The organism is Sediminibacterium soli (genome assembly GCF_009939225.1).
Lineage (GTDB): Bacteria > Bacteroidota > Bacteroidia > Chitinophagales > Chitinophagaceae > Sediminibacterium > Sediminibacterium soli.
Map to the genome: position 1 here is coordinate 1,705,733 of NZ_JAACJR010000008.1, position 50,260 is coordinate 1,755,992.

The 50,260-nt window shown below is 50.8% G+C and carries 51 protein-coding genes and 1 tRNA gene; 10 read left to right on the top strand and 42 right to left on the bottom strand.

Annotation, left to right across the window (positions count from 1 at the left end):
- Positions 1-137: 137 nt before the first annotated feature.
- The 9 genes from GWC94_RS14470 to recA all read right to left on the bottom strand — a co-directional run bounded on the left by GWC94_RS14470 (position 138) and on the right by recA (position 8,397).
- Positions 138-725, bottom strand: a complete 588-nt coding sequence (locus tag GWC94_RS14470) for a peptidylprolyl isomerase (protein WP_161835717.1) — start codon at positions 723-725, stop codon at positions 138-140.
- Positions 725-1,861 (bottom strand): esterase-like activity of phytase family protein, encoded by a 1,137-nt coding sequence (locus GWC94_RS14475; protein ID WP_161835718.1) that lies wholly within the window; start codon positions 1,859-1,861, stop codon positions 725-727. Before GWC94_RS14475 ends, GWC94_RS14470 begins: the two co-directional genes overlap by 1 nt.
- Positions 1,858-2,646: a carboxylesterase family protein gene (locus GWC94_RS14480; RefSeq protein ID WP_202628786.1), complete on the bottom strand. Its 789-nt coding sequence runs from the start codon at positions 2,644-2,646 to the stop codon at positions 1,858-1,860. Before GWC94_RS14480 ends, GWC94_RS14475 begins: the two co-directional genes overlap by 4 nt.
- A gap of 55 nt (positions 2,647-2,701) precedes the next feature.
- Positions 2,702-4,351 carry an amidase gene (locus GWC94_RS14485; RefSeq protein WP_161835719.1) on the bottom strand — a complete coding sequence of 550 codons (1,650 nt, stop codon included), beginning with the start codon at positions 4,349-4,351 and terminating at the stop codon, positions 2,702-2,704.
- Positions 4,352-4,412: 61 nt separating this feature from the next.
- A complete protein-coding gene (gene ypfJ / locus GWC94_RS14490) occupies positions 4,413-5,252 on the bottom strand; it encodes a KPN_02809 family neutral zinc metallopeptidase (protein ID WP_161835720.1) in 840 nt (279 codons plus the stop codon).
- Between the two features lie 26 nt (positions 5,253-5,278).
- A complete protein-coding gene (locus GWC94_RS14495) occupies positions 5,279-5,788 on the bottom strand; it encodes a GNAT family N-acetyltransferase (RefSeq protein WP_161835721.1) in 510 nt (169 codons plus the stop codon).
- Positions 5,781-6,245 carry a methylglyoxal synthase gene (locus GWC94_RS14500; RefSeq protein WP_161835722.1) on the bottom strand — a complete coding sequence of 155 codons (465 nt, stop codon included), beginning with the start codon at positions 6,243-6,245 and terminating at the stop codon, positions 5,781-5,783. The genes GWC94_RS14495 and GWC94_RS14500 overlap by 8 nt, the downstream gene beginning before the upstream one ends.
- Positions 6,217-7,203 carry a 1-acyl-sn-glycerol-3-phosphate acyltransferase gene (locus tag GWC94_RS14505; RefSeq protein ID WP_161835723.1) on the bottom strand — a complete coding sequence of 329 codons (987 nt, stop codon included), beginning with the start codon at positions 7,201-7,203 and terminating at the stop codon, positions 6,217-6,219. Before GWC94_RS14505 ends, GWC94_RS14500 begins: the two co-directional genes overlap by 29 nt.
- Positions 7,204-7,383: 180 nt before the next feature.
- Entirely contained in the window at positions 7,384-8,397 is a 1,014-nt protein-coding gene (recA, locus tag GWC94_RS14510; RefSeq protein WP_161835724.1) for a recombinase RecA, read from the bottom strand.
- Positions 8,398-8,737: 340 nt separating this feature from the next.
- Between recA and GWC94_RS14515 the strand changes: the two genes are divergently transcribed.
- Positions 8,738-9,379 (top strand): START domain-containing protein, encoded by a 642-nt coding sequence (locus GWC94_RS14515; protein WP_161835725.1) that lies wholly within the window; start codon positions 8,738-8,740, stop codon positions 9,377-9,379.
- 41 nt (positions 9,380-9,420) lie between these two features.
- On the opposite strand, the gene GWC94_RS14520 is transcribed toward GWC94_RS14515, so the two are convergent.
- From GWC94_RS14520 to GWC94_RS14565, 10 genes are all read right to left on the bottom strand, one after another.
- On the bottom strand, positions 9,421-10,233 hold the full coding sequence (locus tag GWC94_RS14520) for a ThuA domain-containing protein (protein ID WP_161835726.1): 813 nt from the start codon (positions 10,231-10,233) through the stop codon (positions 9,421-9,423).
- Between the two features lie 3 nt (positions 10,234-10,236).
- On the bottom strand, positions 10,237-10,737 hold the full coding sequence (locus GWC94_RS14525) for a rhodanese-like domain-containing protein (RefSeq protein WP_161835727.1): 501 nt from the start codon (positions 10,735-10,737) through the stop codon (positions 10,237-10,239).
- A gap of 177 nt (positions 10,738-10,914) precedes the next feature.
- Entirely contained in the window at positions 10,915-11,412 is a 498-nt protein-coding gene (locus GWC94_RS14530; protein ID WP_161835728.1) for a VOC family protein, read from the bottom strand.
- A 133-nt stretch (positions 11,413-11,545) separates the two neighbouring features.
- Positions 11,546-12,007: a lipocalin-like domain-containing protein gene (locus tag GWC94_RS14535; protein ID WP_161835729.1), complete on the bottom strand. Its 462-nt coding sequence runs from the start codon at positions 12,005-12,007 to the stop codon at positions 11,546-11,548.
- Positions 12,008-12,030: 23 nt separating this feature from the next.
- The gene (locus tag GWC94_RS14540) at positions 12,031-12,582 is read right to left on the bottom strand and encodes a DNA-3-methyladenine glycosylase I (protein ID WP_161835730.1); all 552 of its coding nucleotides are present in this window, start codon (positions 12,580-12,582) and stop codon (positions 12,031-12,033) included.
- Positions 12,583-12,776: 194 nt separating this feature from the next.
- A complete protein-coding gene (locus GWC94_RS14545; RefSeq protein WP_161835731.1) occupies positions 12,777-13,598 on the bottom strand; it encodes a class I SAM-dependent methyltransferase in 822 nt (273 codons plus the stop codon).
- A 219-nt stretch (positions 13,599-13,817) separates the two neighbouring features.
- On the bottom strand, positions 13,818-14,396 hold the full coding sequence (locus GWC94_RS14550; RefSeq protein WP_161835732.1) for a YdeI/OmpD-associated family protein: 579 nt from the start codon (positions 14,394-14,396) through the stop codon (positions 13,818-13,820).
- Positions 14,397-14,405: 9 nt separating this feature from the next.
- Positions 14,406-14,789: a DoxX family protein gene (locus GWC94_RS14555; RefSeq protein ID WP_161835733.1), complete on the bottom strand. Its 384-nt coding sequence runs from the start codon at positions 14,787-14,789 to the stop codon at positions 14,406-14,408.
- 5 nt (positions 14,790-14,794) lie between these two features.
- On the bottom strand, positions 14,795-15,259 hold the full coding sequence (locus GWC94_RS14560; protein ID WP_161835734.1) for an SRPBCC domain-containing protein: 465 nt from the start codon (positions 15,257-15,259) through the stop codon (positions 14,795-14,797).
- Positions 15,260-15,264: 5 nt separating this feature from the next.
- On the bottom strand, positions 15,265-15,588 hold the full coding sequence (locus GWC94_RS14565; protein WP_161835735.1) for an ArsR/SmtB family transcription factor: 324 nt from the start codon (positions 15,586-15,588) through the stop codon (positions 15,265-15,267).
- 126 nt (positions 15,589-15,714) lie between these two features.
- Between GWC94_RS14565 and GWC94_RS14570 the strand changes: the two genes are divergently transcribed.
- Both GWC94_RS14570 and GWC94_RS14575 read left to right on the top strand, forming a co-directional pair.
- Complete coding sequence (locus GWC94_RS14570; protein WP_161835736.1) at positions 15,715-16,293, top strand: Crp/Fnr family transcriptional regulator; 579 nt, start codon at positions 15,715-15,717, stop codon at positions 16,291-16,293.
- Between the two features lie 65 nt (positions 16,294-16,358).
- Entirely contained in the window at positions 16,359-17,129 is a 771-nt protein-coding gene (locus GWC94_RS14575) for a sterol desaturase family protein (protein ID WP_161835737.1), read from the top strand.
- A gap of 44 nt (positions 17,130-17,173) precedes the next feature.
- Here the strand turns inward: GWC94_RS14575 and GWC94_RS14580 are convergent, their stop codons facing one another.
- The 10 genes from GWC94_RS14580 to nadA all read right to left on the bottom strand — a co-directional run bounded on the left by GWC94_RS14580 (position 17,174) and on the right by nadA (position 22,381).
- The gene (locus GWC94_RS14580) at positions 17,174-17,416 is read right to left on the bottom strand and encodes a hypothetical protein (RefSeq protein WP_161835738.1); all 243 of its coding nucleotides are present in this window, start codon (positions 17,414-17,416) and stop codon (positions 17,174-17,176) included.
- Position 17,417: 1 nt separating this feature from the next.
- Positions 17,418-17,735: a rhodanese-like domain-containing protein gene (locus tag GWC94_RS14585; RefSeq protein ID WP_161835739.1), complete on the bottom strand. Its 318-nt coding sequence runs from the start codon at positions 17,733-17,735 to the stop codon at positions 17,418-17,420.
- Positions 17,736-17,742: 7 nt separating this feature from the next.
- The gene (locus GWC94_RS14590) at positions 17,743-17,982 is read right to left on the bottom strand and encodes a rhodanese-like domain-containing protein (protein ID WP_161835740.1); all 240 of its coding nucleotides are present in this window, start codon (positions 17,980-17,982) and stop codon (positions 17,743-17,745) included.
- Positions 17,972-18,172 carry a hypothetical protein gene (locus tag GWC94_RS14595; RefSeq protein WP_161835741.1) on the bottom strand — a complete coding sequence of 67 codons (201 nt, stop codon included), beginning with the start codon at positions 18,170-18,172 and terminating at the stop codon, positions 17,972-17,974. Before GWC94_RS14595 ends, GWC94_RS14590 begins: the two co-directional genes overlap by 11 nt.
- Before the next feature lie 6 nt (positions 18,173-18,178).
- Positions 18,179-18,640, bottom strand: coding sequence for an OsmC family protein (locus GWC94_RS14600; protein WP_161835742.1), 462 nt, complete (start codon positions 18,638-18,640; stop codon positions 18,179-18,181).
- Positions 18,641-18,716: 76 nt separating this feature from the next.
- Positions 18,717-19,346: a Crp/Fnr family transcriptional regulator gene (locus GWC94_RS14605; RefSeq protein ID WP_161835743.1), complete on the bottom strand. Its 630-nt coding sequence runs from the start codon at positions 19,344-19,346 to the stop codon at positions 18,717-18,719.
- A 67-nt stretch (positions 19,347-19,413) separates the two neighbouring features.
- A complete protein-coding gene (locus tag GWC94_RS14610) occupies positions 19,414-20,217 on the bottom strand; it encodes an alpha/beta fold hydrolase (protein WP_161835744.1) in 804 nt (267 codons plus the stop codon).
- A 111-nt stretch (positions 20,218-20,328) separates the two neighbouring features.
- Positions 20,329-20,982 carry an ATP-binding cassette domain-containing protein gene (locus GWC94_RS14615; protein ID WP_161835745.1) on the bottom strand — a complete coding sequence of 218 codons (654 nt, stop codon included), beginning with the start codon at positions 20,980-20,982 and terminating at the stop codon, positions 20,329-20,331.
- A gap of 5 nt (positions 20,983-20,987) precedes the next feature.
- On the bottom strand, positions 20,988-21,287 hold the full coding sequence (locus GWC94_RS14620) for a hypothetical protein (protein ID WP_161835746.1): 300 nt from the start codon (positions 21,285-21,287) through the stop codon (positions 20,988-20,990).
- 95 nt (positions 21,288-21,382) lie between these two features.
- Positions 21,383-22,381 (bottom strand): quinolinate synthase NadA, encoded by a 999-nt coding sequence (gene nadA, locus GWC94_RS14625; RefSeq protein WP_161835747.1) that lies wholly within the window; start codon positions 22,379-22,381, stop codon positions 21,383-21,385.
- A 623-nt stretch (positions 22,382-23,004) separates the two neighbouring features.
- Between nadA and GWC94_RS14630 the strand changes: the two genes are divergently transcribed.
- Together GWC94_RS14630 and GWC94_RS14635 are read left to right on the top strand one after the other, a co-directional pair.
- On the top strand, positions 23,005-25,095 hold the full coding sequence (locus GWC94_RS14630) for a peptidylprolyl isomerase (protein ID WP_161835748.1): 2,091 nt from the start codon (positions 23,005-23,007) through the stop codon (positions 25,093-25,095).
- 119 nt (positions 25,096-25,214) lie between these two features.
- On the top strand, positions 25,215-25,721 hold the full coding sequence (locus tag GWC94_RS14635) for a DUF2480 family protein (protein WP_161835749.1): 507 nt from the start codon (positions 25,215-25,217) through the stop codon (positions 25,719-25,721).
- A 12-nt stretch (positions 25,722-25,733) separates the two neighbouring features.
- Here the strand turns inward: GWC94_RS14635 and GWC94_RS14640 are convergent, their stop codons facing one another.
- The 11 genes from GWC94_RS14640 to ybeY form a co-directional block, all read right to left on the bottom strand.
- Entirely contained in the window at positions 25,734-26,507 is a 774-nt protein-coding gene (locus tag GWC94_RS14640) for a sterol desaturase family protein (RefSeq protein WP_161835750.1), read from the bottom strand.
- A gap of 14 nt (positions 26,508-26,521) precedes the next feature.
- Positions 26,522-26,989: a nuclear transport factor 2 family protein gene (locus GWC94_RS14645; RefSeq protein ID WP_161835751.1), complete on the bottom strand. Its 468-nt coding sequence runs from the start codon at positions 26,987-26,989 to the stop codon at positions 26,522-26,524.
- Positions 26,990-27,001: 12 nt separating this feature from the next.
- The gene (gene polA / locus GWC94_RS14650; protein WP_161835752.1) at positions 27,002-29,827 is read right to left on the bottom strand and encodes a DNA polymerase I; all 2,826 of its coding nucleotides are present in this window, start codon (positions 29,825-29,827) and stop codon (positions 27,002-27,004) included.
- A 131-nt stretch (positions 29,828-29,958) separates the two neighbouring features.
- Positions 29,959-32,403 carry a DUF5916 domain-containing protein gene (locus GWC94_RS14655; RefSeq protein ID WP_161835753.1) on the bottom strand — a complete coding sequence of 815 codons (2,445 nt, stop codon included), beginning with the start codon at positions 32,401-32,403 and terminating at the stop codon, positions 29,959-29,961.
- A gap of 230 nt (positions 32,404-32,633) precedes the next feature.
- Positions 32,634-33,959, bottom strand: a complete 1,326-nt coding sequence (locus GWC94_RS14660; protein WP_161835754.1) for an amidohydrolase family protein — start codon at positions 33,957-33,959, stop codon at positions 32,634-32,636.
- A gap of 11 nt (positions 33,960-33,970) precedes the next feature.
- The gene (locus GWC94_RS14665; RefSeq protein WP_161835755.1) at positions 33,971-37,099 is read right to left on the bottom strand and encodes an amidohydrolase family protein; all 3,129 of its coding nucleotides are present in this window, start codon (positions 37,097-37,099) and stop codon (positions 33,971-33,973) included.
- A 109-nt stretch (positions 37,100-37,208) separates the two neighbouring features.
- A complete protein-coding gene (locus GWC94_RS14670) occupies positions 37,209-38,231 on the bottom strand; it encodes a proline iminopeptidase-family hydrolase (RefSeq protein ID WP_161835756.1) in 1,023 nt (340 codons plus the stop codon).
- A gap of 138 nt (positions 38,232-38,369) precedes the next feature.
- Positions 38,370-40,238 (bottom strand): tRNA uridine-5-carboxymethylaminomethyl(34) synthesis enzyme MnmG, encoded by a 1,869-nt coding sequence (gene mnmG, locus GWC94_RS14675; RefSeq protein ID WP_161835757.1) that lies wholly within the window; start codon positions 40,236-40,238, stop codon positions 38,370-38,372.
- A 51-nt stretch (positions 40,239-40,289) separates the two neighbouring features.
- Positions 40,290-40,907 (bottom strand): hypothetical protein, encoded by a 618-nt coding sequence (locus tag GWC94_RS14680; protein ID WP_161835758.1) that lies wholly within the window; start codon positions 40,905-40,907, stop codon positions 40,290-40,292.
- Between the two features lie 155 nt (positions 40,908-41,062).
- Positions 41,063-41,725: a CAP domain-containing protein gene (locus GWC94_RS14685; RefSeq protein ID WP_161835759.1), complete on the bottom strand. Its 663-nt coding sequence runs from the start codon at positions 41,723-41,725 to the stop codon at positions 41,063-41,065.
- Positions 41,722-42,156, bottom strand: a complete 435-nt coding sequence (gene ybeY / locus GWC94_RS14690) for an rRNA maturation RNase YbeY (RefSeq protein WP_161835760.1) — start codon at positions 42,154-42,156, stop codon at positions 41,722-41,724. The genes GWC94_RS14685 and ybeY overlap by 4 nt, the downstream gene beginning before the upstream one ends.
- Before the next feature lie 184 nt (positions 42,157-42,340).
- On the opposite strand from ybeY, the gene GWC94_RS14695 reads away from it, so the two are divergent.
- From GWC94_RS14695 to GWC94_RS14705, 3 genes are all read left to right on the top strand, one after another.
- A complete protein-coding gene (locus GWC94_RS14695; RefSeq protein ID WP_161835761.1) occupies positions 42,341-42,565 on the top strand; it encodes a FeoA family protein in 225 nt (74 codons plus the stop codon).
- A 29-nt stretch (positions 42,566-42,594) separates the two neighbouring features.
- Positions 42,595-43,164, top strand: a complete 570-nt coding sequence (gene nadD / locus GWC94_RS14700; RefSeq protein ID WP_161835762.1) for a nicotinate (nicotinamide) nucleotide adenylyltransferase — start codon at positions 42,595-42,597, stop codon at positions 43,162-43,164.
- Positions 43,165-43,250: 86 nt separating this feature from the next.
- Positions 43,251-45,695 carry a S9 family peptidase gene (locus tag GWC94_RS14705; protein WP_161835763.1) on the top strand — a complete coding sequence of 815 codons (2,445 nt, stop codon included), beginning with the start codon at positions 43,251-43,253 and terminating at the stop codon, positions 45,693-45,695.
- Between the two features lie 262 nt (positions 45,696-45,957).
- Here the strand turns inward: GWC94_RS14705 and rho are convergent, their stop codons facing one another.
- Positions 45,958-47,553, bottom strand: a complete 1,596-nt coding sequence (rho, locus tag GWC94_RS14710; RefSeq protein WP_161835764.1) for a transcription termination factor Rho — start codon at positions 47,551-47,553, stop codon at positions 45,958-45,960.
- 381 nt (positions 47,554-47,934) lie between these two features.
- Here rho and asnS point away from each other — a divergent pair, with 381 nt between their 5' ends.
- A complete protein-coding gene (gene asnS / locus GWC94_RS14715; RefSeq protein WP_161835765.1) occupies positions 47,935-49,374 on the top strand; it encodes an asparagine--tRNA ligase in 1,440 nt (479 codons plus the stop codon).
- A 209-nt stretch (positions 49,375-49,583) separates the two neighbouring features.
- Positions 49,584-49,656: transfer RNA gene (locus tag GWC94_RS14720), tRNA-Phe, on the top strand.
- A 305-nt stretch (positions 49,657-49,961) separates the two neighbouring features.
- Here the strand turns inward: GWC94_RS14720 and GWC94_RS14725 are convergent.
- The gene (locus GWC94_RS14725; RefSeq protein WP_161835766.1) at positions 49,962-50,159 is read right to left on the bottom strand and encodes a hypothetical protein; all 198 of its coding nucleotides are present in this window, start codon (positions 50,157-50,159) and stop codon (positions 49,962-49,964) included.
- Positions 50,160-50,260: the final 101 nt, after the last annotated feature.

Here is a 50,260-nt window from a genome sequence, read left to right on the forward strand (position 1 = left end):
TCATAAAGCGCTGCTAAATGTTTTAGAAGATTTTGTTAAGTAAGGGGTGGAATCCGAAGCGACTGATATATTGTCGCACTGCTATATTGTTATATGGCTGTTGACCCATTAACCATATAACCATGCAACAGCTTATCCTATTTCCGCCTGATACCGAAGATGGCAACCGGCGGATCAAAATACTGGTCGGTCTCGTTCTGCCGGTAGATCTTTCTCACAATATCCATTCCCTTTACCACTTTCCCAAATGCGGCATACCCCTGTCCGTCGGCTATATTTTCTCCGCCAGAATCCAGGCCAGGCTGCTCGTCGATGCAGATAAAGAATTCCGTGGTTGCCGTGCCGGGCGCAAGTCTTGCAAGAGAAATGGTGCCGTCGCCGTGGTGCAGTTTTGTCAGCTGCGTATTTTCATGCGGTATGCCCGGCAGGCTCGCTGATCGTTGTTGGTTGGTTTTCCAGATACCGCCCTGTATCAGCTCGGTCTTGGGCGCATTGGACGGCTGGTTTTCGTCGTTGAGTACGCGGTAAAAACTGGCATTGTTATAAAAACCCGAATCGATATAAGACAAAAACGCGGCCACCGTATTCGGGGCTCTGTCCGCATACAGTTCAAGTTCGATATCCCCTTTGCTTGTCTGTATCTCGATATGTGGTGTGGCGGTATTTGTCTGCTTACAGCAAACCAACCCGAACGATAACAGAATAAATGCAAATGCGCGGCGCATCAGGGTATTACTTCAAACACAAAGAACTGCGTTTTTTCGAGTGCGGCAAAATTGTTATCGGCCACCAGCACAAGGGTCTTATGCCCGTTGGGCTGTACCGGGCCGAAAGTCATGCCTTCAATATTGTCTGTATAGATGTTCAGTGAGTCCAGGTTCAGCAGTAATTTTTTCTGCAGAGGCCGCTGCGGCGGTGTTTTGATCAGGGAGGTATTGCCGATAATATTCTCCGCATCAGCCAGGTCTGCCAGGTACAGTTTGATGGTGCAGGCCAGTCTGCCCGTGGAGAACGATCGCTCCATCACGATCATTTTATTGCCTTCCAGCCACAGGATATCGGGAACGCCGTTTACGATAAAGGAATTTTCAAGCAGCGGCGGATGTGCAACAGGATCGAGGTGGTAAGCGTATTGCGCCGTATTCTTTCTGGTGGCTACATCGAATTTGTAAATCCGGATCCATGCATTGTTGGGTGTGGTTGCCGCGCGGGGACCGTCTTCGTACAGTGGTTCTTCCACGTTCAGGTACAGCGATCGGTAATCATCGGCAAAACTCATTCCCTCCAGCACCCCATTCTGTCTCGGGCCTTTTTCCAGGGTATGCATGTGCAGGTTATCCGCGATTGGAAAACTGTCTACGAATTTTCCGTCGGCAGTGATGATGTTGATCGAAGGGTCGGCAATTACCTGAGTACCCGGTTTCACAATACGCTCTCCCTCGCTCGACCATACCAGCTGCCCGGTTTTGGGATTGTACCGTATCGCTTCCGGATCGGGCGTACGGGCCGGATCCTGTTTGCTGTCGGGATAAGGGTTCCCGTTTGCCTGCAGCAGCGTGGTTGTATTCAGAAAGGAAACACTGTCTATCTGCCGGCCGTTAAAATGTATCCGGGCCGTATAAAACCTTGCGGGATTGATGGAAGACCTGTCGTCGCTTATCAGGTAGTATTGGTCGCGGTCCTTGTCGTAGTCAATGCCTGACAGACCGCCAACCACGGTTGAACGGTACAGAAAATTATGTGGCACTTCGTAATGGCTGAGCAACTGCAGGCCCCCGATCTGCTGTGTTTCCTTCGCCGCTTTTTTTGCCACCGTGCAGGAGGCAAAAAGCAGGCAGAGATAAAGGAAATGCCTGGTCAATTCCTTCTTCTTTTTCTGTCTGAGAATAACCAGGGTAACAGCTTCGGTTCGGCAAACGCCGCATCCCAGCTGTTATGATTGGCTTTGGGGTATTCCGTATACATCACATTGGGTATGCCCCTTGTCATCAGCGCCTTGAACAGTTCCCGGTCGGGCTGCGGCGATACCACGTCGTCCAGCGCGCCGTGAAAGATCCACATAGGTATTTTCTCTGCATTGGCGAGGTACCAGGGAATATTGCATGCCCCGCAGATGGGAAAGGCCGCTTTGAAATAACCGGGATACCTTCCGAGCATTTCATAGGTTCCCATGCCGCCCATGGATAAACCACCGATATACAAACGCCTGCTGTTGACAATATGGTTATCGGCAAGGCTATCCACCAGTATTTTTACCAGCTGCTGCGGAACGGGCGCGGGCTGTTCGGGTGAGAACACCCAATCAGGTGTATTGGGAATGCGTTTGGCCCGGGCCCAGAAACTGTCTTTGGGACATTGGGGAAACAATACGATGGCGCGGAAATTCCGGCGTACATTTTCGCGAACAAAGAGTTTGCCGCCATGTACCAGCTGCGCTTCGTTATCACTGCCTCTTTCGCCGGATCCATGCAGAAACAGGATAAGAGGGTAGCTCTTTCCTTTTTTATAGTTGTACGGGTATAATACGCGGTAGCGCAATGTGTCGCTTCCCCTGACCAGGATCCTTTTTTCAAAAAGGGAAAGATCCTGCGCCCCGGCCATCTGTGCCCAGCTGATCAGCAATATGGCAGCCATCATGCTTTTCATACGCCTATAAAATTAGGATAAAACCTACAGCGCATTCATTGCCCCGCATTAGAATCTACTTAAACATCGGCGGGTGCATTTCATCCCATCCGGTTGCGTCCTGGTAGGCTTTTGCCGCTGCCAGCAGGGAGGCTTCGCCGTATAGTTTTCCGATCAGGGTGATGCTGGTGGGAAGCCCGGACCGCCGGTCAAATCCTGAAGGCATGCACACAACCGGGTGTCCGGTCAGGTTGGTGATAGCGCTCTGGTTGCCGCTGCCCCGGGTAGGACAGATCAGCACGTCGATATCCTTCATCAGTTCGTTCAGTTTCTGCATCAGCACATAGCGGTGGCGGTTGGCGTTGATGTATTCTACGGCCGACATCAGCCTGGCCACACGAAAACTGTTGGGCCAGTCGTATTTTTCCTGCCGCGTCATTTCATCATCGATATTGTTCCGCGTGAATTCATCAAAAGCGGCTGCGCATTCGGCGCTGATCACGATGTCCATAATATTGAAATGGTAAACGCCGCTGTCCGGAAAAACAACCGGCACCGGTTCCACGCCCATATTCCTGTATGCATCCAGCACTTTCCATTCATTGCGGCCGGTATCGGTTATACGGTCGTAATAGTTCCTGGCGTAGGCAACGCGCAGTTTTTTGATCCCCGTCGGTTTGTAATTGAACGGCCTGTTAACAGCGCTTGCATCATAGCCATCGGTTCCATGTATATAGTTGAAAACAACCGCTGCATCTTCGGCGCTGCGGCAGATGGGGCCGATCTTATCCAGGCTCCAGCTGAGCGTCATCGCGCCGGTTCTGCTGATGCTGCCGAAGGTAGGCCGCAGACCTGTGGCACCGCAGGTAGAAGCGGGGGAAACGATAGAACCCCATGTTTCGGTACCGATGGCAAAGGGCACCAGCCCCGCAACCGTTGCCGAAGCGGATCCGGCAGAAGATCCCGAAGAACCCGTTTTTGTATTCCAGGGATTTTTTGTGCGGCCACCGTACCAGTAATCGCCCATGGCCAGGGCACCCAGCGTGAATTTTGCCACCAGCACCGCGCCGGCCTCTGTCAGTTTCTGGTAAACAAACGCATCTTCTTCAATTGTCTGGTCTTTGTACGGCGCAGCGCCCCAGGTGGTCCGGGTGCCTTTCACGGCAAACAGGTCTTTCAGACCATAGGGTATGCCGTGTAAGGGACCACGGTATTTTCCGGTGGCGATCTCCGCGTCGGCCTGTTGTGCCTGCTGCAGCGCCAGTTCTTCGGTAATGGAGATCACGCATTGCAGGCTGTCGCCGTATTTCCTGATCCGTTCAATAAAAAATTTCGTCAGCGCCACGGAGCTGATCTGTTTCTGTTTAACCAGCGAAGCCAGCTGCAGCAGGTTATAATACGCCAGCTCGTTCCTGTCTGCCGGTAACACGTGTTTGGGATAGTTCCATTTTACCGTTTCCTGTTTTTTGGGCAGCACCAGCCCTGGGGTAACCGGGTTTTGCCAGAGACTCATGGGCGTGCTGTTGCCGAGCGACTGTTTGTGCATCAGCCGGTATACCGCAAGGTTTTCTTTTACGCCGTCGTACATGGTATCGATCTCTTTCTGCGTGAAAGAGATATCGAGCATACGCGCCGCGGCGCGCAGGTCCTGGGTACTGAGGGTATCCTGTGAAAAGGAGGTAGCAGCGGTCAGTTGCAGGGCCGCCGCCAGGAATATTTTTCGCATAATAAGCAGTTGGGGTGCTGCTTAAAGATACGCTTATAAAAAATGGGGCGACGCAGGCCGGTCATCTTTCGGAAACAAACGTGTTTCCCTGTTTTACATCGCCGGTTTCAAATCCTTTTTTAAACCAGTACATACGTTGCTGCGAAGTGCCATGTGTAAAGGCATCCGGCACCACATAACCCTGGCTCTGCATCTGCAAACGGTCGTCGCCGATGGCGTTGGCGGCCGTCAATGCCGATTCAATATCGCCGCTTTCGAGCAGCTGTTTCATTTTCTGCGCGCGGTTGGCCCATACGCCTGCATAGAAATCGGCCTGCAGCTCGGCCTTCACGGAAAGTTTGTTGTATTCCTTTTCACTCAGGGCACTGCGCTGCTGCTCCAGTTCGTCGTATGTGCCCATGAGTTTCTGTATGTGATGACCAACCTCATGTGCGATCACATACGCCATTGCAAACTCACCGGGTGCCTTGAAACGGCGCGAGAGCTCGTCAAAAAAAGAAAGGTCGAGGTAGATCCGTTCATCGGAAGGGCAATAAAAAGGACCGGTAGCCGCGCTCGAAAAACCGCAGCCCGACTGTGTTTGCTGGGTAAAGAGTACCATGGTGGGTTGCGAATAATGACCGCCGTTTTCCTTAAACACCTGTTCCCACACGTCTTCGGTATCTGCCAGCACCACTTTGGAAAACGACGCAAGCCGTTCTTCCTCCGGACTGCGCGGCGCGGAAACCTGTTGCTGCGGCTGCAGGGTCTGCGTTGGCAGATCAGAGGGGTTGCCGCCAAGCAGCAGGTACAATATGCCGATGATCACGGCACCGATGCCGCCGCCGGCAATGATGCCACCGCCGCCGATACCGCGGCGATCGTCTACATTATCGCTTTCGCGTCGTCCCTGCCAGCGCATATGTTTTGTTTTTAGCGGTTAAAAAATCATGCCTTTTCAAGCAGTTTCACCCATATATAATCATCCAGCACCTGGTTGTTCTTGATCACAGCCCTGCGTTGAATGGACTCGAGGTAAAAACCGTTCTTACGCAGCACCTGCATGGATGCGGCATTGTGTGCAAATACATGTGCAAACACACGCACCATATCCAGTCTGGTTTCAATAAAGCCAAGTATCAGCCGTACGGCTTCGGTTGCTATCCCTTTTCCCCAGAAGGGTTCGCCCACCAGGTAACCGATCTCCACCGATTTGCGCGAGATGTCTTCTTTCAGCATGCAACCGATACTGCCGGCCAGCTGACCCCTGTAGTCGATGGCAAAATGCACCATCGGGTCTTCCTTGCTTACGTGCGCGATCCATTGCAGGGCATCGACAACCGTATAAGGACTGGGCAGCCTGTCACGGACATTGTTCCATATCCTGCGGTTATTGGCGATAGCGGCCAGCGGCTGTGCGTCCTGTTTTTGCCAGGGGCGTAAAACGATCTCACTCATTGTCCCTGATATCTCTGTTTAAATAATCCGTATAGTCGGGCAATATGGAATCATAAGCGGTGTGCATAAACGGCGAGGTCATGATGAAATCAGCCGTGGCGCGATCGCAGGCCATGGGAATATTCCAGGCAACGCATAGACGCAGCAGGGCTTTTACATCGCTGTCGTGCGGCTGCGCCTCCATCGGGTCCCAGAAAAAGACCATGATGTCGATCTCCCCGTTTGCTATCATGGCGCCTATCTGCTGGTCGCCACCCAGCGGTCCGCTCAGCACCCTTTTCACCGGTCTGCCCAATTGCTCCTCCAGCAGTTTGCCCGTGGTACCGGTAGCCACCAGGTCGTGTGTGGCCAGGGCTGTTTTGTTGTAGACGGCCCAGTCTATCAGGTCGGCTTTTTTATGATCGTGCGCCACCATGGCCACTGTTTTTTTACGTCCGAGCGTTTTGATCTTTGCCATAGGAAGGTATCAGTTTATCATGCGAAATCTCCGGTTTCTCTTCTTTGAAAAAATGCACCGCGCCAGATGCCAGTGCCGGAAAAGCCACTGTTATGAAAAATAGGTAAATAAAAGAAACATGGTATGCCGCCAGCAGTAAAGTTATCAATAACAAATAAAACGGGTACAGCAGCAACAGCGATGCAAACAATACCGAATCGTAAAAAACGGTGGACTGGGTCTTTGCCGACACCACCATGCGTACCAGGCTAAAGGGAACGATATGCAATAAATAACCGATGACAGCGGGCAGCAGCAATAGGTTCTTTAATCCGTTTGCCGGCGCCGGCCGGGGCACTAGTACCAGGGGCGCCAGTTGCTGCAGCATCCGGTCATTGAAACAGCGCAGGTTCTTTGCTTCTTCAGCATAAGGCAGCAGCTCTTCCGCCGACGAAGTGTTTCCCATACTGATACGCACGGTCTTACCGATGCCATGCAGGGAGTCATAAGCAATGCCTACGGGTAAAACGCGAAACCCCGGCAGGCAACGGTTCTCCATCGCAATACGGGCCGCGCCTTTTTTGAATGGCTGCAGCGTATGGCTGTTCACGCAAATTCCTTCGATGAATATCAGTACGATGCCATTGCGGGCCAGTATCTCGCTGCAGCGTTTAAATGCATGATCGTTCAGCGCCAGGTTTTCTTTGCCTTCGGACAGGCGGTAAACGGGTATCATGTTCAGCCAGCCCAGCCATCTGCGGTGCCGGGGTTTTTGAAACGCATCTCCGCGGGCCAGGAAATGAACCGGTCTGGCAAACCGGGAGCCGATGATGACCGCATCGAGAAAAGAATTGGGATGGTTGGCAACCAGCAGCAGGGGGCCTTTTGTGCGGTAAAGACCGGAAGGACCGGAATCGATCTTCCGGCAGAAAACAGCCAGGGCCAGCCTCACGGGTATTTTGATCAACAGGTACAGCAATGAAGGGTAGCTTATGCTTAAAAATACGCAAGCCCTATTCAAAATAGGGTGTTTAATGGTATTTAGCTTTTGTCTAATAGAAGTTTTCTATTAAAAACAGCCTGTTCCCACGAATTTCAAAACAAAAAGGTCGCACCTGCGTGCAACCCCTTTGTATAAACTAACCCATCTAAAAAAACTTTATTGTGCTTCCGCAGCCTGTTTTACATCGGAAAGCTTGGCCCTGATCTTGGCTTCGATCTCGGCAGAAAGTTCGGGATTATCTGCCAGCAGGGATTTCACCGCATCGCGGCCCTGGCCGAGTTTGTTGCTTTCATAACTGAACCAGGATCCGCTTTTCTGCACAATACCCAGTTCCACGCCCATATCGATGATCTCGCCCAGTTTGCTCACACCTTCGCCGAAAATGATATCGAATTCGGCCGCGCGGAAAGGCGGCGCCACTTTGTTCTTCACCACTTTTACTTTTACATGGTTGCCGATAGCGGCATCACCGTCTTTGATCTGCGCCGTACGGCGGATATCCAGTCGCACGGAAGCGTAAAACTTCAGCGCATTACCACCGGTGGTCGTTTCGGGGTTGCCGAACATCACACCGATCTTTTCGCGGAGCTGGTTGATGAATATGCAGATAGTGCCTGTTTTATTGATGGTGGCCGTGAGCTTACGCAGCGCCTGGCTCATCAGTCTTGCATGCAGTCCCATTTTACTGTCGCCCATCTCGCCTTCCAGTTCGCTTTTGGGAACCAGCGCGGCAACAGAATCGATCACCACCACATCCAGCGCACCGGAAAGGATCAGCCTGTCGGCGATCTCCAATGCCTGCTCACCGTAATCGGGTTGAGAGATCAGCAGGTTGTCTACATCCACACCCAGTTTCTGTGCATAGCTGCTGTCGAACGCATGTTCCGCATCTATGATGGCGCACATACCGCCTTTTTTCTGCGCTTCGGCGATCACATGCGTGGCGATGGTGGTCTTACCGGAAGACTCCGGCCCATAGATCTCCACGATACGACCCTTCGGCAATCCGCCCACGCCCAGCGCCGCATCCAGACCGATGGAACCCGTGGAAATCACTTCCATCGGCTCCTGGCTTTTTTCGTTCATCATCATCACACTGCCCTTTCCGTAGTCCTTGTCAATCTTGTCGATCGTCAGCTTTAAAGCCTTCAGTTTTTCTGCGTTACTCATGGTGTCGAATTTAGAGGGTCAAATTTAATGGAGTGGTAAAAGTAAGTCATTTTACTTATGCACACTAATTTTTTTAGTAATTTTTTTACTAACGTATTTAGTTTGCCACTTATTGCCGCGATCCAAAACTAACCGCTGCGACAGACACACGAAAGCGTATTTATACGTGGAATTTGTGCGGGGTGTAAAAATGTACCGCCTACCACCACCATCCGCCTGCATAACAATATAACCGTGCAGCTATCATGCCTGTTTTGGTGTAACATGATGGCAACCAACAACATATACAAGTGCCATTGATTTAACACCGCGGAACATTTGCCCCGTTTACTTTTGCAGCATGCGTAAACTATCCGCGATGATCGTGCTGGCCTGTTTGCTGTGCAGTGGTGCAGGGGCGCAGGACTGGAAACTGCGTACGAATAAAAACGGCATCCGCGTGTATGCGCGGGAAGTGCCGGGGTCAAGGATCCACGCGCTGAAAGTGGAATCTACGTTTGATGTACCGGCCTCCCGGCTGGTGGCGGTGATACTGGATATTGAGGGGGCAACCGACTGGTTATACAGTACCAAATCCTGCATACCCGTAAAAACAATGTCTGCTGCGGATGTGTATTATTATTCGGAGATAAAGTTTCCCTGGCCCGTGGCCAACCGCGATTTTGTGGCGCACCTTACCATCAGCCAGGATGCATCCACCAAAACCATTCATGCGCATGCAGAAAACGTATCTGACATGGTACCCGAGAAAAAGGGGATCGTAAGAGTAACCCAATCCATTGGCAACTGGACGATACAGCCGCTCAACAGCAACCAGGCATATGTGCAATACGAACTGCAGGTAGACCCCGCCGGCGCATTGCCTGCCTGGCTGGTAAACATGCTGTCTTCCAGAGGTCCTTACGAATCTTTTTTCAACCTGAAAACCCAGCTGCAGAAGTCCAAATATGCCGGGGCGAAATATGCCTTCATCACAGACTGACCTGCCGGTACTCCTAAGCGCTGATCGCCATGGCAGCCGCTTTATTTTTCCTTTCCCAGCCAGAGCAGGGTATTGATGATCAGCCGGTCCTGTTCGGGACTGCTGAACGTGGAGGACAGCGTTTTGTTGGTGCCACCATAGTCCATATCGTTGTGTCCCATATTCATATACAACATGCGGTACTTTGTATTTGTCCATACCACGGGGTAATAACCGCTGCGCCATATCTCGTGCGGCTTTGGACCGGTGCCAAGCGGAAAACTGGTGGAGTCTATCGAGAACAATATCTTGATATCCGGGTTCTTCCGCAGATCGTTCTGCCAGCGATACCATTCGTTGGGCGCTGTCTTAAATGTTTCGGGGATATTTTTTACGGCAGGGTGATTTCGGTCTTCTTTACGAAGTATAGCCGCAGTTGGCCGCCAGGTATTGCTGCCGTACTGACCCGATCCGAGAAATACATTGTGGTACCAGTCCCAATCCTGTTTATACGCCGAAGGCGTTAAGGCAAACCCCGAGAAATGAAAACCGATAAAGCCGCCGCCATTCTCCATATACTCCTGAAACGCCTTACGCTGCGCGGGCAGTTCGGGCCTTGTATCAAGAAAAAGTATTACCCGGTAAGCGGCCAGAAAATCCGCATTCAGCTTTGACCAGTCGTCTGTGGCATCATAGGTAAAATGGTATTGCTTGCCCATTTCGGGAAACCAGGTATTTGCCTCCTGCACAAAACTGATATGCGCCAGGTCCTGTTTGCCGGTATAGAAAGCAATTACCTTAAAGGGTTTTTGTGCAAGCGATACAACCGCTGCGACACAGGCGGCAATCGTGACCAGGGTTTTCCTGCCGTGCATGGTTTATTTTTTACAGGGTCCGTTGAATACACTCATTCCGCCCGACATATTGATCACGGTAAATCCTTTTTGCGTCAGCAGGTAACTTGCCCTCGGGCTGCGGTGACTGTGTGAGCAGAATACGAGTATTTCCTTTTTCCGGTATGCATCAAGTTCGCCGATCCGGGTCTCGAGTTCCTGTATGGGAATATTGATCGCATTGATGAGTGTTCCGTAATCAGGATTGGCTTTGCCGCTGTACTCTTCCCTGGTGCGCACATCGAGCAACACCATATCAGGATGGGTTTTGATATACGCGCATACCATCGATGCCGGCATATTGCGGAACGAGATACCGCTTGCTTTTACCAGTTCCATATGACAGGCACCGCAGTTGCCCGGTTTGCTGTAAACAGTGTTATCGCAGTCCTGTCCGCAGGGCATGCACCGGAACGAATCTGTCTGGAACGATGTGTGCGCAGAAAACAGGCTAAGCAGGAGGGATACAAGCAGGGAGGGCAGCATCGGGTGATTTTCCCTGTAAAATACATTTTCGCCGGTAAAAATGCTACGGTGCCGTCAACAGAATTTTTAGGGCAGCGCTTATTTTGTTGTAACGAAATGCATGCTGTTTCCAACGCTTTTTCAAGCGCAGCGAGGCGAGCTCCTGTTTTGTGTTTTTGCAACCTGATTCCGGCATAATCACTGGTCCGCCGCTTTTTTCAGCGCGGCGATATCGAGTTTTTTCATTTTGAGCATGGCTTCCATCAGTTTTTCAGAAGCCGGCGTGGGGTTTTCGGGTGTCAACTCATTCATGATGGAAGGAACCACCTGCCAGGACAATCCGTATCTGTCTTTCAGCCAGCCGCACTGTTGCGCATTGGGATCTCCGCCCTCGCTGAGCTTGTTCCAGTAATCATCCAGCTCTTCCTGTGTTTCGCACTCAATCACAATGGAAACCGCTTCGTTGAACTGGAAATAAGGACCGCCGTTCAGCGCCATAAAAAACTGCCCCTCAAGTTCAAAATCGATAGTCATTACGCTGCCTTCGGGTCTTTTGTGTATTTCGTACCCCGCTTTTCCAAAATGGGTGGTCTTGTGGATCCGGCCGTTTTTAAAAACGGATAGATAGAAATTCACCGCTTCTTCCGCGTTGCTGTCGAACCAGAGACAGGGATAGACCTTTTTTATTGCTGACATGGGTGTTGGTTTTGGGGAGATACTGCAAAAAGAGTTCCAGGACCGGGTTGGATGGCTGCATGGCTAAATTGTTATATGGTTGATAGCCATATAACAATTTAGCCATGCGCTATTCCCTCAGATTCCAATCCCCCTATTTCCCAACCCGCAGGTACTTCTCAATATTCAGTCTTTCCACGCCTGCCGCCTCCACTTTCTCCACTCCGCGCTGTATCAGCGTGTCTCCTCTGATGGTAACGGTGAAGCTGAAATCATGTCCTTCCCAGTCGCGGGCATTGCAGTATTCGAGGTGTTCGGTGTAGGTGCTGTCTTTCAGCGTATATGCTCCGCCGCCGGCACTGAAGGCAGCGGTTGCGGAGTCTTTTCCTTTGGCAAGATCATGCTGCATAAAGGCAAAATGCGTGGCGTTGATGATCTTGATAAAAGAACGGTCTTGGGTATAGTCAGTAACGGTGGTATCGCCTTTTTCCACCAGGGTGCCGCTGAGTAATTTCCAGGTTCCCTGCAGGGGCAGCTGTGTTGTATCCACCACCCTGGTGTTGCAGGCAAAAAATAAGAGCAGCATCAGAAAGAAAATAACGGGTTTTTTATACATGGCTGGTAATTTTTAGACGTTGATTACCCGGCTTTGATCCATTTGGGTTTTTGCCTGAGTACTTTTTTAAAAACGGGACAGTCTTCTGTATGCGCTCCCGGCAGGAAGCCGGTGCTCAACAGGAACTCATTCACGATCTCGCCGCCGGTAAAACGGAATGTTTTTTTAAACAGCTTTACCCATGCTTCTTTTGTGAGCGGATGATGTGCCGAAAGCCAGTTCTCGAATGAACCATGGGTTTGCTGCAGCTGCAGGATGGTTTTTGCATTCTCGATAGCCGCATTTATTTTAAGTCTGTTGCGTATGATGCCCGCATCGTTCATCAGCCGTTCGCGGTCTTTGTCTGTATACGCCGCAACCTTTTTTACCTCGAAATGATGGTAGGCGCTGCGGAAGCCAGCCTCTTTTTTCAATATCGTTTCCCAGCTAAGACCCGCCTGGTTGATCTCGAGTACCAGGCGACAGAACAGCTCGTTGTCATCGTGTATCGGAAACCCGTAGCGGGTATCGTGGTAGGTTTTGTGCAGCGCTTTGCGCTCTTCATTCATCGAATCGATGGCCCGGCAGTAAGACATGTTATTGTATGGATTGGCAGACTCAGGTTTGTTCTGCGGTGAATTTTCCCGGTTTATTTCCATGCCAGGACCTGGCGTCTGGCGTTTACAGAACAGTAAAAACCCGTGCTTCGCCGGCCATGCATTCGTAACCCGCTTACAAGGTATTTATTTATTTTAATGCGGGGCATTTCATAATGCCAGCAACCAGGGTATCAAATCTCCGGGCGTTGCACGGTAACGCGCAGGTAGGTTGCCGTAATGGCTGTTTTATCGGGCGAGCCGCTTTTGTTTTCGGCCTGGAACAATGTTTCCAGTTCCTGTTGCAGGGCGCTGGCTTTCCCGTTTTTTTCTGCGGCTTCAAAGGCATTCATGGTTGGACCGTAAAATTTCCGGAACGCTTCCACAAATGCCGTGGGAGAATAGGGGGCGTGGAAAGTCCAGGGAGCTCTCTCAAAAGAAATGGCTTCCGCGGGAACGCCTGCCTGTGTAAACCTTTCGATCACATGGGGCTCCATACCCCAGGTCATCGGGCTGATAAAGCCTTCGGGTGGCGGTGGCGTATAGGCGGAGCTGATCCTGAGTATCTGTGCCACCAGTGTTGGATCTCCGGGTATCCAGTTTCCCATGATAACCCTTCCACCGGGTTTGGTTACACGCACCATTTCCCTGGCCACATCAAATGGTTTGGGTGCAAACATGGCGCCGAATATGCTCATGGTGATATCGAAAGCCGCATCGGGCAGGTCTTTGAGATCAGATGCATCGCCCTGCATGAACACACAGTTGTTCAGTCCTTCCTGCAGTACCCTTTTGTTGCCCGCAGCCACCAGGTTATCGGCGATATCAACACCGGTTACGCTGGCCCCGCGTTTGGCGGAAGGAATCGCGGTGGTTCCATCGCCACAGCCCAGGTCAAGCACTTTGTTTCCGGCGCCGATGCCAAGATCGGCTATCAATGCTTCGCCGCTTTCACGCATGGTTTCCGCAATGCGCGTAAAGTCTCCTTTTTCCCATAATGCCTTGTTTGGATTCATAAAGTGTGTTTAGTATTACGGATAATTAGGTACTGCTGGTAGGAAGTGGCCGTGTGCGGGAATACCAAATTACGGAAGCAAAGCAGAAATTCAAACGCCTGAACATTTATTTTACGGCAATTTTACCGGTATACGCTGGGGTAAAAAGATGCGAGCCGGCTTCGCCCACAGAAAAATCTGTTGGTAACGAAGGTGTTGATCAACATTTGGCTGCCGGTATCAGTCATGCAACCCTTTACCGGCCAGGATCTGCGGTGTGTATTTCGCTACGCGCGATTCTCTTGTAACGGATTGTTTGGGTGCGGCAAAATACAGGAGGTAGGCCCGCTGCCTGCCGGGTGTTAACGCATGGAATGCTTTTTTCAGCGCTGCATTTTTCGTCAGCACCTGCTGGAATTCTGCAGGTGCTGGAAATTCTTTTGTTTTCTTCAGCGCCACTTTCAAACCCGCTTTCTCCACCTCGATCGCTTCGTATACATAGGCTTTCAGCACCCGCTCCAGTTTTGCGATCTCTTTGAGACCGGTAAAACGGATCTGTCTTGATGACTGCACATTCTCTGTCTGCTGCACCAGTATGCCGTTTGCATCCTGCAGCAGGGCGCCCTTGAAAAAAAGCAGCGCACAGTAGTCTTTAAAACCGTGTATCAGCACCAGGTTTTTCTGCTGCAGGGTATAACAGGGACAACCCCATTTCAATTCTTCTGTAAGGCCGCAGTCGAGCAGGATCTCTCTGAGCTTTTCGTATTCTTTCTGCCAGCTCTTTGCTTTTGCAAAAAAGAAATCAACTTTCGGGTTCATATAGTCCGTTTATGCGTTCGGGGAAACCGTTTTCCGTGAAGCGGGTCTGAAATACCGGGACACCACCGTCAGCAGCAATAATAATACCGGTCCGAAAAGTTCGCTGACTTTGTCGCCAACAGCCAGATGGGAAACAATGGCGCCCGACATAGCAAAGAAAAAACCGGCGTAAGCCCATTCTTTCCAAACGGGATATTTCGGCACCAGCACCGCAATCACGCCAAGTATTTTCCACACACCGATTACTGTCAGAAAATAGTCGGGGTAACCCAGCCGCGCCATCAGCTCGGTTTCTTCTTTTGTTTTCAGTAACTGTACGATGCCGGTTGAAAGCATGCCCAGCGAAAGCCAGAGCGTGGCGATCCAGTAAATGATCCTGTTTCTTTTTGTCATAGCGGTTATTTTGGTTTGCTGAAAATTTCCTGTATCCGGTTATGGGCCATCTGTATCCCCTGCGCAAAGGGCAGCTGCAGCAGGCGGTCTCTCTGTTCAACAGACCTGTATACCGGCTGCATGGTGAGCCGGCTGGTATCCCCGTCAAGACTTTCAAACTCGAGGTATTCGATCCAGGGACTGAACGGCGTGTTCTCCATCTCAAATGTCCGGGTAATTTTCCGGTTGGTTTCAAATTCATGGATCACGCCGTTGAAGCCGTGTTTGTTTCCTTTGGGGTCCGTTGTTTCAAAACGCCAGCTTCCGTGCACCCTGTTGTCAAGTGTCAGCACCCGTGTTCCCATCCATTGCGCCACAATCTCCGGGTCGGTATAGGCGGTAAAAAGAAGCGGCAACGGCAGCGCAAAATCCCTGGTGATCAGCAGCTCCTGTTTTCCGTCTTCGGCATGTATCCTGGTTTTCTGTTCCATAACGGTTATTTTCTGGCTTTGTATTTTTTCATGATGGATTCCAGTTTGTTAAAGCGGTGCTCCCAGATCATCCGGAAGGGTTCAATGAACTCTGCCACTTCCTTCATTTTTTTGGCGTTGATATGGTAATACATTTCTCTTCCCTGCTGCTGCTGCCCCAGTAATTCGCATTCCGTCAGTATCTGCAGGTGTCTGGAAACCGTGGGTCTTGCCGTATCAAAATTGGCGGCTATGGCTCCCGCTGTCATTGCCTGCGATGCCACCAGCAGCAGGATCGCCCTTCGTGTGGGATCCGCTATCGCCTGGAATGCATCTCTCCGTAAATTCATTATGTAGCTATTTGACGACAAATATATGTGTAGCTAAATAGCTACGCAAATTTTTTTTTCCGATTGGGTACTGCTGCGGGTTAACCGAACACTGCTGCATAGTGCTACCTTTAGGCAAACCCTGTTATGTACGAACAGCTTACCCGTTTTATCCGGTCGCGTATCTCTGTCAGCAGCGACGAGCTGGAGCGGGCCCTTGCGTACAGCCGGTTCCAGACATATAAAAAGGGGGACTGCCTGCTGCGCGTTGGCGAATATTGCCGGTTCGTGGCTTTTTTAACCAGGGGACTGATCGTGGCCACCATACCCGATGAGGACGGCCATGAGCGGGCCAGCGGATTTATTTACGAGAACTGTTTTTTTACCTATACCGAAGGCTTGTCGGTTAACCAGCCATCGCATAAGAACCTGGTTGCGCTGGAAGACTGTGAAACACTGATGCTCGATAAAGAAAAACTGCGCATTCTTTTCAGGGAGCAGCCAAAATTTGAATCGCTGCTTACACAATTGCTGGCCGATGAGGTACGGTCGCTGTTGCTGCACCAGCAGGCCACCAAATCGCGCTCGCTGGAAGAACGGTACCTCGATCTGGAGAACCGTTTTCCCAACGCTTTTCAACGGATACCGCAGAAATACCTGGCAGATTACCTGGGCATAGAAGCCCCGAGTCTGAGTCGCCTGCGGAAAAGACTGGCAGGTAAATAAGAAATTAACCGGGGTTAAGCAGACACGCTGCGCCGCAAAATAGTTTTGTGCGGTAAAACCCGCTTATGGATCTGAAAACATTCGTATACCTGCTGCTCGACAATGCCGGCAGGTATTTTTTTGTGGCCGCGCCCGTTTTCTTTCTTTTTTATGTACTGCTGAGAAAACGCATTGCCGGAAAAAAGATACAGCTCCGTTTTCCCGGGCTCTCGGATTATGCCCGGGAGATCCTGTATTCCACTTTGTCCATCATCATTTTTTCCATTCCGCCGCTGCTGATGTTGTACAGCCCGGTTATACGTCCTTATACCCGGTTTTATACCGATATCAATGAATATGGATGGACATACCTGGTAGCGGCGTTTCCCCTGCTGTTCCTGCTGCACGACACTTATTTTTACTGGACGCACAGGCTGATACACCACCCGCTGCTGTTTCGCCGGGTACACCTGGTGCACCACCGGTCAACCAATCCTTCGCCATGGGCCGCTTATGCTTTTTCGCCGTCGGAAGCACTGCTGAATTCACTGATCTTTGTTGTTTTTCTCCTGGCCATTCCTGTTCACAGCATTCACCTGATGGTGTTCTTTGTGGTGAGCCTGGTTTATAATGTGTACGGTCATCTTGGCTTTGAATTATACCCAAAGGGATTTAACCGGCACTGGCTGGGCAGGTGGATCAATACTTCGGTAAGCCATAACCAGCACCACCGGCATTTCAGGGGTAATTACGGTTTGTATTTTACTTTCTGGGACAGGCTGATGGGTACGCTGCGGACCGATTACGATGCCGCTTTCGATAACCTGAAGAGCAGGAGCAGGGAGCCGGCGGGCTGAGTGGATTTTTGGGCACGCGCATACCGTTTGTCGTACCGGCTTTATCAACTGTTCTGTTCTTCCGGCTGCTCAGGCGTGGCATCTGTTTTTGTGGGAACGCTGCAGGATCCGTTGAAACAGTTTCCTGCCGCGCAGCCGAATGCGAACAGCCCCATGGCCGCAAAATACCCGCCGATCAGCAGACCGGCCCATTCGCGTATGGCGATAGACTGTCCGATCACCGCGATGCCGATCAGCAGGTACAGCACCCGCTGAAAATTCCATCCGTAGCGTATCCTGTTTTTCATATCAGGAAATTTTGTTTTGCAGTCCGATCCATCCGCCGCCGTTATGCACTTCGCTAAACCCCTGCGAGCGCAGTATGGATTTTGCGGAGGCGCTGCGCATACCCGATGCGCAGCAGGTGATCACCGGTTTGTCTTTGCTGATCCTGGAAAGGGACGCGCCGAGTTCCTGCAGGGGAATGTTCACCGATCCGGCAATATGTCCTGTATGGTATTCCGGTTTTGTTCTCACGTCAATGATCTGTGCGCCATTTGCCACCAGTTCTTTAAAGGGCACTGCGGGACGGCCGATGCCGAATAGGTTTTTTAATTGTTGCAGCATGTACTTTTTATTTTTTGTTTATTAACAGGTCCACATCAAACCAGCTGCCGCCGTTCCGGAGTAAAGAAGCTGCCTGACCGCTGCGGATACCGCTGGCACAGCATAACAGGATGGGCTGTGGCAGCCCCTGTATTTCGCTGCTGCGTTGCGACAATTCGGCGAGTGGAATATTGATGCTTCCTGTTACGCAACCGGTCGCATATTCGGCGGGGGTGCGTACGTCGATGACCGTAGGGTTATTGTTCATGGTTCTCCCTTTTTTGTTTTTTTGAAAAAATACCGGTTGCCAAAGCGCCCAATACACCACCATAAGCCATACTGCTCAGCGGGTTGGAAGTAATAAGACAGGTGCCGGTGGCACAACCGACAAAATAATAATACGCGTAGCCTGCGAGGATACCGATGGCTGCGCCCAGTAACCATTTGTACTTTATCATTGTTGATCAGTTGTGTGCCGCGGCTGTTTGTAATTGGTTGCTGAAAATTTCCCTGCCGTTATACACGATCTGCCAGGTAACGGGGATGATCTTTTTGAGCATATGGCTCACGCCGCAGATCTTTTCCTGCGACAGCATCACCGCGTCGAATGCCGCCGACTGATGGGCTGCCGCGCCTTTCATTTCGTAAACGATATGGGCCGATATATATTCTATCGGGGGCTGTCTGCTGATTTCGCCGGAGACTTTCAGGTTCAGGTCATCCAGCTGTATGCCCTGTTTGCGAAGCAGCGCAATCACATCCATACCTGTGCAGCCCGATAATGCGGTAAGCACAAAAGGTTTGGGAATAGGACCCTGGTCCTCTCCGCCCACGCGTTCGGGTGCGTCCATGATGATGGTATGACCATTGACAAGTGCGTTGAACTGCATTTTACCCATCCACTGGGTTTCTATTTCATGTTTCATGTATACCGGTTTACCGTGTAGCGATGTTTTACACTGCAAAATTCAGTTAATGAAACTTACCGTTTGGTGACTTTGGTCACAAATCGCCTATGATTTTCAGCTGGTGGCGGTAGAGCAGGAGTTTTTTGTCGTTTTCCAGCTTTTTCAGCAGGCGGGAGATCACTTCTCTGGAAGAAGCCATTTCTGCGGCGATCTCTTCGTGTGAGAGGTTGATCAGCGCCGAACCGGTTGCCTTTGATTTTTCTTTCAGGTAACGGGCAAGACGCTCATCCAGTTTCTGAAATGCCAGCTGGTCTATCGCTTTCAGCAGTTCATTGAATCGGTTGCGGATGGTTCTCATCACAAAGCTTTTCCAGGTGGGGTATTTCGATATCCATTGATCCATCAGCGATATCGGAACGGCGATATACTCCGCATCCGTTTCGGCCGTGGCTTTGATCTCGCTCGGGTATTGCTGCATACAGCAGGTAAAGGTCATGGCGCAGCTTTCGTTGGCGTTAACGTAATACAGCAGCAGTTCCTTACCCGTATCATCCAGCCGCGATATTTTGAGTGTACCGCTGACCAGTAACGGCACAACCCGTATTGTCTGCCCGATATCGAGCACCGTATCGCCTTCCTTTACCGATAGGTTCACCGCTTTTGCTTCGATCTCGGCAAGCAGGCCCGGTTCAAATGACTGGGCGAAGGTTTCCGGTAAATCCATGGCATGAAGGTAAGGCATATCGCAGCGTCAACCGGCTGGTGCCGGCAGCGGTTATTGCATAAGTCCGCTATTGATCCGTCGGCTCACTGAGAAACCGGTTGATCAGTAAAACAATTGCGGCAACCAGGGTGCTGTTCTGCGGTGTGGTGATTTCGCCGATATAGTCACCATGCCCGCCCGGTATTATCGCCAGCCTGGACCCCTTGATGAGCCTGTGCATTTCGGTGGCATGTTCGGGAGTGGTAACATCCCTGTCGCCAATGATGATAAAAGCAGGGGCTTTGATGGATCGCAGCTGTTCGTCGGGAATATCGGGAAATGACTGCATGCGGGCCACGTCGCGCTCATACATACGGCGAAGCGCCTGGGTATCGGGCCGTATCTTTAAAAATTCGTCTTTGTAAACCTGGGGCATGCCCTCAAAGGTTGGCTTCGACATCATTTCCCAGAACCAGGCCGGCGCACCCGCTTTTTTTGAAAAGGTAGAGGCAACAATGATCCTGTCCGTCATCTCCGGATGCCTGATAGCAAACTCCAGGGTGGTGCTTGCCCCATTGCTGAAACCAAACAGACTGGCTTTTTCCACGCGGAGGTATGTCAGCAAGGCGGCGATATCGTCGGCATCCTGCTGAAAGCTCAGGGGCCTGTCGATATCTGCGGTGTGACCATGGGCCTGCATCTCAACGGCGATCACTTTATGGGATGCCGCCAATGCCTGCACTACCCGGCCAAAGCTGGTTTGTAGGGTAGAACCACCGCCATGGATCAGCACCAGGGGTTTACCCGCTCCATGGATCTCGTAATACATTTTCAGACCGTTTACCGGCGCATAGCCGCTGGTGCCGGCGGGCGGCGATGTTTGCTGCTGCATAGGGTTACCGGAAAGTTGACAACCTGAAATTATCGAAGCCGTGAATAACAGCCAAACGACTGTTGTTTTCCTTGTATGGCGGATGCTGTTTAACATGAACAGGCGGCTGGTTTATGATTTTGCGTAACCGTAAGTCTCTATATCCGAAAGATCCCTGACCGGCCGCGTTGTTCCGTTTACCAGCAGGTACAGGTTATCGCAGATATCCAGCACGGGGCGGTACATATGATCGGTGACAATAATCCCCTTGTTGCGTTTTTCCTCTGATAACAATTCCTTTGCCTTTTCGGTCTGCAGCGGGCTCAGGTGGGTAAAGGGTTCATCCAGCATAACAAAATCCGAGCTGGATTTGGCGATGGCGTACAGTTCAACCAGCCGGATCCCCCCTCCCGGAAGACTTGCCAACGAGGCCGTATATTTTGACGCAAACTCAGGGAACCTGCCGGTAAACGCCGCAAAGTCCAGCTCAAAATCTTCGAAAATCCTTTTTAACGTTAGTGTTTGTGGAATGAAGTTGAACTGCGGCAGGTAACGCAGCCGGTGCGGTATGCTGAAAGCCTGCGGCAAGGATTGGTTATTTATGCGAACCGATTTTTCGCAGGACAGGTTCCCGTAAATAATTTTCATCAGGCAGGATTTTCCTTCTCCGTTCCTGCCCAGCAGACCGGTTATTTTTCCTGTCTCGGATCTGATATAAATATCGGACAGGATCTTCCTGTCACCAAATGCCAGTTGTATACCGTCTGCTTCCAGTGTATGGGTCATTTGAATCAGCGGATCTGGGTGATGAGAAAAAGAAACAGCATAAAATCAAAGCACAGCGTTACTGTCCATAACAAAACCCTGGAAACACCCAGGTTACGGTAGTAGTAATATTCCTTGCTTTTATAGCCGTTGATGAAGTAGTACGTAATGGCGAGGGTTGTTATTTTGAGCCAGAAAATGCCGATAAAAACGCTGAAACCGTATGCCCGGAAAATAAACAGGCAGCAGGCGGTCATAAGCAGCGACAGCAGCAGGAAGCTTTTGTAGAAAGTCCAGATAAGCCGTATGGTTCTGACCGTTTTCATTTGTGTATAACCTATACCACCAGGGTATTCTGCGGGAACTACTGTTGAAAGCGTGGGTGTTTTATGAACCGAAACAGCTTTGGCACCTCAGTCACTTACCCGATCAAGCCTGCCGCCTTGCTGATCTCCAGCATCCTGTCCATGGGTTTCTTGGCGGCCAGGCGAAGCGGCTCATCCATCGTGATCTCCGGTGTTTCGTACTGCATACACAGGTAAAGCTTCTCCAGCGTATTCCGTTTCATATGCGGGCAGTCGTTACAGGCGCAGCTATTATCGGGCGGAGCGGGAATAAAGGTCTTACCCGGACTTCGCTGCTGCATCTGGTGAAGAATGCCGGTTTCTGTGGCCACAATATATTCATTATGGCTGTCGGTTTCGGAGAATTTCAATAACTGGGTGGTGCTGCCGATATAATCTGCCACGGCAAGCACCGGGTCTTCGCATTCGGGGTGAGCGATCAGCCTGGCGTTGGGGTGGCGCATTTTCAGTTTGGTGATCTTTTCCAGGCTGAATATCTCATGGACCATACAGGAGCCATTCCATAACAGCATATCCCGACCCGTTTTCTTATTGATCCAGGCGCCCAGGTTCTTATCGGGTGCAAAAATGATGGGCTGGTCGGGCGGAATACTCTCGATGATCTTCACCGCATTGCTGCTGGTACAGATGATATCGCTCAATGCCTTTATTTCGGCCGTACAGTTGATATACGAGACTACGATATGGTTTGGGTGCTTTTCCTTAAACAGCCTGAATAAGGGCGCAGGAGCGCTGTCTGCAAGCGAACAACCGGCCTTCAGGTCGGGCAGCAGCACTTTTTTGGTGGGATTGAGGATTTTGGCCGTTTCCGCCATAAAATGCACCCCGGCAAATACGATCCTGTCGGCATCGGTCTCTTTGGCTTTCTGGGCAAGACCCAGGCTGTCGCCAATATAGTCCGCCACATCCTGTATATCGGGTTCCTGGTAAAAATGGGCGAGGATGACGGCGTTCTTTTCTTTTTTCAGCCTGTCGATCTCCGCAAACAGATCCAGGTGTGGGTCTATCACGGCATCGTAAAACCCTTTTTCCAAAACCATCTCCTGTGTGTTCATAATTGCCGTATTAATAATTAATAATTCTTTTATTTATAAAATACCTATTACTATTAGGGCTGTGGATATCCGGATAACTTTCTTATCCCCAATAGGCAAAGGTAAACTGTTGTTGTTTATGCAAGCTTATTAACAGGTATATCCACAGCGTAAATGCAGTATTGACGGAGAAATTGCTGTTTTTTTAACATATGTGGATGATGCAATACACAACAGGGGTTCTGAAGTATCCCCAATCGTCCAACTGTGTATTAACAGGGATAATTGGCAAGTGAACTTTGGCCGGACGGCTGCGGGTGCACCCGCAGGGGTATTTTATTCGACCCGTGTCCCCAACAGGCCGGGTCGTTTAGCGGGTTTATACACATAAAAGACGGCCTATCCACACCCGGGTGTGAACAGTGAAAAAACAGGCTGGTTTGCCGGCAGGAAAAGCACGGGCTGTTTTCCGGGAAAGAAAGAAAAATGTTGTACCAGACTGGAATCCGGCGGGGGTCGGGTTGTCTAAAACCCTTGTATTTATTGCCTTTTTAAGGGTTATCCACAATTTGTTCTGACGCTTTATTCCCCTATTTTTGCTACCCCATAAAACAGGGGGCAACTAAACCTACAATTGAACTGTTATGTCTGTAATTCAGAGTATTCGTGACAAAGGGGCGTGGATCATCTTTGGCATTATTGCGTTGGCATTGATCGCTTTTATCCTGCAGGATGGTGTGGGTCGTGGCCGTGGCGCCGCGTTTTCCACTGCGAGCGTTATCGGTAAAGTAAATGGAGAGAAGATACTGCGCGGCGAGTTTGAAGAAAAACTGCAGATGCAGGAACGTATGTATGCCGGCCAGGGTGCCACCCGCGAACAGCTGGTTGCTTCCGTGTGGAACCAGGAAGTGGAAAAAGCGGTTTTGTCGCAGCAATACGAGAAACTGGGATTGCAGGTTACACCGAAAGAGCTGGGCGATATATTATATGGCCCGAATTCGCCGCTTCGCCAGGAATTTACCGATCCTAAAACCGGTGAGTTCATGGTAAACAACGCCAGACAGGCGATCGCCCAATTGAAAAAAAGCACCAACAGCGAGCAGCTCAAAGCCATCAACGCCGCATATATCGAGCCCAGCATCCAGAAAGCGCTTCGCGAAAAATACCAGAACCTGCTGATCCAGGGCAATTATCTTCCCAAATGGATGTTGTCCAAACTGGAGGCGGACAATAATACAATGGGTTCTTTCTCTTATGTATTTGTGCCTTACCAGACCGTTGGTGACAGTACCGTAAAAGTGTCTGATGACGAGATCAACACCTATGTGAGCAAGCACAGCAAGCAGTTTAAAAAGGCGGAAGAAACACGTAATATCTCTTATGTAACTTTCAGCTCGGCGCCCAGCGCTGCCGATTCTGCAGCGGTATTGAACCAGGTACGTTCGGTAAAAAGCGGTTTTGAAGCTACCACAGATGCCGAAGCATTTCTTACGAAGGAAGGCTCTGAGCTTCCGTTCTACAATGGCTTCTTCAGCAAGAGCCGCATGCAGCAGGCTAACAAGGACACACTGGTAAAAATACCGGTAGGTCAGGTGTACGGCCCTTATTTCGACGGCGGCAGTTATGTGCTGGCGAAAATGATCGCTGCCAAGCAATGGCCCGACAGCGCAAAAGTTCGTCATATACTTATCGGTACCATAAACCCGCAGACCAACCAACCGATCAGGGAAGACAGTGTGGCGAGGAAACTTGCCGACAGTATCCAGACGGCCATCGCCAGAGGTGCAAACTTTGATTCGCTGGCCGCCAAATATTCTGACGACGGCAACAAAGACAAAGGCGGTGTGTACGATTATTTCCCGCAGGGACAGATGGTGGCGCCGTTTAATGATTTTTCATTCGATAAACCGGTGGGATCAAAAGGGGTGGTGAAAACCGATTTTGGCTATCATTATACCGAGGTGCTGGGACAAAAGAACGTAGGTCCTGTGTACAAGATCGCGTATTATGCAAAAACGATCAGCCCCAGCGCCGAAACCATTTCTGCGGCAAACAATGCAGCGGCACAGTTCTCGGCTGCTTCAAAAAATGCAAAAGATTTTAACGCCAATGCGCTCAAGGCCGGTAAATCCATCATTCCCGGAAACGAGTTAAAGCAGAACGATGCGATGCTGCCCGGACTGGGTATGAACCGCGCCCTTATACGCTGGGTATTCGAAGGCGGTGTGGGTGATGTATCGGAGCCGATGGAAGTGGGCGACCAGTATGTTGTGGCAATCGTTACCGCTGTGCATAAAGCCGGCCTGGCTTCTGCAGCCGAGGCAAGACCGATGGTTGAGCCCATTCTTCGCAACGAGAAAAAAGCAAAGATCATCATCGAAAGCAAGTTCAAAGGCAATACGCTGGAGGCTTTTGCCACAAGCAGCGGCAGCCTGGTGCAGCGTATGGACAGCCTGTCTTTCTCAGCGCCATTCCTGACGGGTATCGGAAGCGAACCCAAAGTGGCAGGCGCCGTGTTTAACAAGAGCCTGGTGAACAAAGCCAGCAGCCCCATCGCGGGTAACAACGGTGTGTTTGCGATCAGGACCGAAACGGTGGGTGCAAAAGCATCCGGTATGGACCCTGAATCATTCAGGCAGAACCTGTTGCAGGGTACCAGGATGATTTCTTACCGCGGTCTGGAGGCTTTGCGCAGGGCAGCGGATATCAAAGACAACAGAGCGAAATATTATTAATAACGGTACAACCGGCAGAAAGTCCGCTCCGAAAGAGCGGACTTTTTTATGCCTATATTTTACGCAAACCGAAAATCGGGCTTCATGGCTATTCAGTAATTTTGCCGTAAAGCGTAGTTATGGCAGAACTTATCTTGAACAAGGTGGCGGAAAGCGGGTTGATCAGTTTTGACCTGGAAGCATATTATCCCAAACAGCCGGTCAAGGTATTTGACCTGAAGGATTTTCTTTTTATGGGACTGATATTGAAGGAAAAGGATTTCCGGGCGGCGCTGCAGACTTTCGACTGGGAACAGTACAAAGACGCGAATGTTGCCATTACCTGTTCTGCCGATGCGGTGATACCCATGTGGGCCTATATGCTGGTGGCCAGCTACCTGCAGCCCCTGGCCGCGAATGTGGTGTTCGGTGATGAGAGAAAACTGATCGATACATTATTGCTGAAGAACCTGGAATCGGTAAAAGGAGAAGAGTACGCCGATAAGCGGGTGGTGGTAAAAGGCTGCGGTGAAGTATCGATACCCGAGTCCGCTTTTGTGGAAATTACCAATAAACTGCGCCCCTTCGCAAAAAGCATCATGTACGGCGAGCCCTGCAGCACGGTGCCGATCTTCAAGAAGAAATGATGCGGCAGCTGTTCACGACAACCCTGTGTTGCCCGCTTCCCTGGTTTTCAATTCCTCGAATTTGCTGTCGTAATCCTCGCGGATCGTGCCCAGCATGCGGTCCCAGAAAAGGAAATACAACCCATAGTTTCCCCTGAAATACTGGTGGTGCTGGTTATGGCTGAACGAAGTATTGATCCATTTGCCCACCCATGTTCTGTTAAATCCCCTCGGATACAGTTCGTAGCCGAGATGTCCGTATATGTTGTAGACAATCGACATCAGGAAAAAAATGCCCAGGTGCGTAACATGTATGGGAATGGTGAAATAAAAAATAACGGTGATGGCCTGTTCCACCAGCGCTTCCAGGGGGTGAAAGGCATAGGCGGCCCAGGGCGAGGGGTTTGTGGATTTGTGGTGCACCAGGTGAAACCACCTGAAAATGGCTTTATGGTGCATCAGCCGGTGGGTGAAGTAGAAATATGTATCGTGTACCACAAACAGTACGGGAAATAACAGGAAGTAGTAGACATACCCGTATTTATTGATATTGCTGTAGCGTGTGGTATAGGGCGCCACTTTGGGATGGTGAAGCGCCAGGATGATAAACCCCGCAATGCATATTGTGATGAAGGAAAAACCGATTTCGCGCAGGTAGTCCTGGTTTTGCGGCTGCCGCTGCTGTATTTTTTTGTACAGGATCTTCCTGCGCAGCACCACGTAGAACAACAGAAAACCGATCGATGCAATGAGCAGGTAGCGCGATCCGAGATGGTACAGCACATTGAAATACAGGTTCCAGTTCATATACGAACAGTTGGTTATTGCTTCCGGTATGCATGCAGCGAGGCAAGGGCTTTGCTGCGTAATCTCCGCTGAAAGAAATTCGTCCAGCCAAACAGCCATCCCGTAATACCCAGGGCCTGTTGCGACCAGATATACAGGTTAAAAGCATCTGTATGCTCAGAGATCAGCCCGTCGCGAAACCGCATATAGGCGGTTACCTTGTTTACAACCCTTCTGCCGGTCTGTGCAAAATCATAGCTGGCCGTCCACCGCGTGGTGGTGTATTCTTCGTCGAGTAATTGTATTTCGCCGTATTGCACCGAAAAATTCCTGGCCCGCTTGCAGAGCATCTCCCACATGGTTTTTACCTCTTCTGCGTCGAGCAGTCCGAAAACCGGGTCGTTGAACACCGCTTCGGGGTGGTAACAGGATTGCATGGCGGCATAGTCCAGGCGACTAAAGGCATCGTAAAAACGGTGAATGGTCTGTTCGTTCGGTGTCATAAAATGCGTTTATCAGTGTGCCACCAGCCAGTTTTCGCCAACACCCAGTTCTGCTTCCACGGGAACGCCATTGGGTAAAGGCAGCGCGTTCTTCATTCCCTCCAGGATCAGCGGTTTCAGGATATCGAGCTCGGCGGGAACGGCATCAAAAACCAGTTCATCATGCACCTGCAGTATCATGCGCGATTGCAGTCCTGCATCTTTTATTTTTCTGTGTATGGAGATCATCGCCAGCTTGATCATATCCGCCGCGGTTCCCTGTATCGGCGAATTGATGGCGTTTCGTTCCGCATAACCCCTTACCGTGAAGTTGGCGGAGTTGATGTCTTTCAGCCAGCGTTTTCTGCCCATCAGTGTCTGTACATAGCCGTTCTCTTTGGCAAAGTTGATGGTATTGTCCATATACGAAGTGATGCCCGCGAATTCTTTTTTGTAATTGTCGATGATCTCCTTGGCTTCCGACCGGGGGATGCCGAGGTTGTCTGCAAGACCAAACGCACCCTGTCCGTAAATAATACCGAAGTTCACGCTTTTGGCTTTGTAGCGCATTTCCTTGGTTACATCAGACTCCGCTATGTTGTACACTTTTGCCGCGGTGGCAGTATGGATGTCTTTTCCCGAGCGAAAGGCGTCGCACATATTCGCATCACCGCTGATGGCCGCTACAATACGCAGTTCTATCTGCGAGTAGTCTGCGCTGATCAGTACCCTGTCGTTGCTTCGCGGTATAAATGCTTTTCTGATCTCGCGGCCCCTGTCTGTCCGGATGGGAATATTCTGTAGATTGGGGTTGTTGCTGCTAAGTCTTCCTGTTACTGCAACGGCCTGTGCGTAGCTGGTGTGTACCCGGCCGGTTTTGCTGTTGATGATCTGCGGCAGTGCATCCACATAAGTGCTCTTGAGCTTGGTAAGTTCACGAAAGCCGAGTATATCCGATACGATCGGGTTATTAAGCGAAAGCTTCAGCAATACATCTTCACCGGTGGCGTACTGACCCGATTTTGTCTTCTTTGCTTTGGGGTCGATCTTCAGTTTTTCAAACAGCACTTCACCCAGCTGTTTGGGAGAAGCCAGGTTAAAGCGGACGCCCGCCTGGCGGTAAACATTCTCTTCAAACTGTTTGGCATCGCGCTCCAGTTCTTTGCTGTAGTTATTCAGGAAATCCACATCGATCTTTACGCCTTCAAACTCCATATCCGTGAGCACCCGCACCAGCGGGTTTTCCACTTCGTCAAATACGCGCTGCACTTCTTTCTGTTTCAGCAAAGGCGTAAAAACATGTTTGAGCTGTAGGGTGATGTCTGCATCTTCCGCGGCATATTCCTTTGCTTTTTCGATCTCCACATCGCGCATATTGCCCTGCGTTTTTCCTTTCTTTCCGATAAGCTCGTCAATATGTACGGGTTCGTAACCGAGGTATTGCGCGCTTAGCAGGTCCATGCTTCTTCGCCCTTCGGGTTCTATCAGGTAATGCGCCAGCATGGTGTCGAACATGGGGCCTTTCAGCTCGCAGCCGTACCATTTCAGTACCAGCATATCGTATTTCAGGTTCTGTCCTATCCAGTTTATCTTCTCGCTGTCGAACAGGGGTCGCAGTTGCGCAAGTATGTTTTGTGTGGCGGCCTGATCGGCAGGACAGGGAATATAGTAACCCTCCCCGCTGCGGAACGAGAAACTGATGCCCACCAGTTCGGCTTCGTTGGCGTCGATATGGGTGGTTTCGGTGTCAAAACAGATCTCTTCCTGCAGCAGCAGCAGGTCGGTAAGTTTTTGTATTTCTTCCGGTGTCTGAACAAGCTGGTAATCGTGTGGGGTGTTGCCGATGTTTTTTTCGGCAAGCAATCCGCTGGTTTCTTTGGGAAGGTCCTCTTCTTTTTTTGAGCCGCTGTCTGCTTTCACGGCAACAGGGTTTCCAAATAAGTCTGTCTGCACGGATTGTGGCGCCGAATGAAAAGCATTGAATTCATCGCCGAGTATGCGTTTGCCCAGGGTTTTGAATTCGAGTTCGGTGAAAACTTCCACCAACGCTTTTTTGTTCCATTCTTTCAGGCAATAGTCTTCCTCGTGAAATTCAACCGGCACATCGGTAATGATGGTGGCCAGTTTCTTGCTCATAATGGCGGCTTCTTTTCCGTTGCGGATCTTTTCGCCCAGCGCGCCCTTGATCGTGTCGGCATTGGCAATGATGTTTTCGAGCGTATCGTATTCTTTCAGCAGCTTGGCCGCGGTTTTTTCGCCTACGCCGGCAATACCGGGAATATTGTCCACCGCATCTCCCATCAGCCCCAGCATGTCAACCACCTGTTGCACCCTTGCGATATCCCATTTTTCGCAGATCTTTTCTGCGGTCAGTATCTCTTCCGGGTTGCCGAAGGAAGGTGGTTTGTAGATGTATACATGCGGATGGATGAGCAGCTGGCCATAGTCTTTATCGGGGGTTACCATGTATACCTCGTAGCCCTTGTCGGCGGCCTGCCAGGCAACGGTGCCTATTACATCGTCGGCTTCGTAGCCATCCACTTCCACTACGGGTATATTAAAGCCGGCGATGATTCTTTTGATATCCGGAATGGAAGCCAGCAGGTCTTCGGGGGCTTCCTGGCGGTTGGCTTTATAGTCGCTGAAATCGGTATGCCGTTCCGTGGGTGCATAGGTATCGAAACACACGGCCAGGTGTGTTGGTTTTTCCTTATTGATCAGGTCGAACAGGGTATTTGTAAAGCCGAACTGTGCATTGGTATTCCTTCCCTTGGAGGTAATGCGCGGGCTCCTGATCAGCGCATAATAGGCGCGGTAGATCAGCGCAAATGCATCCAGCAGAAATAGTTTTTTGCTCATGGAGCTAAGGTAGAGGGAATTGCGGATTAGTGGATTGCGGACCGGCGGATTATTTTGCCCTGTATGCCCATCGTGTAGGCGGGAACGCGTACGGGTTAATCTGCGGGTCCGTCATCCGTTAGTCCGGAATGTTATTTCTTCCTGAGCGAAAGATAATCCAGGAAATAGATCACCCTGAGCGATAAGCTGTTGAGCTGCGGCGCCTCGATGGTGGTTCCGAAATTCTTGAAATAGCCCCGTGAAAGGTCTTTGTCGAATGTGTTGATCGAATTTTTCCATACGATGTTCAGGAAGCTGCCAAGCGCAAACTGCCAGGTATACACCATATCGATGTTAAAATAGTTCACGTTGTAATTAGGGTTGCTGCCGATGCCCGCCACCTCGGTCTGGCTGCCGTCTTTCTGCAGGTTAAAGAACCTCCGGTTGTCCACGCTGCTCCAGTAGTGACGTGCGCGGAAAGTGAGCCCCATTTTATTGGTGAAATTGTATTTCAGAGAAAGAACATTCTCTACCGTATACCGTTTGCGGAGCGCCACGATCACACTGTCGTTGCTGATGGTGGCAAAACCAAGCGTATTGGAAAAAAGGGAAATATTGGCATTGGCACTTACCGATAATTTTTTGTTGAAGCGGTAATTGGTGCCCGAGTAAAACTCATAGCCCTGCGCACCGTTCCTGCCGGGCAGGGTAATATTAACCTCGCCGAATGCAGAGAATTTCTTGGCATAGTTAGATTCAAACCAGCCGCCGGTGGTTACACGACCGGGGCGTTTAAAAACATAACCTTCTTTGCGGGGTTCGTAAAAATCGTTTGCGGCGGGGTTGGCCGTTATAAACACACCGAAGAAATGCAGGCTTTTCAGCTGTCCGTTGAAATTGACATTCACCCTTGAACTCTGGTAATCCCAGGGTTTGTTGCGCAGAGAATAATACCCGTTGAAATTCAGGTTAAGCCTGTTATACCATTTTGTCGGCTTGATCCATTTATAACCCACCCATGCATAGTGATCAATAAAGTTGTTGTTGGTGAAATACCCCATATCGTTGGCATTGTATTTCTGGTCGGCCAGTTCCTGCGAAATGCTCATGTTCAGACGGCCGCCCGTTTTGTTGATCCCCAGTTTGTGTGTGTAACCCGATGATGTTTTTCCATCCGGCAGGTAGCCGATCAGGTGGCTCATACCCAGTTTTCCGCTCAGGTTCCAGTCGTTCTTTTTGTCGTACAGGTCCCAGAGGGCGGCCGTTACATTTGCATCATAGTCTTTTCCGGCGCGGGTTACGTTGGTATTGATCAGCGATACGCTGGAGTTGCGTTTCAGCGACTGGTCGAGCACGATGATATTGTAATTGGTCAACGGGTCTGTCTCTATCCGGCGCACTTCTTTGCCGTTGTATTCAACGGTTGCATACTGCGGTTTGGTAACGGCGTTAAAGACACCGATACCCAGACCCGAGGAAGTTCTGCCGCTTATTTTTGTTGCGTTATACAGTCTTGTCTCCGTTGGGTTGCGCGTAATGGATTCACCGGGTTTCAGTTCACTGTACACATCCCCGTAATGCAGCGGCTCACCGCCGATACGGCGGCTGTAGAACAGGTTGCCCTTGCTGAACAGTTCAGTGCCTTCCGTAAAAAAACTGCGGTTCTCGTTGTATTTTACTTCAAAGGGCGTAAGGTTCAAAACGCGGTTATCGCTCTGCACCTGGCCAAAATCCGGTATCAGGGTCATATCGAGCGTAAAAGCCTGGCTGATGCCGTATTTCACATCCATACCGCCGTTAACAGCAGTGCTCAGGTTCTTTATGGAAGGGTCTTTATACGGATAGTGGTTGGCATAGGTTGAAAAATAAGGGGAGAAGGAAAGACGTATCGGGGGTTTGATGTTCTCTATATCCGTCCACAGACCAAACTGCGCAAGGAAATTGCCGCCGACCGTGGGGTCGGTGGGGCTCCACATATATTGTTTACCGCTTTTCTGGTTGCGGCGGGTGATGTTCAGTCCCCAATCCTGTTTGTTTTTTGTGGCAAAACGAATGGCCGCATACGGTATGCGCATTTCAAACACCCATCCATCGGAAACAATCCTGGCCTGGGTCTCGTACACGCTGTTCCAGCTGTCATCCTCACCGCTGGAGGAATATTTTGCATCGTACTGCTCTCCCAGCGGCGTTACATAATAACCGAAGCCGTTGATCTTGTCGTTATAGGTATCAAACAGAACGCCTACATAATCGTTCGAGCCGATCCTGTCGCGCCCCACCAGTTCCGAAGAAATGCTGTCTTTGGGCATATGGCAGTAACCGCCCACATAGATGGCGTTATTATCGTAGAGGATCTTGATCACCGTACGGTTCTCCGCACGTTCTATATTGCCGAATGCAGGGCGCCATTCCACAAAATCGCTGGCAGCGGGTGCATTTAGCCAGGCGCTGTCTTTGAGGTCACCGTCAATAGTGATCTTCTGGGAAGTTCTTGTTGCCGGAACTTTCCTGATCTCTTTCACCGGTTTTCCGGTCTGTTGCGCCATGGCGGGGGCAACAAGCAATACAGCACAGGTTAAGATCAGCAGTGGTTTCATACGGTTGGGACGGTTGGCCGGTTAAGGGATGAATTGTTTGCACTTTGCAGAACAAACGGCATAAAACTAAAAAGGTTACAGGGAGCAGGCTGTTAAATTCCCCGCAATAGCGATAGGCGGAACTAATATAGTATGAGCGGTAAGAATGCCCGGACAATGTTGCAACAGAAATGGGGAGGGACACAAAAAAAGAGGTCCGGAGACCTCTTTTTCTATGCTGGGACAGCTGTTTATTTTATACTGTATTTGAAACGGTAGCGCTCATAAAGCTGTTGTTGTTTGTTGTCGAGACTTACCTCGCGGCCCTGAATGAAAGCATGCGAGACATGGCTGGTGCGCATATCAAGCAGGTCGCCATCGCTGACAACGATATTGGCGTCTTTACCCGCTTCGAGAGAGCCCGTTCTGTCGGCGATGCCCAGGATCTTTGCAGGGTTGAGGGTGATAGACTGCAAAGCCTCTTCCCTGCTGAGACCATAGGTGGCGGCCGTGCCTGCATTGTAGGAAAGGTTGCGGTAGCGCGTCTCTTCGTTCGTATCGTTCAGCGCAAAAAGTACGCCCGCTTTCTGCAGCGTGGCGGGTGTTTTAAAGGGCTGGTCGATATCATCGTCTTCCGATGCAGGCAGTGCATGCGACTCGTGCAGGATAACGGCGATATTGTTGGCTTTAAGCAGGTCGGCTATCTGGTAGCTTTCACTGCCGCCAACGATCACTACGTCGAAACCGAATTCCTTTGCAAAGTCGATGGCCACCAGCATCTGTTTTACCTGGTCGCCATGTACAAACAGCTTCTGCGATTTATCAAACAGGCCTTTTACCGCTTCCAGCTTCAGGTTTTTACTCGTATGCGTTCCTTCCTGCCGGTAGGCTTTGGCTTCGCGGAAGAAAGCCTTGATCTCCTCTATGCGTTCCAGGGCAGCACGTGCGGGATCCGCCGGCTGTGCGGCGCCGAAGCCGCCGGGAAACCCGGGAAAGCCACCCCTGCGGCCAAAGCGGTTGATAAAGCTTGGCATGTTTACATGGATACCCGCATCCATTTTATAGGCAGCATCTTCCCAGTTCCAGGCATCGAGCTGCACAACAGAAGAAGACCCGCTGATAACGCCGCCCTCGGGAGTGATGCTGGCAAGCAGTATGCCATTGGCGCGGATGATATTGATCACGCGCGAATCGGTATTGTACGCGGTGATGGCGCGGATATTGGAATTGTAATCGCCCAGTTCACTGAAATCATTGCTGGCACGTACGCCGGCGCCGATCTCTTTCAAACCAAGATCCGTTGCCGGCAGTATCAGACCGGGATATACATGCTTGCCTTTTGCATCCACCACTTTGGCGTCTGCCGCGGGGGTAATGCCGGCAGCCACATTTATGATCTTGCCGTTGTTTACTTCAATGGTGGCGTTTTCCACAACGGTTCCGTTACCTACATGCACGGTGCCGTTGGTGATATAAAGTCGGCCGGTAAATTCTCTTGTCGGGTACACCGTTTCCTGTGCGTGCAGGAGCGATGCGGCCACGGTCAGACAGAGTATGGAACTAATGATTTTTTTCATGGTCTTCGAATTTATTTGTTGATGGTTTCATCTTCCTGCAGGTCGTACGTGAACATACCGTCATGGTGTTCATGGTCTCCGCAGCTCAGGATATACTGCCAGCTTGGTTCCGCGGGTCTTACAGCGCCCGGGCCGGCGGTGCGTTTCTCGCCGATCAGTTTCTGTACCAGACGGAAACGTTCGGCGGAGATCTTTTTGCGCTGCTCGAGGTCTTTTTCCCTGTCGAAGTATACGATACCATCCACAATGGTCTTTTCTGCTTTTGCATAAATGCTCAGCGGGTTATCGCTCCAGATAACCAGATCGCCGTCTTTACCAGATTTCAGGCTTCCCACTTTGTCGTCAACATGCAGTGCTTTGGCGGGGTTAAGGGTCACCATTTTCAGCGCATCCTCTTCGGGTACGCCGCCGTAACGAACGGTTTTGGCAGCCTCCTGGTTCAGGCGACGTGCCATTTCCGCATCATCGGAATTGATACATACGTTCAGCCCCATTTTATACATGATCGCCGCATTGTAGGCCATGGCATCGGTAACCTCCACTTTATAATAATACCAGTCTGAGAAGGTGGAAGCGCTTGCACCGTGCGCTTTCATTTTATCGGCCACTTTATAGCCTTCCAGGATATGCGTAAAAGTGTTGAAGCGTACGCCGTATTTATCACCAACACGCATAGCCGCGGTGATCTCGCTCTGTACATAAGAGTGACAGGTGATGTAGCGTTTTTTGTTCATGATCTCAACCAGCGCATCCAGTTCCAGATCGCGGCGTGTGCCCCCGGGATCGGCTTTCATGGCCGCTTCATAATCTCTGGCGCGCGAAAAGGCATCGTTCAGCACTTCTTCCACGCCCATACGTGTATCGGGGAAGCGGTTGTTATTGGTGGAGGTGGTGCGTTTTACGTTTTCACCCAGCGCAAACTTGATAAACGGATCGGCGCCTTTGAATTTCAATCCTTCATCGTCGGCGCCCCAGCGCAGTTTGATGAGCTGTGTCTGCCCGCCGATGGTATTGGCAGAGCCATGCAGGATATGCGATGTGGTAACGCCGCCGCTCAGCTGGCGATAGATATTGATGTCTTCCGGATTCAGGTTATCCGCGATACGCACTTCCGATGTTACCGATTGACCGCCTTCGTTGATGGATTGCGCGGCGATATGTGAGTGCTCGTCTATGATACCTGCGGTTACATGTTTGCCTGTTGCGTCGATCACGCGTGCGGATGCATCGCTGAGACCCTTGCCCACCTTGGCAATTTTTCCGCCTTTGATCAGTACATCGGCGTTTTCCAGTTTGCCTTCTTTTTCATTCGTCCATACCGTGGCATTTTTGATCAGCAGGTCTTCTGCTTTCGGAGCGTCTTCCCATCCATAGCCATCAAACGGGAAACTTACCTTGCCAATGCGGGCAGGGGAATTTCTTCTTGCACGGGAGGAATCCAAAGAAGCCGTGGCGACGGAAGCAAGTGTTGCTGTCCAGGTAAGCTTATTACCCGCGGTGTCTTCGCCATAACCGTTCCAGGTGTCTCCGTTGACAACAGCCGTTAAACGGTATTGCGCACCACCGGTTGCGCCGCCGCGGTTAAAGCCGCCGCCGGAACCACCGGCCGGGGGATTGAGCGTGCCTGTTGTTGCGCCACCGGCAGGCTTTCTGGCAGGAACCGGGGAGAAACTGAGTTTGGCGATCTTACCATCGTAGCTGAACCGTCCGGTAAGCGTATCTTTTCCGATCACATTGGCGGTGGTTGCATTTTTCACATCCAGTGTATAGCTCACCGTACCCGATTCTGTTGCTAATGCGAGATGGTAGGTTCCCTTGATATCATTCCAGTTCTCTTCTTTGACACCATATTTGATACCCTGCACCCAGTTCTGTAAGAAAGTTGTTTTTTCGTTGAACACGGGTCCGCTGGTGATGATGAAATTGGCGAGCTTGCCGTTATCGATACTTCCCACCTGGTCGTACACACCGAGCAGTGTTGCGGGAACCTTTGTCAGGGCCTCGAGGGCTTTTGTCTCGGTCAGACCCATCTCAAATGCTTTGCGCAGGTTGCCAAGGAACTGGCTGGTGGCGCGCAGATCGGATGTGGTAAGCGCAAAACTGATGTTTGCCTTTTCAAATGCGCCGGGGTTGGATGGAGCCAGTTCCCAGTGCTTCATATCGGAAAGCGAAGTGGCGCGCGCGTCATTGGGATCTTCCACATCCATGGCCTGGGGATAATTCAGCGAAAGGATAAACGGTGCCTTTGTTGCAGCGATCTCTTTGATGCGCTGGTATTCATTGCCGCCGCCTTTGATGATGTACTGTACACCAAATTCATCACCAACCCTGTCGGCACGGATATCGTTCCATTTGTCATCGGCCTCAAATACCTGCGGAAGCGACTGGTTGGCGTTCCAGGATTCGAGCGAAAGATTCAGCCCCTCTTTACGGGGTTTGGTTTTATACCATTGCGCGTCGAGATAGGTCTGGCGCAGCAAAGCAATACTTCCCATCAGACTGCTGGGATAGCTTTGGGTGGAACTGCCGCGGTTGAAGGAATAGTGTGCGGAAGCTTTTTCTTTGATGACCACCAGGTTCTCGTTGTTGTTGGCAAGTGTAACCACGGTGCCGGTGCCCCTGGCAATACCGTCTTTGGCGAAGGAGAGCACGGTGCCAAAACCGATATCCCGGAGTGTTTTTGCCCGGGCATCGTCTACGGCAAACAGTTTGCTCGCGTCTGTCTCGGGTTTGAGCGCCTGGTTCCAGCCATAGGGTCCTTTTGTATTGGAAGTGATCTGCGCCGGTTGTCCGAAAATGAATCCGCCGCCGGGACCTCCGGTGGTCGGTCTCTGCGCTGTGGCCATACCGTAGTCGGTATACATGTCGATAAAAGAGGGGTAGATATACTTGTCTTTGCAATTGATCACCACAGCATCTTTGGGAACGGCAACGCCGGAGCCGACTGCAATGATCTTTCCGTCACGGATCACCAGTGTTGCATTGGCAATGGTTGTCTGTGCATCTTTCACGATAGTGGCATTGGTGAAAGCGTAACATCTGTCGCGCTTATCGGCCACCCCGTTCACCGGAAAGGTTTCCTGGGCCTGCAGCATAGAAGCCAGCAGCAGCCCCGAGAACAGGAGCTTTAATTTTCTCATAAGTATTATTGATTGGTTTGGAGAAGGCTAAAACTACTGAAATGCCAACAGAGAAAATACCATTGCTTTGTTTTTCCCGGTAAATCCAGTTTTTTGAAGGGTGAGCGTGTTATTTCAGGAACGCCCCTTTGTCTACGTCCTGGATAAAACTGATAAGACCCGGAAAATAATGCGGCTGGTCGTCCCACATAGAGCAATGACTGCCGTTGGGACAGGTCAGGTTTCTGCCCCGCGCAACCTGTTTGGCCATCCATTTCATGTGTTCGGGGTCCATGGTATCGTGTGTGGCACCGATGGTAAGGGTGGGTACGGTGATGTTGGAAAGGTCCCCGCTCCTGTCCCAGTTGGCCAGCCGGCCCGATACACCGAACTCGGATGGGCCCTGCATGATGGTATACAGTTCTGCGTTGAGATGGGGCATGGCGCGGTTAATGGGTTCGGGCCAGGGAACAGCGCGGCAGAAATGCTGGTTATAGAAATGAGGGATCAGCAGTTCCATATAACGCGGGTTGGCAAAATCCTTTCTTGCCTCAATGGCGTGCACACTGTCGAGTACGGGTTTGGTCATTTGTTTGGCGAGTACGTCTGCGGCGTATTTTCCGTAGGCCGGTGCGCTGCTCATCATATTGGAAATGATAAGGCCTTTCAGGTTAGCCTGGTATTTCAGCGCATACTCCATCGCGAGTATACCGCCCCAGCTGTGCCCGAGTAAATAGAAATTGTCTTTGGTCAGGCCAAGCGCTTTTCTCACCTGCTCCACTTCTTCCACAAAACGCTCTGTTGTCCAGAGGCTGCTGTCTTTTGGCTGATCGCTGAAGAAAGAGCCCAGCTGATCGTACTCGTAAAATTCAATTCCCTCACCGGGAAAGAAGCTTTCGAAAGATTCGAAAAATTCATGCGTACCACCCGGACCACCATGCAGCAGCAGCACTTTTATTTTAGGGTTATTGCCGAATTTTTTCGTCCATACTTTGAAGGAGCCCACCGGCGTTTCGATCGGTATCATTTTTACGCCGCCTGTCTGAACGCCGCTATCGGTACGGGCATGGTAGTCTGCGAGTGAGGGGGATCCGGTTTTCGGCTGGCAGGCGTACAGTGACACCGCGGTCAGCAGCAGTAGGATTGGTTTCATGTTATCGGGATTTGGTAATAGACGTTTCCAAAAACCAGTTCACAGATCCATTCACGGCAAATGGCGGGGTATACAAAACCGCCGGCCATTGCTAAAGTTAAGGCAGCCGGGGAATGTTGTCGTTTTTTCTTCGGGATTTTAGCGGCCCATAAAAACCATCAGTATCTGTACATCGCTGGGGTTTACACCGCTGATCCTGCTGGCCTGGCCCAGGGTGGAGGGTCTGATCTTCTTGAATTTCTGCATGGCTTCGTTCGAGAGCGCTGAAACACGGTCGTAGTCGAATGTGGCAGGTATGGCCATGTTTTCGAGCTGGCTCATCTTTTCCACGATCTCCTGTTCCTTTTCAATATAGCGTTCATACTTAACCTGTATCTCGGCCTGTTCAAGGGAGTCGGCGGGTATGCCGTGCAGGGCCTGCTGTAAAGCGGCGGAATGATTGATCATGGAAGGAAGATCAACGCTGGGGCGAAGCAGTATCTTCCCGGCCTTCTGTTTTTCGGTGAGCGATGCAGATTGAATACCGGTGAAATAGGAATTGATGTCTTCGGGATCGATGCTGATTTCCGCAAGGGTTTTCTTTACGCGTGCTACTTCTTCTTTTTTCCGGGCAACAGCGGCAAGACGGTCTTCTTTCGCCAGTCCCAGCGCATGACTTTTCTCCGTAAGACGCAGATCGGCATTATCCTGACGCAGCAGAGTCCTGAATTCCGCCCGGCTGGTGAACATGCGATAGGGTTCTTCTGTTCCCTTGCTGATCAGGTCGTCTATCAGTACGCCGATATAGGCATCGCTTCGTTTCAGGATAAAGGGCTCGAGGTTTTTTGCTTTCTGGTGCGCGTTGATACCGGCCATCAGTCCCTGGCAGGCAGCTTCTTCATAACCCGTGGTGCCGTTGATCTGTCCGGCGAAGAACAGGTTGCCGATCAGTTTTGTTTCAAGCGAGTATTGCAGCTGGGTAGGTGGAAAATAATCGTATTCGATCGCATAACCCGGCCGGAATATCCTGACCTGTTCAAACCCCGGAACTGTACGAAGTGCTTCGTATTGCACTTCTTCGGGAAGTGAAGTCGAAAAGCCGTTGACATATATTTCCACTGTATTCCACCCTTCGGGTTCTACGAACAGCTGGTGGCGGTCTCGGTCTGCAAAACGGTTGATTTTGTCTTCAATACTTGGGCAATACCTGGGACCAACACCCTCAATCCTGCCCTGGTACATGGGGCTCCTGTCAAAACCTGTTTTCAGTATCTCGTGTACCTGGCTGTTGGTGTAGGTGATAAAACAGCTCCGCTGCTGTGCGGGTTGTATACGGGGTACGTCGAGGTAAGAAAAACCGGTGATCTCATCGTCTCCTTTCTGTTCTTCCATTTTGCTGTAGTCCAGGCTTCTGCCGTCTATTCTCGGCGGTGTTCCAGTCTTCAGCCTGTCGCTCTCAAAACCCAGCGAAACCAGCTGCTCGGTAATACCTGTTGCCGCTTTCTCGGCCACACGCCCGCCCCCGAATTGTTTTTCCCCGATATGTATCACACCATTAAGGAAAGTGCCGCTGGTGATCACCACCGATTTTGCTTTTACCTCGTGCCCCATTCCTGTTACCACACCACAGGCTTTTCCGTTCCGGATGACCAGGGAACGAACCATGTCCTGGTAAAAATCCACATTGGGTGTGTTCTCCAGCATTTCGCGCCAGGTGGCGGCAAACAGCATCCGGTCGTTCTGCGAGCGCGGGCTCCACATGGCTGGCCCCTTACTCCGGTTCAGCATACGGAACTGGATCATGCTCCTGTCGCTCACGATGCCGCTGTAACCACCCATGGCATCTATCTCTCGCACGATCTGTCCTTTGGCAATACCACCCATGGCGGGGTTACAGCTCATCTGCGCGATGGTCTGCATATTCATGGTAACCAGCAACACTTTGCTGCCCAGGTTGGCGGCCGCCGCTGCGGCTTCGCAACCGGCATGACCGGCACCGACAACAATTACATCATATTCGGGGAACATAGTGCAAAGATACTTGTGTAGATGTTAATCTATTGGTAGGAAGCATTGCAGTTAGCCGCCGAATTTTTTTAGTATCTCCCGTTCTAGCACGATGTCTTCCGCGCTTGTGCCGTTGTTCATACGGTTAAACTCTTCGTGGGAGAAGCTGCGGATGTCTTCGAGCAGGAGCCTGTTCTGCAGGATAAAGTTCTCGATACCCGGGTTTGATTCAATATTCGAGCGCTCTATGGCTGCAATCTTTTCCAGCATATCGCGGCAGACCGAATAGCCGGTTTTGGCGTAAAGATCCTGGAAATAAGGGCGTGCGGCCAGCAGGTCGATACTGTTCCCGCGGCTTTTGTCGGATGGTATTTGTTCCACACGCATGTTTACAAAGCTCCAGCAGAGTACCAGGTCTTGGTCGTCGGAGAAATCAAAATAGGTTGCCGGTATGATATGATCGAACTGCCAGGCTTTCCCGAAGTTCTCCCAGCTCAGCGAATCCATGAACTGGAGCTCGAACCAGCGACGCAGGGTTTCGATATCCAGCCCGAAATAGGGAGCATAGGCTTCGCTTGGCATTCGTTCCAGTACATAGCGTCTGTATCCCAGCTGCCATTTCCTTTTCTCCCGGAATCGCAGCAGCGAATCGGTAACCTCCGTCTGGGCAGTCCATTTTTTTCGGGCCATACGCAAAAATACAATGTTTCAGGGCGAAACTGTGATTCGTGGAACAGGGGTCTGCCGGGAACGGAACGGGGTCGCGGGGAGAAACCGCTAAAAGGACTTCGATAATCCTATGTTTCAGGTAGAAACTGTGATTCGTGGAACACTTTACAGCCTACCTATTGTGCACAGGATAAGTCCTGTACGAAGAAATCCTGATCTTTTCCATAAAGTGCCGATCCGATACCGGTTTCGGTTAACCCGCGGTTCAGCAGCGATTTTCTGTGTCCTTTTTCGGGTAAGCCAATATCCAGGTACAGCAATAATACGGCCAGCAGGGTGCTGTTGCTGCTGATGGCGATGTTTTCGCTGGCGCAATAGCGGATGCCGGCTTTTTTCATGCGGCTGAAGAAATCGGTGCCATTGGTACTGGTATGACTGGGACTGGCTTTTTTACCGGCGATATCTAAGGCATGGGCCTGCGCCGTGCTTACCAGGGTAGGGTTCAGGGAAAACATGGGTAAAGCGCCGCTTTGTTTCAGGTCTGTATACAAACTCGTGGATTCCGGCCCCTTGAGTGAAGGAAATACCTGTAACACCGGTACCAGCACACTGTCCCAGAACTGCTGCGGACGGGAACGGCCGAAATTTACCCAGTAAAGAAACTCCTGCGCCTGGGTACTGAGCCTGGCATAGCCGGGCTGGCTGTTATTCCAGTTCAGGATATCCGTTTCCTGCATGGCGGGCCTTGGGATGGGTTTATCCGGAAGAGAGACACTGCCCATCTGCGCGGGAGCCAGAAAAGGAATGACCAGCAGCAAAAAGACAACAAGCGGTTTCATCGGGTGCGTTTCTCAAATAAACGCAAATAGCGGTCTTCCTTTTCCCTCATGATTGTTATTTCACTTTTCTTTTTGTCGCGGTAACCGCATAAATGCAGGGCGCCGTGAAAGATCACGCGGAGCATTTCGCTTTTAATGGTTTCGCCCAGGTTGCGCGCATTGTCTTTTACCCGGTCCACGCTGATATACACCTCGGCTTCCACCGGCTGACCGGGAGCCGAGAGGCCAAACGTGATGATATCGGTATAATAATCGTGCTGTAAAAAATCGCGGTTGATCGTCAGCAGGTATTCATCCGAGCAGAAAATATAGTTGATCATTCCCAGCTTTGTTTTTTCGGTGCGGAACAACTGTTCTATGAATGACCGGAGTGCTGTTCTGTTTATTAGCGGTACCCGTTTATCTGCCGGGAGAAAATGGATTCTTTCCATGTATCGTTGTTGATAGAATGATGAACTGCTGAGATGAGGTGTCAATAAGCCGGTGAGTTGAAAAGACCCGTAACCGAATCGGCCCAGCTGCTTGCTAACCGCTCAACCCAATCCCAATATTATTACCAAAATTCGTAACTCCTGCCCATACCCCGGTTCTAACTTTGTATCATATTGTGAACTCATGAAGCGGTTGTCAGAATTAAAGATCGGCCAGGAAGCTGTGATCCATTCGTTTGAAAAAGACGAGATCTTTATCAAGCTTATGGAAATGGGTTGCATACCCGGCGAGATCATTCGCGTGGAACAAAAAGCGCCGCTTGGCGATCCTATTTCCATTACCGTTTCCGGCTACCACCTCAGTCTCCGGCTAAACGAGGCAAACAGTATCTTTGTAGAAATGAGATAAACCACAACTAATTGATTTTCAATTAAATAATGAAAATAGGGCTTTATTTCGGATCTTTTAACCCGGTTCATATCGGTCACCTGATTCTGGCCAGTTATGTGGCAGACCATACAGACATGAAACAGGTATGGTTTGTGGTATCTCCGCAGAACCCGCTTAAGCCATCCGCCACCTTACTGAACGAACACCAGCGTTTGCACCTGGTTCATCTTGCCGTGGAAGACGATAACCGGCTGAAAGCTTCCGATGTGGAATTTAAATTACCCCGTCCCTCCTATACCATCGACACCCTTACCTACCTGCGGGAGAAATACCCGCAGCACGAATTTTCCATCGTGATCGGCAGCGACAGCTTCCGCAACCTCCCGCAGTGGAAGCATTTTGCGCTGCTGGTAAAAAACTACCCGTTCATTATTTATAAACGTCCCGGTTTTGACATACAGGAAACCTGGAATGCAAAGACCACCCTACTCGATGCGCCGCTGCTGGCCATATCGGCCACACAGATCCGCGATCAGGTGAAACAGGGAAAAACAATACGCTACCTCGTGTCTGACAAAGTGCGCGAAGAGATAGAAAGAAATAATTATTACAAGTAACAACTGGTTACGCAACGCCGGTCTGTCTGCAGCTTGAAACGGTACACACCATTTCGTATCTTCCCCTCTCTAAACGACTGCACCCAATGAAATTCAGACCATTACTGCTGCTGCTCCTTGCCGCTTATTCGGGCAGGGCGCAAACACTTACCATTGAGAAGATCATGGCCGATCCGAAATGGATCGGCAGTTCTCCTTCCAATATCTCCTGGTCGCCCGATAGCAAGACTGTTTTGTTCAACTGGAACCCCAGGGCAAACAATTCCGATTCGGTATACAGTTACGCTGTCACCGGAGGCCAGCCACAACCCGCCAGCTATCTTGATCCGCAGCGAAACGCTTCGCTCAATAACAGCGTGTACAACACGGCCAATACACAATATGCCTATACGCTGCGCGGCGATATCTACCTGGTGGATACAAAAACGAACCGGACAACCCGCGTTACGCAAACAGAAGAAACCGAGAACGCACCCCGGTTCATACTCAAAGATGAATGGCTTGCCTATAGCCGCGCACAAAATCTTTTTGCCTGGAATACCAAAACCGGCATCACCATGCAGCTTACCAATATCACCCGTGGTGCGGAAGCCGCTGCCGCTCCGGCTGGCACTGGCCAGGGCAGACAGGGAGGCGGTCAGGGCAGCGGAAGTTTTGGCGGCAACCGCGGCGGGGTTCCGCCGCGCAACGCAGAGGGCGGACAGGAAGGCTGGCTGCAGGCGCAGCAGCTGGATCTTTTCCAGGTGCTGAGAGAACGCAAGGAAAAACGGGATGAACGTGCCGCATTCCTGCGCACCCACCGGGAAATAAACGGCGATACGGTAAAGACCATCGGTATCGGGGAAAAAACCATGCAGGGTCTTCAGATCAGTCCGGATGCGCGCTTTGTTACCTACCGGCTTTTTCAGCCTGCTGCAGGAAAGAACACCATCGTTCCGGACTATGTTACCGAGAGCGGTTTTACCACCGATATTCCCGGCCGCACCAAGGTAGGCGCGCCACTGGGTAAATATGATTTTTACCTGTACGACAAGCTGCGCGATACGGTGATGCTGGTTTCTACCGATTCCATCCCGGGTATTACGGATGCACCGGATTATGTAAAAGACTATCCCAAAAAATTCGCCAACCGCCGCGCGGTGCCGCGTGGTGTGATCGTGAATGGTCCTTACTGGAACGACGACGGCAGCTACGGCGTGGTGGATATCCGCTCGCAGGACAACAAAGACCGCTGGATCATGCAGCTCGAAGGCGCCACCGGCAAACTGGTGCTGCTTGACCGCCAGCGCGACGAAGCCTGGATCGGGGGACCGGGTGTAAGCGGTTTTGGCGCCCGCATCGGCTGGATAAACAGCCATAGTTTTTATTTCCAGAGTGAGGTAACCGGTTATTCGCACCTCTATCTCTACGATATGAATACGCGCAGCAAAAAAGCGCTCACCGAAGGAAAATACGAAGTGCAGGATGTGCAGCCCAGCCGGAACAGACAGTTTTTTTACCTGCTCACCAACGAAGAGCATCCCGGCAAACAGAACTGGTACCGCATGAAAGCGGACGGCACCAAAAAAGAAAAGATCACATCGATGGACGGCGGTTATGAAGTAACCATGTCGCCCGACGAGAAATGGATCGCGTTCCGCTATTCTTATATCAACAGGCCCTGGGAACTGTATGTACAGGAAAATGCCCCCGGTAAAAAACCAGTTCAGGTTACGGACCTGGCTATGAGCGGGGCTTTTAAACAGTATCCCTGGCGGGAGGCGAAAGTGATCAGCTTTCCCGCGCGCGACGGACAGCCGGTGTATGCACGTGTGTATGAGCCCGACCCCACCAAAAAGAATGGCGCAGCGGTATTCTTTGTGCATGGGGCCGGCTACCTGCAGAACGTGCATTACTGGTGGAGCTCCTATTTCCGTGAATATATGTTCAACAACCTGCTGACGGACCTGGGGTATACGGTGATGGACATCGATTACCGCGCAAGCAGCGGCTATGGACGCGACTGGCGTACGGGCATCTATCGGTGGATGGGAGGCAAGGATCTGCAGGACCATGTTGACGGCGCCAAATTCCTTGCAGACAAATATGGCATCGATCCCAACCGGATAGGTCTGTACGGCGGCAGCTATGGCGGCTTTATTACCCTGATGGCCCTGTTTACCACTCCGGATGTATTTAAGGCAGGGGCGGCGCTGCGTCCCGTTACCGACTGGGCGGCCTATAACCATGGATATACCTCCAATATCCTGAACGAACCGTTCAACGACAGCCTGGCCTATGCAAAATCTTCTCCCATCAATTTCGCGAACGGACTGAAGAACCATTTGCTGATCTGCCATGGCATGGTGGATGTGAACGTGAACTTCCAGGACGCGGTAAGGCTGCAGCAGAAACTGATCGAGTTGGGAAAAAACAACTGGGAGCTTGCCGCCTACCCCGTGGAAGACCACGGATTTGTGGAGCCCAGCAGCTGGACGGATGAGTATAAGAGAATATTAAAGCTGTTTAATACCAACCTGCTGCCAAAGTAAGTCAACAGAACTTTTTGAAAGCCCTGGATGTTTCCGGGGCTTTTTAATTTGGAATTAGGTGGTTGAGCATACGGAAAATGTTCAGTTGGTTCGGGTTCTCCGGGGTCAGACCCGGGCTTTCTTAGGCATGACAACTGATGCAAATGACATTCTATTAAAAAAATTCGCTAATCCACCATCCGCCAATCCGTAATAACAAAAAACCCCGGAAAAAAGAAACAATCGTTTCTTCTCCCCGGGGATATTCTTAAAAGAGAAATGCTTATCTGTTCATCGAAGCAAGGAACTCTTCGTTGTCTTTGGTTCCGCGCATGCGTTTCAGGAGTTCGCTCATCGCTTCTTCCGTATTCATATCGTTGATGAACAAACGCAGTATGTTCATCCGCTGCAGCACTTCCTTGTCAAGCAGCAGGTCATCGCGGCGGGTGGAAGATCCCACCAGGTCGATCGCGGGGAAGATGCGTTTGTTGGCAAGACGGCGGTCGAGCTGCAGTTCCATGTTGCCGGTACCTTTGAATTCTTCAAAGATCACCTCATCCATTTTACTGCCGGTCTCGATCAGTGCGGTAGCCAGTATCGTCAGTGAACCGCCGTGTTCTATTTTACGGGCGGCGCCAAAAAACTGTTTGGGTTTCTGCATGGCATTTGCTTCCACACCGCCCGACAGCACTTTACCCGAAGCGGGCGCCACGGTATTGTGCGCACGGGCCAAACGGGTGATGGAGTCCAGCAGGATGATCACATCGTGTCCGCATTCCACCAGTCGCTTCGCTTTCTGCAGCGCTATGGTGGAAACTTTTACGTGTTTTTCGGCAGGCTCGTCAAAAGTGGAAGCGATCACTTCCGCTTTAACGCTGCGTTCCATATCGGTTACCTCTTCAGGACGTTCGTCGATCAATACCACCATCAGGTAACATTCCGGGTGATTGGAGGCGATGGCGTTGGCCACTTCTTTCAGCAGCATGGTCTTGCCCACTTTGGGCTGCGCAACAATCAGTCCGCGCTGGCCTTTACCGATGGGTGTGAACAGGTCCATGATACGCGTACTGTAGTTGTTCGATGTGGTGAACAGGTTCAGTTTTTCGAAAGGGAACAGCGGGGTGAGGTAATCAAAAGGCACGCGGTCGCGCACTTCATCCGGACGTTTGCCGTTGATGGCATCCACTTTCAGCAGCGCGAAATATTTTTCACCTTCTTTCGGCGGGCGAACGGAGCCCTGAACGGTATCACCTGTTTTCAGGCCGAATAATTTGATCTGCGAAGGAGAAACATACACATCATCGGGTGATGAGAGATAGTTGTAGTCGGAAGATCGGAGAAAACCATAGCCATCCGGCATCATTTCCAGCACACCTTCGCCGGAGATCACGCCTTCGAATTCGATATTGAAGCTGGATTCTTTTTTCTGGTGATGACGCTGGGTCTGCTGTGGCTCCTGGGTGGACTCTCCTGCCTGTTCGGCGGTTTCTGAACCGTTTAATGCCGCAGCCGTTTCGTGGGAATTATCTGAAGACTGTTCGGGTTTTTCCTGGGCTTCTCCCTGGCGAACAGGTTGTTCGTTTTTGCCTTTGCGGGGGGCGGGTGTTTTGCGTACCGGTTTTTCCTGCTGGGGCGCTTCCTGCATCACTTCGGCCTCTTCGGTAACGTTGCCTGTTTTCAGGGTAACCGGTTTACGCGTACGGGCCGGCTTTTTCTTCGAATCGTCCTTTGTTTCACTGGCCTGTACCGCCTGGTTATCAAGGATCTTGTAGATCAGCCCCTGCTTATCGAGTTTTTTGGCGCCGGAAATGTTCAGTTGTTCCGCTATGTCCAGCAACTCGGGCAGCAGCATGTCATTCAATTGCAAAATGTCGTACATAAAAAATAAAATCTGTTAATGTGGGGGAGCAAAAAGATTAGGTGAAACATTAAAATCCTGTTCCAGGATAGGTTGAATTAAGATCGGGTGTTATGATTAGGTATTCTGATCGGAAAGGGAGCGAACTGATAAACCGAGAGCTGAGAGTAGGCCGAACAGTTTGTTTTCCGAATGCAATGTTAAGGAGTTTTGCCGAAAACAAGAATTTTTTGGGCGATTTTAGGTGAGCGGAACTGTTAAAACGGGGTTTGGCTATCTTTGCTGCCCTCTGGGAGGAAACGTGAAACGGCAACGTCGAACGTGAAATGGGTTGTTTCAAAGGGAATCGCGTCCTGCATTTCCGGGGAACGATTCGGCACCTCAGTAAAAAGACAGGCAACCATGTTTAACAAAAGGACCAAGATCAAGATGCTGCTGTCGTCGGGTAAAGAAGGCGAGCAGGTAACGGTAATGGGTTGGGTGCGCACGTTCCGCAACAACCAGTTCATAGCATTGAACGATGGCAGCACCAACCACAATCTCCAGGTGGTGGCAGCGCTGGGTGCATTTGACGAGGCCCTGCTGAAACGCATCACCACAGGCGCTTCCATCAGGGCCAGCGGCCTGCTGGTGGCATCGCTGGGCAAGGGCCAGTCTATCGAACTCAAAGCCGGTTCCATAGAGATACTGGGCGACAGCGACGCGGAAAAATATCCTTTACAGCCCAAAAAACACAGCCTTGAGTTCCTGCGCGAGATTGCGCACCTGCGTTTCCGCACCAATACTTTCGGGTCGGTGTTCCGTATCCGTCATTCGCTGGCATTTGCGGTGCATAAATTCTTTCACGAGAAAGGGTTTGTATACCTGCATACACCCATTATCACCTCGAGCGATGCGGAAGGTGCGGGGGAAATGTTCCGTGTAACCACGCTGTCGCCCGATGCGCCGCCGCGCAATGAGGATGGCAGCATTAATTTCAAGGAGGATTTTTTTGGCAAAAGCGCCAACCTCACCGTAAGCGGACAGCTTGAGGGAGAACTGGGCGCGATGGCTTTCAGCGAGGTATATACGTTCGGGCCTACGTTCCGTGCCGAGAACTCCAACACCACGCGTCACCTGGCGGAGTTCTGGATGATAGAGCCCGAAATGGCTTTTCATGATCTCGAGGATAACATGCTGCTGGCGGAAGAATTCATCAGGTACCTGATCGGTTTTGTGATGGACAACAACCGCGAGGACCTGGATTTTCTGGCCCAGCGGCTGGCAGAGGAGGAAAAATCGCTGCCGCAGGACAAGCGCAGCGAACTGGGACTGATAGAGAAACTGGAATTTGTACGCAACAACGAGTTCCAGCGACTAACCTATACCGAGGCCATAGACATACTGCGCGAAAGCAACCACAACAAGAAAAAGAAGTTCCAGTACCCTGTTGAAGGATGGGGTGTGGATCTGCAGAGCGAACACGAGCGCTACCTGGTGGAAAAACATTTCAAAAAACCGGTGATCCTGACCAATTATCCCAAAGAGATCAAGGCCTTCTATATGCGCCAGAACGACGATGGTAAAACCGTTGCCGCCATGGACATCCTTGCGCCGGGTATCGGCGAGATCGTTGGCGGTTCGCAGCGGGAAGAGCGCCTCGACAGGCTGGAAACCCGTATGCGGGAAATGCATATCCCCGCAGAAGAGCTCAGCTGGTACCTCGATACCCGCCGCTTTGGCACCGTTCCGCATGCCGGCTTCGGTCTGGGTTTTGAGCGCATGGTGCAGTTTGTAACCGGTATGACCAATATCCGCGACGTGATCGCGTTTGCGAGAACGCCGAAGAACTGTGAGTTTTAATTTGAAAATTTGATGATTTGAAAATTTGAAAATGCAGACCGGGAGAGCATGAAAACGCAAAAACCACTCATTTTCAAATTTTCAAATTGCCAAATTTTCAAATTTCCCTATATTTGCCCTCCTTTACTAAAACTATGAGGCGCAAGCCCTTGATCTAGCGAAGGAACACGAAGTACAAAGTGCGCATAGCGCGCCGAAACTTCAGCGAAGGTGCGGTAGCTCAGTCGGTAGAGCAAAGGACTGAAAATCCTTGTGTCGCCGGTTCGATCCCGGCCCACACCACGCAGAAAATGAAGCAGTTATGATGAAAATTCATAGCTGCTTTTTTCTTTTGGTTAAACAGTGGTTAAACTTTTAAGATGGGTTGTTTATCTTTGATAGTTGCGTACAAAGTCCGATTTCGTTGACCACTTCAGTCCGATTTTGATGATGTTTAGTCCTTAAATAGCTTTTCACTAATGCTAAATTCGATAGCCGTAAAACTATTTTAGTAATAGACATTGATAGATTACTTCTTAACGGATTGACGAACAAGGAAACACTGGCAACGGCGGGAAGGTTATTGGTCGCATAACACTTTACGTACATTAATCCTCGGCTTGGATGTCTTTTAGATTTTCAGGGATTTTCAAGTTCAATTTATGAGCATTCAGGCTGTTCGGTCGATATGTGTCTGCAAAGCGCCCGATAAAAACAGCGGTATAAATGGCACCTATTAAAAAGAAAACAAACTCCCAGACCTGATTTTTAAGCAAATCAGGGGTTTGTAAAATGAACTGTGTCAAAGAATAACTTGATTATAGTTTAAAAGAGGCGGTGTCGGCTCCATCCACAGAGCAAGGCACCGCCTCTTTTTTACGGTGCGCTGTCAGAGATCTGTTTTCAT

Coding starts and splice junctions, on each gene's coding strand:
- rho (WP_161835764.1), bottom strand. CDS start 47,553: ATGTACGACATTTTGCAATTGAATGACATGCTGCTGCCCGAGTTGCTG.
- GWC94_RS14685 (WP_161835759.1), bottom strand. CDS start 41,725: ATGAAACCGCTTGTTGTCTTTTTGCTGCTGGTCATTCCTTTTCTGGCT.
- GWC94_RS14655 (WP_161835753.1), bottom strand. CDS start 32,403: ATGAAACCACTGCTGATCTTAACCTGTGCTGTATTGCTTGTTGCCCCC.
- GWC94_RS14540 (WP_161835730.1), bottom strand. CDS start 12,582: ATGTCTTACTGCCGGGCCATCGATTCGATGAATGAAGAGCGCAAAGCG.
- GWC94_RS14620 (WP_161835746.1), bottom strand. CDS start 21,287: ATGAAAACGGTCAGAACCATACGGCTTATCTGGACTTTCTACAAAAGC.
- GWC94_RS14605 (WP_161835743.1), bottom strand. CDS start 19,346: ATGGATTTACCGGAAACCTTCGCCCAGTCATTTGAACCGGGCCTGCTT.
- GWC94_RS14550 (WP_161835732.1), bottom strand. CDS start 14,396: ATGAACCCGAAAGTTGATTTCTTTTTTGCAAAAGCAAAGAGCTGGCAG.
- GWC94_RS14575 (WP_161835737.1), top strand. CDS start 16,359: ATGGATCTGAAAACATTCGTATACCTGCTGCTCGACAATGCCGGCAGG.
- GWC94_RS14645 (WP_161835751.1), bottom strand. CDS start 26,989: ATGACACCGAACGAACAGACCATTCACCGTTTTTACGATGCCTTTAGT.
- nadD (WP_161835762.1), top strand. CDS start 42,595: ATGAAAATAGGGCTTTATTTCGGATCTTTTAACCCGGTTCATATCGGT.
- GWC94_RS14520 (WP_161835726.1), bottom strand. CDS start 10,233: ATGCACGGCAGGAAAACCCTGGTCACGATTGCCGCCTGTGTCGCAGCG.
- GWC94_RS14580 (WP_161835738.1), bottom strand. CDS start 17,416: ATGAAAAACAGGATACGCTACGGATGGAATTTTCAGCGGGTGCTGTAC.
- recA (WP_161835724.1), bottom strand. CDS start 8,397: ATGAGTAACGCAGAAAAACTGAAGGCTTTAAAGCTGACGATCGACAAG.
- GWC94_RS14610 (WP_161835744.1), bottom strand. CDS start 20,217: ATGCAGCAGCAAACATCGCCGCCCGCCGGCACCAGCGGCTATGCGCCG.
- GWC94_RS14495 (WP_161835721.1), bottom strand. CDS start 5,788: ATGAGTGAGATCGTTTTACGCCCCTGGCAAAAACAGGACGCACAGCCG.
- GWC94_RS14485 (WP_161835719.1), bottom strand. CDS start 4,351: ATGCGAAAAATATTCCTGGCGGCGGCCCTGCAACTGACCGCTGCTACC.
- GWC94_RS14545 (WP_161835731.1), bottom strand. CDS start 13,598: ATGAATCCAAACAAGGCATTATGGGAAAAAGGAGACTTTACGCGCATT.
- GWC94_RS14470 (WP_161835717.1), bottom strand. CDS start 725: ATGCGCCGCGCATTTGCATTTATTCTGTTATCGTTCGGGTTGGTTTGC.
- GWC94_RS14480 (WP_202628786.1), bottom strand. CDS start 2,646: ATGAAAAGCATGATGGCTGCCATATTGCTGATCAGCTGGGCACAGATG.
- GWC94_RS14500 (WP_161835722.1), bottom strand. CDS start 6,245: ATGGCAAAGATCAAAACGCTCGGACGTAAAAAAACAGTGGCCATGGTG.
- GWC94_RS14665 (WP_161835755.1), bottom strand. CDS start 37,099: ATGAGAAAATTAAAGCTCCTGTTCTCGGGGCTGCTGCTGGCTTCTATG.
- GWC94_RS14565 (WP_161835735.1), bottom strand. CDS start 15,588: ATGAATTTACGGAGAGATGCATTCCAGGCGATAGCGGATCCCACACGA.
- mnmG (WP_161835757.1), bottom strand. CDS start 40,238: ATGTTCCCCGAATATGATGTAATTGTTGTCGGTGCCGGTCATGCCGGT.
- polA (WP_161835752.1), bottom strand. CDS start 29,827: ATGAGCAAAAAACTATTTCTGCTGGATGCATTTGCGCTGATCTACCGC.
- GWC94_RS14570 (WP_161835736.1), top strand. CDS start 15,715: ATGTACGAACAGCTTACCCGTTTTATCCGGTCGCGTATCTCTGTCAGC.
- GWC94_RS14525 (WP_161835727.1), bottom strand. CDS start 10,737: ATGCTGCCCTCCCTGCTTGTATCCCTCCTGCTTAGCCTGTTTTCTGCG.
- nadA (WP_161835747.1), bottom strand. CDS start 22,381: ATGAACACACAGGAGATGGTTTTGGAAAAAGGGTTTTACGATGCCGTG.
- ybeY (WP_161835760.1), bottom strand. CDS start 42,156: ATGGAAAGAATCCATTTTCTCCCGGCAGATAAACGGGTACCGCTAATA.
- GWC94_RS14535 (WP_161835729.1), bottom strand. CDS start 12,007: ATGTATAAAAAACCCGTTATTTTCTTTCTGATGCTGCTCTTATTTTTT.
- ypfJ (WP_161835720.1), bottom strand. CDS start 5,252: ATGCGCTGGCAGGGACGACGCGAAAGCGATAATGTAGACGATCGCCGC.
- GWC94_RS14590 (WP_161835740.1), bottom strand. CDS start 17,982: ATGAACAATAACCCTACGGTCATCGACGTACGCACCCCCGCCGAATAT.
- GWC94_RS14585 (WP_161835739.1), bottom strand. CDS start 17,735: ATGCTGCAACAATTAAAAAACCTATTCGGCATCGGCCGTCCCGCAGTG.
- GWC94_RS14615 (WP_161835745.1), bottom strand. CDS start 20,982: ATGACCCATACACTGGAAGCAGACGGTATACAACTGGCATTTGGTGAC.
- GWC94_RS14635 (WP_161835749.1), top strand. CDS start 25,215: ATGGCAGAACTTATCTTGAACAAGGTGGCGGAAAGCGGGTTGATCAGT.
- GWC94_RS14530 (WP_161835728.1), bottom strand. CDS start 11,412: ATGTCAGCAATAAAAAAGGTCTATCCCTGTCTCTGGTTCGACAGCAAC.
- GWC94_RS14670 (WP_161835756.1), bottom strand. CDS start 38,231: ATGAAACCAATCCTACTGCTGCTGACCGCGGTGTCACTGTACGCCTGC.
- asnS (WP_161835765.1), top strand. CDS start 47,935: ATGTTTAACAAAAGGACCAAGATCAAGATGCTGCTGTCGTCGGGTAAA.
- GWC94_RS14660 (WP_161835754.1), bottom strand. CDS start 33,959: ATGAAAAAAATCATTAGTTCCATACTCTGTCTGACCGTGGCCGCATCG.
- GWC94_RS14695 (WP_161835761.1), top strand. CDS start 42,341: ATGAAGCGGTTGTCAGAATTAAAGATCGGCCAGGAAGCTGTGATCCAT.
- GWC94_RS14600 (WP_161835742.1), bottom strand. CDS start 18,640: ATGAAACATGAAATAGAAACCCAGTGGATGGGTAAAATGCAGTTCAAC.
- GWC94_RS14515 (WP_161835725.1), top strand. CDS start 8,738: ATGCGTAAACTATCCGCGATGATCGTGCTGGCCTGTTTGCTGTGCAGT.
- GWC94_RS14640 (WP_161835750.1), bottom strand. CDS start 26,507: ATGAACTGGAACCTGTATTTCAATGTGCTGTACCATCTCGGATCGCGC.
- GWC94_RS14560 (WP_161835734.1), bottom strand. CDS start 15,259: ATGGAACAGAAAACCAGGATACATGCCGAAGACGGAAAACAGGAGCTG.
- GWC94_RS14595 (WP_161835741.1), bottom strand. CDS start 18,172: ATGATAAAGTACAAATGGTTACTGGGCGCAGCCATCGGTATCCTCGCA.
- GWC94_RS14630 (WP_161835748.1), top strand. CDS start 23,005: ATGTCTGTAATTCAGAGTATTCGTGACAAAGGGGCGTGGATCATCTTT.
- GWC94_RS14680 (WP_161835758.1), bottom strand. CDS start 40,907: ATGGCCCGAAAAAAATGGACTGCCCAGACGGAGGTTACCGATTCGCTG.
- GWC94_RS14705 (WP_161835763.1), top strand. CDS start 43,251: ATGAAATTCAGACCATTACTGCTGCTGCTCCTTGCCGCTTATTCGGGC.
- GWC94_RS14555 (WP_161835733.1), bottom strand. CDS start 14,789: ATGACAAAAAGAAACAGGATCATTTACTGGATCGCCACGCTCTGGCTT.